Source organism: Streptomyces sp. NPDC046866 (genome assembly GCF_040704625.1).
Classification (GTDB): domain Bacteria; phylum Actinomycetota; class Actinomycetes; order Streptomycetales; family Streptomycetaceae; genus Streptomyces.
Genome location: NZ_JBEYXN010000010.1, coordinates 113,630 through 169,766 on the forward strand (window position 1 = coordinate 113,630; position 56,137 = coordinate 169,766).

51 protein-coding genes (1 of these 51 only partly in view) are annotated in these 56,137 nt (G+C 74.8%); 24 read left to right on the forward strand and 27 right to left on the reverse strand.

What is annotated here, in order from left to right; genetic code table 11:
• Positions 1-28: 28 nt before the first annotated feature.
• The 6 genes from AB0953_RS17395 to AB0953_RS17420 all read right to left on the reverse strand — a co-directional run bounded on the left by AB0953_RS17395 (position 29) and on the right by AB0953_RS17420 (position 5,506).
• Positions 29-991 carry a DMT family transporter gene (locus AB0953_RS17395; RefSeq protein ID WP_366860333.1) on the reverse strand — a complete coding sequence of 321 codons (963 nt, stop codon included), beginning with the start codon at positions 989-991 and terminating at the stop codon, positions 29-31.
• Between the two features lie 151 nt (positions 992-1,142).
• On the reverse strand, positions 1,143-1,985 hold the full coding sequence (locus AB0953_RS17400) for an alpha-L-glutamate ligase (protein WP_366860334.1): 843 nt from the start codon (positions 1,983-1,985) through the stop codon (positions 1,143-1,145).
• Positions 1,982-2,884 carry a hypothetical protein gene (locus tag AB0953_RS17405; RefSeq protein WP_366860335.1) on the reverse strand — a complete coding sequence of 301 codons (903 nt, stop codon included), beginning with the start codon at positions 2,882-2,884 and terminating at the stop codon, positions 1,982-1,984. The genes AB0953_RS17400 and AB0953_RS17405 overlap by 4 nt, the downstream gene beginning before the upstream one ends.
• A 181-nt stretch (positions 2,885-3,065) precedes the next feature.
• The gene (locus AB0953_RS17410; RefSeq protein WP_366860336.1) at positions 3,066-3,800 is read right to left on the reverse strand and encodes a zf-HC2 domain-containing protein; all 735 of its coding nucleotides are present in this window, start codon (positions 3,798-3,800) and stop codon (positions 3,066-3,068) included.
• The gene (locus tag AB0953_RS17415) at positions 3,797-4,396 is read right to left on the reverse strand and encodes a sigma-70 family RNA polymerase sigma factor (RefSeq protein ID WP_366860337.1); all 600 of its coding nucleotides are present in this window, start codon (positions 4,394-4,396) and stop codon (positions 3,797-3,799) included. Before AB0953_RS17415 ends, AB0953_RS17410 begins: the two co-directional genes overlap by 4 nt.
• Positions 4,397-4,513: 117 nt before the next feature.
• Positions 4,514-5,506 (reverse strand): DUF1996 domain-containing protein, encoded by a 993-nt coding sequence (locus AB0953_RS17420; RefSeq protein ID WP_366860338.1) that lies wholly within the window; start codon positions 5,504-5,506, stop codon positions 4,514-4,516.
• Positions 5,507-5,619: 113 nt separating this feature from the next.
• Here AB0953_RS17420 and AB0953_RS17425 point away from each other — a divergent pair, with 113 nt between their 5' ends.
• From AB0953_RS17425 to AB0953_RS17435, 3 genes are all read left to right on the forward strand, one after another.
• Positions 5,620-6,372 carry a DUF1838 family protein gene (locus tag AB0953_RS17425; RefSeq protein WP_366860339.1) on the forward strand — a complete coding sequence of 251 codons (753 nt, stop codon included), beginning with the start codon at positions 5,620-5,622 and terminating at the stop codon, positions 6,370-6,372.
• A gap of 528 nt (positions 6,373-6,900) precedes the next feature.
• The gene (locus AB0953_RS17430) at positions 6,901-8,688 is read left to right on the forward strand and encodes a S8 family serine peptidase (protein WP_366860439.1); all 1,788 of its coding nucleotides are present in this window, start codon (positions 6,901-6,903) and stop codon (positions 8,686-8,688) included.
• A gap of 184 nt (positions 8,689-8,872) precedes the next feature.
• The gene (locus AB0953_RS17435; RefSeq protein WP_366860340.1) at positions 8,873-11,686 is read left to right on the forward strand and encodes a LuxR family transcriptional regulator; all 2,814 of its coding nucleotides are present in this window, start codon (positions 8,873-8,875) and stop codon (positions 11,684-11,686) included.
• Positions 11,687-11,797: 111 nt separating this feature from the next.
• Here AB0953_RS17435 and AB0953_RS17440 read toward each other — a convergent pair whose 3' ends face one another.
• From AB0953_RS17440 to AB0953_RS17460, 5 genes are all read right to left on the reverse strand, one after another.
• On the reverse strand, positions 11,798-12,214 hold the full coding sequence (locus AB0953_RS17440; protein ID WP_366860341.1) for a rodlin: 417 nt from the start codon (positions 12,212-12,214) through the stop codon (positions 11,798-11,800).
• Between the two features lie 216 nt (positions 12,215-12,430).
• Positions 12,431-12,622, reverse strand: a complete 192-nt coding sequence (locus AB0953_RS17445) for a DUF5302 domain-containing protein (RefSeq protein WP_366860342.1) — start codon at positions 12,620-12,622, stop codon at positions 12,431-12,433.
• A gap of 257 nt (positions 12,623-12,879) precedes the next feature.
• Positions 12,880-13,815 carry a ketopantoate reductase family protein gene (locus AB0953_RS17450; RefSeq protein WP_366860344.1) on the reverse strand — a complete coding sequence of 312 codons (936 nt, stop codon included), beginning with the start codon at positions 13,813-13,815 and terminating at the stop codon, positions 12,880-12,882.
• A complete protein-coding gene (locus AB0953_RS17455) occupies positions 13,812-14,351 on the reverse strand; it encodes a helix-turn-helix domain-containing protein (RefSeq protein WP_366860345.1) in 540 nt (179 codons plus the stop codon). Before AB0953_RS17455 ends, AB0953_RS17450 begins: the two co-directional genes overlap by 4 nt.
• A 59-nt stretch (positions 14,352-14,410) precedes the next feature.
• Positions 14,411-15,220 carry a caspase family protein gene (locus AB0953_RS17460; RefSeq protein ID WP_366860346.1) on the reverse strand — a complete coding sequence of 270 codons (810 nt, stop codon included), beginning with the start codon at positions 15,218-15,220 and terminating at the stop codon, positions 14,411-14,413.
• A 199-nt stretch (positions 15,221-15,419) separates the two neighbouring features.
• On the opposite strand from AB0953_RS17460, the gene AB0953_RS17465 reads away from it, so the two are divergent.
• The 4 genes from AB0953_RS17465 (at position 15,420) to AB0953_RS17480 (ending at position 22,811) form a co-directional block, all read left to right on the forward strand.
• The gene (locus tag AB0953_RS17465) at positions 15,420-16,415 is read left to right on the forward strand and encodes a hypothetical protein (RefSeq protein ID WP_366860347.1); all 996 of its coding nucleotides are present in this window, start codon (positions 15,420-15,422) and stop codon (positions 16,413-16,415) included.
• Between the two features lie 75 nt (positions 16,416-16,490).
• On the forward strand, positions 16,491-20,540 hold the full coding sequence (locus AB0953_RS17470) for a hypothetical protein (protein WP_366860348.1): 4,050 nt from the start codon (positions 16,491-16,493) through the stop codon (positions 20,538-20,540).
• 6 nt (positions 20,541-20,546) lie between these two features.
• Positions 20,547-21,728 (forward strand): trypsin-like peptidase domain-containing protein, encoded by a 1,182-nt coding sequence (locus AB0953_RS17475; protein ID WP_366860349.1) that lies wholly within the window; start codon positions 20,547-20,549, stop codon positions 21,726-21,728.
• A 27-nt stretch (positions 21,729-21,755) separates the two neighbouring features.
• A complete protein-coding gene (locus tag AB0953_RS17480) occupies positions 21,756-22,811 on the forward strand; it encodes a serine protease (RefSeq protein ID WP_366860350.1) in 1,056 nt (351 codons plus the stop codon).
• A gap of 20 nt (positions 22,812-22,831) precedes the next feature.
• On the opposite strand, the gene AB0953_RS17485 is transcribed toward AB0953_RS17480, so the two are convergent.
• Both AB0953_RS17485 and AB0953_RS17490 read right to left on the reverse strand, forming a co-directional pair.
• Positions 22,832-23,197, reverse strand: coding sequence for a hypothetical protein (locus AB0953_RS17485; RefSeq protein WP_366860351.1), 366 nt, complete (start codon positions 23,195-23,197; stop codon positions 22,832-22,834).
• Between the two features lie 315 nt (positions 23,198-23,512).
• Positions 23,513-24,433, reverse strand: a complete 921-nt coding sequence (locus tag AB0953_RS17490; protein ID WP_366860352.1) for a MurR/RpiR family transcriptional regulator — start codon at positions 24,431-24,433, stop codon at positions 23,513-23,515.
• 247 nt (positions 24,434-24,680) lie between these two features.
• On the opposite strand from AB0953_RS17490, the gene AB0953_RS17495 reads away from it, so the two are divergent.
• On the forward strand, positions 24,681-25,511 hold the full coding sequence (locus AB0953_RS17495; RefSeq protein ID WP_366860353.1) for a PP2C family protein-serine/threonine phosphatase: 831 nt from the start codon (positions 24,681-24,683) through the stop codon (positions 25,509-25,511).
• A gap of 59 nt (positions 25,512-25,570) precedes the next feature.
• On the forward strand, positions 25,571-26,524 hold the full coding sequence (locus AB0953_RS17500) for an MASE1 domain-containing protein (RefSeq protein WP_366860354.1): 954 nt from the start codon (positions 25,571-25,573) through the stop codon (positions 26,522-26,524).
• A gap of 131 nt (positions 26,525-26,655) precedes the next feature.
• Here AB0953_RS17500 and AB0953_RS17505 read toward each other — a convergent pair whose 3' ends face one another.
• A complete protein-coding gene (locus tag AB0953_RS17505) occupies positions 26,656-27,300 on the reverse strand; it encodes an RDD family protein (RefSeq protein ID WP_366860355.1) in 645 nt (214 codons plus the stop codon).
• Between the two features lie 307 nt (positions 27,301-27,607).
• Between AB0953_RS17505 and AB0953_RS17510 the strand changes: the two genes are divergently transcribed.
• Positions 27,608-29,251 (forward strand): phospholipase D-like domain-containing protein, encoded by a 1,644-nt coding sequence (locus AB0953_RS17510; RefSeq protein ID WP_366860356.1) that lies wholly within the window; start codon positions 27,608-27,610, stop codon positions 29,249-29,251.
• An 88-nt stretch (positions 29,252-29,339) separates the two neighbouring features.
• Here the strand turns inward: AB0953_RS17510 and AB0953_RS17515 are convergent, their stop codons facing one another.
• On the reverse strand, positions 29,340-29,840 hold the full coding sequence (locus AB0953_RS17515; protein WP_366860357.1) for a hypothetical protein: 501 nt from the start codon (positions 29,838-29,840) through the stop codon (positions 29,340-29,342).
• 325 nt (positions 29,841-30,165) lie between these two features.
• Between AB0953_RS17515 and AB0953_RS17520 the strand changes: the two genes are divergently transcribed.
• Both AB0953_RS17520 and AB0953_RS17525 read left to right on the forward strand, forming a co-directional pair.
• Positions 30,166-30,414, forward strand: a complete 249-nt coding sequence (locus tag AB0953_RS17520) for a hypothetical protein (protein WP_366860358.1) — start codon at positions 30,166-30,168, stop codon at positions 30,412-30,414.
• Between the two features lie 123 nt (positions 30,415-30,537).
• Positions 30,538-31,230: an RraA family protein gene (locus AB0953_RS17525; protein WP_366860359.1), complete on the forward strand. Its 693-nt coding sequence runs from the start codon at positions 30,538-30,540 to the stop codon at positions 31,228-31,230.
• A gap of 51 nt (positions 31,231-31,281) precedes the next feature.
• On the opposite strand, the gene AB0953_RS17530 is transcribed toward AB0953_RS17525, so the two are convergent.
• Entirely contained in the window at positions 31,282-32,850 is a 1,569-nt protein-coding gene (locus tag AB0953_RS17530; RefSeq protein ID WP_366860360.1) for an alpha/beta hydrolase, read from the reverse strand.
• A gap of 287 nt (positions 32,851-33,137) precedes the next feature.
• On the opposite strand from AB0953_RS17530, the gene AB0953_RS17535 reads away from it, so the two are divergent.
• Entirely contained in the window at positions 33,138-34,931 is a 1,794-nt protein-coding gene (locus AB0953_RS17535) for a hypothetical protein (RefSeq protein ID WP_366860361.1), read from the forward strand.
• 34 nt (positions 34,932-34,965) lie between these two features.
• A complete protein-coding gene (locus AB0953_RS17540) occupies positions 34,966-36,594 on the forward strand; it encodes an AMP-binding protein (RefSeq protein ID WP_366860362.1) in 1,629 nt (542 codons plus the stop codon).
• A 24-nt stretch (positions 36,595-36,618) separates the two neighbouring features.
• On the opposite strand, the gene AB0953_RS17545 is transcribed toward AB0953_RS17540, so the two are convergent.
• Positions 36,619-36,945 (reverse strand): putative quinol monooxygenase, encoded by a 327-nt coding sequence (locus AB0953_RS17545; RefSeq protein ID WP_366860363.1) that lies wholly within the window; start codon positions 36,943-36,945, stop codon positions 36,619-36,621.
• 88 nt (positions 36,946-37,033) lie between these two features.
• Positions 37,034-37,783, reverse strand: a complete 750-nt coding sequence (locus AB0953_RS17550; RefSeq protein ID WP_366860364.1) for an IclR family transcriptional regulator C-terminal domain-containing protein — start codon at positions 37,781-37,783, stop codon at positions 37,034-37,036.
• Positions 37,784-37,894: 111 nt separating this feature from the next.
• Here AB0953_RS17550 and AB0953_RS17555 point away from each other — a divergent pair, with 111 nt between their 5' ends.
• Positions 37,895-38,608, forward strand: coding sequence for a hemerythrin domain-containing protein (locus AB0953_RS17555; protein WP_366860365.1), 714 nt, complete (start codon positions 37,895-37,897; stop codon positions 38,606-38,608).
• 181 nt (positions 38,609-38,789) lie between these two features.
• On the opposite strand, the gene AB0953_RS17560 is transcribed toward AB0953_RS17555, so the two are convergent.
• Complete coding sequence (locus AB0953_RS17560) at positions 38,790-39,590, reverse strand: SDR family oxidoreductase (protein WP_366860366.1); 801 nt, start codon at positions 39,588-39,590, stop codon at positions 38,790-38,792.
• A 68-nt stretch (positions 39,591-39,658) separates the two neighbouring features.
• Between AB0953_RS17560 and AB0953_RS17565 the strand changes: the two genes are divergently transcribed.
• The gene (locus AB0953_RS17565; RefSeq protein ID WP_366860367.1) at positions 39,659-40,360 is read left to right on the forward strand and encodes a GntR family transcriptional regulator; all 702 of its coding nucleotides are present in this window, start codon (positions 39,659-39,661) and stop codon (positions 40,358-40,360) included.
• A 37-nt stretch (positions 40,361-40,397) separates the two neighbouring features.
• Here AB0953_RS17565 and AB0953_RS17570 read toward each other — a convergent pair whose 3' ends face one another.
• Positions 40,398-41,009, reverse strand: coding sequence for a hypothetical protein (locus AB0953_RS17570; RefSeq protein ID WP_366860368.1), 612 nt, complete (start codon positions 41,007-41,009; stop codon positions 40,398-40,400).
• Between the two features lie 134 nt (positions 41,010-41,143).
• Between AB0953_RS17570 and AB0953_RS17575 the strand changes: the two genes are divergently transcribed.
• The 5 genes from AB0953_RS17575 (at position 41,144) to AB0953_RS17595 (ending at position 45,702) form a co-directional block, all read left to right on the forward strand.
• Positions 41,144-41,821, forward strand: a complete 678-nt coding sequence (locus AB0953_RS17575; protein WP_366860369.1) for a response regulator transcription factor — start codon at positions 41,144-41,146, stop codon at positions 41,819-41,821.
• Complete coding sequence (locus AB0953_RS17580) at positions 41,814-43,244, forward strand: HAMP domain-containing sensor histidine kinase (protein ID WP_366860370.1); 1,431 nt, start codon at positions 41,814-41,816, stop codon at positions 43,242-43,244. The genes AB0953_RS17575 and AB0953_RS17580 overlap by 8 nt, the downstream gene beginning before the upstream one ends.
• A gap of 114 nt (positions 43,245-43,358) precedes the next feature.
• On the forward strand, positions 43,359-43,793 hold the full coding sequence (locus tag AB0953_RS17585; RefSeq protein WP_361908532.1) for a GntR family transcriptional regulator: 435 nt from the start codon (positions 43,359-43,361) through the stop codon (positions 43,791-43,793).
• Positions 43,790-44,755, forward strand: a complete 966-nt coding sequence (locus AB0953_RS17590) for an ABC transporter ATP-binding protein (protein ID WP_366860371.1) — start codon at positions 43,790-43,792, stop codon at positions 44,753-44,755. Before AB0953_RS17585 ends, AB0953_RS17590 begins: the two co-directional genes overlap by 4 nt.
• Positions 44,752-45,702, forward strand: coding sequence for an ABC transporter permease subunit (locus AB0953_RS17595; protein ID WP_366860372.1), 951 nt, complete (start codon positions 44,752-44,754; stop codon positions 45,700-45,702). Before AB0953_RS17590 ends, AB0953_RS17595 begins: the two co-directional genes overlap by 4 nt.
• Before the next feature lie 23 nt (positions 45,703-45,725).
• Here AB0953_RS17595 and AB0953_RS17600 read toward each other — a convergent pair whose 3' ends face one another.
• Complete coding sequence (locus tag AB0953_RS17600; protein WP_366860373.1) at positions 45,726-46,970, reverse strand: serine hydrolase domain-containing protein; 1,245 nt, start codon at positions 46,968-46,970, stop codon at positions 45,726-45,728.
• Between the two features lie 780 nt (positions 46,971-47,750).
• Here AB0953_RS17600 and AB0953_RS17605 point away from each other — a divergent pair.
• Positions 47,751-49,811 (forward strand): SpoIIE family protein phosphatase, encoded by a 2,061-nt coding sequence (locus tag AB0953_RS17605; protein ID WP_366860374.1) that lies wholly within the window; start codon positions 47,751-47,753, stop codon positions 49,809-49,811.
• A gap of 67 nt (positions 49,812-49,878) precedes the next feature.
• On the opposite strand, the gene AB0953_RS17610 is transcribed toward AB0953_RS17605, so the two are convergent.
• Positions 49,879-50,418 (reverse strand): hypothetical protein, encoded by a 540-nt coding sequence (locus AB0953_RS17610; protein ID WP_366860375.1) that lies wholly within the window; start codon positions 50,416-50,418, stop codon positions 49,879-49,881.
• Between the two features lie 96 nt (positions 50,419-50,514).
• Entirely contained in the window at positions 50,515-51,393 is an 879-nt protein-coding gene (locus AB0953_RS17615; protein ID WP_366860376.1) for a hypothetical protein, read from the reverse strand.
• Positions 51,394-51,684: 291 nt separating this feature from the next.
• Between AB0953_RS17615 and AB0953_RS17620 the strand changes: the two genes are divergently transcribed.
• A complete protein-coding gene (locus AB0953_RS17620) occupies positions 51,685-52,203 on the forward strand; it encodes a protein phosphatase (RefSeq protein WP_366860377.1) in 519 nt (172 codons plus the stop codon).
• A gap of 67 nt (positions 52,204-52,270) precedes the next feature.
• Here AB0953_RS17620 and AB0953_RS17625 read toward each other — a convergent pair whose 3' ends face one another.
• The 4 genes from AB0953_RS17625 to AB0953_RS17640 form a co-directional block, all read right to left on the reverse strand.
• On the reverse strand, positions 52,271-53,497 hold the full coding sequence (locus AB0953_RS17625) for a low temperature requirement protein A (RefSeq protein ID WP_366860378.1): 1,227 nt from the start codon (positions 53,495-53,497) through the stop codon (positions 52,271-52,273).
• Positions 53,498-53,580: 83 nt separating this feature from the next.
• Complete coding sequence (locus tag AB0953_RS17630) at positions 53,581-54,279, reverse strand: aspartate/glutamate racemase family protein (RefSeq protein WP_366860379.1); 699 nt, start codon at positions 54,277-54,279, stop codon at positions 53,581-53,583.
• 81 nt (positions 54,280-54,360) lie between these two features.
• Positions 54,361-54,924: a DUF6328 family protein gene (locus AB0953_RS17635; RefSeq protein ID WP_366860380.1), complete on the reverse strand. Its 564-nt coding sequence runs from the start codon at positions 54,922-54,924 to the stop codon at positions 54,361-54,363.
• Positions 54,921-55,115, reverse strand: coding sequence for a hypothetical protein (locus AB0953_RS17640; protein ID WP_366860381.1), 195 nt, complete (start codon positions 55,113-55,115; stop codon positions 54,921-54,923). Before AB0953_RS17640 ends, AB0953_RS17635 begins: the two co-directional genes overlap by 4 nt.
• Before the next feature lie 210 nt (positions 55,116-55,325).
• Here AB0953_RS17640 and AB0953_RS17645 point away from each other — a divergent pair, with 210 nt between their 5' ends.
• Positions 55,326-56,137, forward strand: partial view of a helicase gene (locus AB0953_RS17645; protein WP_366860382.1) — the beginning only. The gene runs 1,522 nt beyond the window's last position; the window shows 812 of its 2,334 coding nt (coding positions 1-812); it begins with the start codon at positions 55,326-55,328; its stop codon lies off the right edge, out of view.

Below are 56,137 nucleotides of genomic sequence, written 5' to 3' on the forward strand. Positions count from 1 at the left end.
TCCGCCCTCCACTCGACTGGTGCGCACGCTACCCGCCTCCGTCGCCCCCGCTCCCGCCCGCGCCCCCGCTCCCGCCGGCGTCGGCGTCCGCGTCGGCGTCGGCGTCCGCGCTTCCGCCCCTGCCCGCCTTCTCGCTCTCGCCCTCCGTCGCCTCGGCCCGGGCGAGGGCGATGACGCCGATGCAGATCAGGGCGATGCCCACCAGTTGGAGCAGCACCCACCAGCCCGCCCTCAGGTGCTCGTCGTACAGGACCACGCCCAGCGCAACGCTCACGCTCGCGTCGCCCAGCGTCAGCGCCGGCTGAGAGGCGACCAGCGGGCCGCCCTGCATGGCGTGTTCGAGCAGCAGCAGGGCGCAGATGCCGGTCACCGCGAAGCCGTACGTCTGCCACGCGGACAGGAACGGCCCGATCCCGCCCTCCCCGAGCAGCGGCACGGAGTCCTTCATCAGCGCGGCCGTGGTCGCGTAGCAGACGGCGGTGGCGGCGCCCAGGCACCCGGCCCGGGCCCGCCCCGGAGGCCGGCGCAGCCCCGCCACGGCCAGCGCCGCGGCGGCGGCCGCGCACCCCACCAGCGCGGGCAGCCACCGGTCCAGCGGTACGTGCGTACGGTTCCCGGCGGGTGAGGCCGCGGCCAGCGCCAGCCCCAGCCCGCCCACCACCGCCGCCACGGCCCGCCACACCGCCCCCGGAAGCCGGTGCCGCGTCACGAGCGAGGCGATCAGCAGGGCGAACGGCAGCTCCAGCACGAACAGCGGCTGGACGAGCACCAGCGCGCCGGTGGCCAGCGCCGCGGCCTGCCCCGCGCCGGCCGCGACGACGGCGAGGATCCCGCCGAGCCAGACGGGCCGCCGCACCAGGTCCAGGATCAGCCCGAACCGGAATCCCTGGCTCTGCGGCACCGTGAGGGCGGCCCGCCGCTGGAGCACGGTCGCCAGCGCATTGCTGAGCGCAGCGAACAGTGCGAAGAGGACCGGCAGTGCGACGCCCATCCGCCGATCCTCGTGCCGCCCGGGGCACCCCGGCCCCCGCCGACACGCCCCGCCCTGCGGATTCCCCCGACCGGTCCCGAACCGCACCTGCCGGGGGCCGGCCCGCCGGAGGCGCGGCTCCCGGGCCGTGGCCGCGGCCCGGGAGCAGGGCTCAGCGGCGCTCGCCAGCGCGTGCCAGGGCCAGGCCGGCCAGGGCCCCGGGGGCGGCGGCCTGGCCGCGGATGCCGGGGAAGGCGTTGACGTCCACGATGAGCGGGCTGCCGTCGCCGGTGCCGACGATGTCCACGCCGAAGACGTCCAGCGCGAACACCTCGCCCACCCGGCGGACCAGCTGCTCCCAGCCGGCCGGGAGTCCGGCCGGGTCGAGCGGCCGCGCCGGACCCAGGCCCCCGGGGGCCAGCTCGGAGCGGCGCAGGGCGGCGAAGACCCGGTCGCCTATCGCCCACAGCTTGTGGTCCCAGCCGCTGTTGGCGGCGAAGTCCTGCACCACGACCGGCTCCTCGGGCCACGCCGCCGCCAGCTCCCGCAGCCGGTCCGGGCCGTCGACCCGGGCGACCAGGTCGTGCCGGCGGCTGTGCCGGCTCTTGACGACGACCGGGCCGGCGGCCAGCTCCCGCCGCGCTCCGCCGGATGCGGCCCAGGCCGCGAGCGAGCCGTGCGTACGGGTCCCGGCGAACGGCAGCCCGGCCCGCCGGGCCAGCTCCGCCATCGCCGTGCGGTCCTGGCAGAGCGCGGTCGCCGCGGCCGAGTTGACCACGGCCGCGCCCCGCCGCTCCAGCTCCCGCGCCAGGCCCAGCGCCCGCGGCGTCCGCGCCTTCAGCAGGTACACGTCGGCCGGACCCTGCCCGGTCTCCCGCACCCCGGGCACCTCCCCGGCCTCCCCGGCGGCGCCCGGGTCCAGCGCCTCCACCCGGTGCCCCGCCGCGCGCAGCAGCTCCGCCGCACCGGCCAGCAGCGGATGCCCCGGCTCCGGTGTGATCAGGCAGATCCTCACCGGGCGGCCTCGCCCGCCCGCGCGGCCTGCGCCGGGATGGCCAACGGCAGCGCCCGCGCCCGGGTCCGGCAGGCGGCAGCCGCGGAGCCGCCCGCCCCGGCCAGCCCGAGCACCGCCCGGGCCACCCGGGCCGCCGCATCGGGGACCTGGCGGAAGCTCGGGAAGTCGTTCACGTCGACGACCACCGGCCCGTCCGGGCCCAGCAGCACGTCCACCCCGTACAGGTCGAGCCCGTAGACCGCCCCCACCTGCGCGGCGATCGCGGCGACCTCGCCGGACAGCGGCACGCGCCGCTCCCGCACCGCCGGATCGGGATGCAGCGGAGAGCAGCGCTCGGTCGCGAACAGCTCACCGCCGACCGCGTAGACCTTGACGTCGGTGCCCGGGTTCGGCACGTACGGCTGGGCGATGAGCATGCCCTCGCCCGCGAGTTCCGGCAGGAGCTGCTCCAGCCGCTCGGGCGAGGACACCAGGCGCACCCCGCGCCCGGAGCTGCCGTCGGCCGGCTTGACGACCAGCGGGTACTCGCCTGCCGGTATCTCCCGCAGCAGGTCGGGCCGGGCCACCGCGTACGTCGGCGGCATCGGCAGCCCACCGGCCCGCCCGACGGCCGCGGCCAGCGCCTTGTCCCGGACGCCCCGGATCGACCGGGCGTCGTTGACGGTGGTCAGCCCGGCCGCGGCGGCGGCCTCGAGCAGGGTGAGCCCCGGCCCGCCGGACACCGTCTTGAGCACCCACGCGTCGTGCGCGCCGGCGTCCACGGCCTCGGTCATCCGCAGCAGCGAGCCGCCCGGCCGCACCACGTCCACCCGGTGCCCCCACGCCGTGAGCTGCCCGATCACCTCGTTGGGCATCCCGTCGTGGCGGTAGTGCTCCTCCACCAGGAAGCAGAGCCTCATCGCCTTTTCCCACCCCGTATTCCCCGGACGTCCGCCGATTCCGCCCGGCGAGTTGTGACGTCACAGGATGTCATGGACCGCAATGTGACAATCGGTCCGACTCGGGGCGGGCGGGGCGGACGGAAGTCCGGCCTGCGAGCGGCAGGCCGGACTCCCGGGCGGGCGGGCCGGCTTGGGCGGTCTACGCCGGCATCGGTACGGAGACGAAGGTCCTGCCCGCCTCGTTCTCCACGACGACCGCCTTCACCAGGGACGGGTCGACGGCCGCCGAGCCGTCCAGGGCCGCGCCCTTGCCCCCGCCGTTCTCCTGGCTGCCGACGACCCAGCTGCCCGCGGAGGTACGGCTGCCGTCCTTGCCGACCACCACCAGCCGGCACCGCTCGCCCGGCGGGATCCCGGTCACCGCCGCGTGCACCCGGACCCACTTGGCGGCCGGGGTGACCTGGACGGTCATCCGCGCGCCGGAGCCGGAATCGGCGGCCGAGGCCACCTTGGTCCCGGCGGGCGGCGGGGACGGCGCCGCGGAGACCGTGGCCCCGGGCGGCTGCGGGACGGCGACGGCCTCGCCGTCGGACGATCCCATCCGGGCCCCGGCCCAGAACACCGCGGCCAGCGCGGCCGCCGCGGCCAGCCCGGTCAGGCCCAGCCGGCGCCGCCGCTGCGCGGCCGCCTCCCCGCGGACCTGCCGCAGGGTGCGCTGGAGCAGCAGGTCGCCGCCCTGGGGCGGCCCGTCGAGGAACGCCTCCGCGGGCACCTCGCCCAGCGCCGCTTCCATCTCGCGCAACGCGGCCACCTCCTCACGGCACTGCACGCAGCCGCTCACATGCTCCTCGACCCGGAGTACGTCCTGTCCGTCGAGGACGCCGAGGACGTAGGGGCCGAGGAGTTCCTCCTCCTCGTGCCGCTGTCGGTTCATGCCACCACCTCCCGCAGTCCGGCGGGCTGCTGGGGCGGCCTGCCGCCCATGCGATTCCCCTCCTTGGTGCTGTTCTGCCGAAACACCTCGCGCAACGCCTTGAGGGCGTAGTGCGAGCGCGATTTGACCGTACCGGCCGGAATGCCGAGGCTGTCGGCGGCCTCGGCGACGCTGAGCTGCCGGTAGTACAACTCCTTCAGCACGTCCCGGTGCTCCGGCGTGAGCTGGTCGAGCGCCCCCAGCACCGTCACCGTGTCCACCACCGCATCGGCGTGGTCGAGTTCCACCGGGGGAGCGGCCGCCGCCCCGGAGACCTCCTGCGGGCGGGCGGCCCTGGCCCGGTAGCGGTCGGTGATGATGTTGCGGGCCACCGTCAGCAGCCAGCCGCGCACCGATCCCTTTCCGTTGACCAGGGCTTCGGAATGCCGCCACGCCCGGATCAGCGTCTCCTGGACGACGTCCTCGGCGGTGGCCCGGTCCCCGGTCAGCCGGGTGGCGTACGCGAGCAGCGCATGGCCGTGCTCCTCGTACACCGACCTGATCAGTGCCTCGTCCGTCGAGCCCCGCCGCGTACGGGGCCACAGTGGTCCGGCCATCGCACCTCTTCCTCTTCCTCGCCGAGCCGTGCGGTCAGAACACGCGGTGGGCCGGAATCCGGTTCATGTGACCTGCGTCACTCGGGTAGGTGGGCCCGTTCCGCGGGTGCCGCCGGCTCAGGTGCGGCAGGTGCGGCCCTGGTTGAGGCAGTCCACGAGGGCGGCCATCTGCGCGTCCGTCATGACGTTCACGAACATGGCGTGGTCGGTCTTCGGGCTGTGCCGCTGCTCGGGGAAGGAGTCCACCGCGACCGCCGTCCCCGGCGGCACGTCGTACGCCAGCGTGATCCGCAGCTGCGGCACGGCGAAGCCGCCCTGCGGGCAGACCCCGTTGGCGGCGGGGAAGGCCAGGTGCGCACGGTGGTTCGCACTGTCGTGGTCCAGCCCGTTCCAGCAGCTGGGGAAGACCAGCGTGCGGGTGAGCCGGTCGCCGGCGGGGCAGCGAGGGTAGCGGGTGGTGGTCCGTTCCGGGGAGCCGGAACAGCCCCAGCGGGCGCGGACGTCGGCCTCGGTGCGCGCGGTCGCGGCCACCGCGTCGCCCGTGACGGCGCGCAGGAAGGGCGGCATCGGCACCACCTTGCCGACGGGGTTGCCGCGGAACTCCACGGTGACCGACGCCTCGTGCAGGATCTCCCCGCTGTTGCCGTGGCCGGCGGAGTGCTCGTGCGGCTGCGTGCCCGCCCGGTCGGGGCGGCGCAGGACCGGCCAGTAGTAGGTGGAGCGGTCGCCGCCGCGGCAGCCGGTCGCGGCGGCGGCCAGGGAGGCGTCGGTCGAGAGGGCGTCCGTGGACAGGTTCCCGACGTAGGCGTGCGTGTGGTGGGCGCCCGAGCGGATCCCCGGGGACACGACGAGGTTGTCCTCGTTGTAGTGGCCCTCGCCGTTGCGCCCGCAGTCCACCGTCACGGTGCCGGTGGACGCGTCGGGCCCGGGAGGCGGTTCGGCGGGCGCGGGCGGCACGTCGCGCAGGTCCACCGTGTCGCCCGGGCGCACGGCCTGCGCCGGACGCGGGCCGGCGGCGCGTGAGGCACCCAGGACGGCCGCGACCAGTCCCGTGCCCAGCACGAGGCAGACCAGCAGCGTCAGCAGGCGGCGTTCGTTCCCCATCCCCATGCGGATCACGGTTGCGGCTGCCCGGCGCAGCGTCAACCGGCATCCACATGTCGGCCACGGATCGGCTCGTGCCCTCCTTGCCGCGGCGGCCGCAGCCCCGCACAGTACCCGGCATGACGCCTGCCGACCTGCTGCACGCCTTCGCCCGGACCCGCGCCTCCCTCGACGGCGCCGAGGTGGTCTTCTGGTGGTCCGGGGACGTGTTCTCCTGGGCCCCGGACGAGCCCTACCGGCACCTGTTCGGCTTCGAGGGGGTCAACGTCGCCCGCCTGACGGAGGACGGCGAGGACGGCGGGGGCGGGGAAGGGGGCGGCTACCGGCTGCTCACCCGCGAGGCCGCGTTCTACCTCGACCCCAGGACCCGGGAGATCCTGGACACCTGGGAGGGCAAGCCGGTGGTCCACGTCTGGAACGACCCGGCGAACCTGAGGCTGCGGCCGTTCCCGGTGCCGCTGACCCGGCTCGGCGACCAGGTCTGCTTCAGCCTGGAGATCCCGCTGGCCTACCCCTCCCCGCTGCCGGTCGCCGACTATCCCCTGAACTCCGCCGGGGACACCTACCGGGCCCTGGAGCTCTTCCAGTTCTTCGCCCCGGAGTCGGTCCTCACCACGGACGCGCCCGGTGTGCCGTGCACCATGTCCTGGATGCGCATGTCGCCGTGGCTGCCCTGGATGGAGCAGGGGCAGCGGCCGGGCGGGCTGGCCTTCCACTGCCGGGGGCGCAAGCTCGGCTCGTACGCCGAGGTGCCCGAGCGGACGCGTGCGTACATCGAGGAGCGCCACCCGCAGTACGCGCACGCCCCGGAGAAGTGGACCGAGCCCAACGAGACCAGCTGGACGTACTTCCGCCGGCTGTCCGAGGGCTGAGGTCCAGGGGCCGGGTGCCGGTGCAGGGTCCCGGGGCGGGAGCGAGGGGCGGAAGCGAAGGCGCTGTCCGGGGATTGAGACGGCGGGGCGCTGCAAGGGGGGCCGAAACCCGCCGGTCGAAAGGGGACAAGAGGTGTCAAAGGGGAGCGGGGAAGGGCCCCGAAGAGGCGCAAAGGGCCCCCTGAGGGGCGGACAAGGGTTTTCCCCGTATCGCGTTCATCCCCCCGTTGCCTACTGTCTGCCCACCGGCGATCTTCCCCCCGAACGGCCCCCGCCCCAACCCCACATGGTGTGAAGCCGAGCGGCCGGGTGGATCGCCCGCACCACCGCTGCCCCCGCCCCGCCGAAGCGGCCGGGGCAGCGAAGGCGAAGCGGCGGCCGGAGCGGAACTGACCAGCCCGCCCCGGCCCCGCAGGCGCCGTCCACCTCCCACAGCCCCAACCGGGGTCGCTCCGGCCTGCCCGGAGCCGGCCCGCGAAAGGGAACACCGTGCACGCAACGCGACGCAGGCTGATATCCGTGGTGGCGATGTCCGTCACCCTGCTGGCCGGCTCCGCCACCGCTTCCGTGGCCCTGACCGGCGCGGACCCCGCGCCGGCCCAGTCCGCCGCCTCGACCCTGCCCGCCGCTGGCGCGCCCGCCGCCCCGGCCGCCGCTCCGGTCGAGAACCTGATCGTCGGCTACAAGAACTCCGCCTCCGAGGCCAGTTCCAACCAGGCCGCCGCCGCCGACGCCGCCGCCAAGGGCAAGAAGGCCGGCAAGAAGGCGAAGTTCGACCGGCGCCTGGGCACCGGCGCCGCCCTCGTCAGCCTCGGTGGTGCGACCGCCCCGGCCGACGCGGCCCAGCTGATGGCCCAGTTCCGGTCCGACCCGGACGTCGCCTACGTCGAGCCCGACACCCGCGCCTACGCGATGGCCACCCCGGACGACACCGAGTACGCCAAGCAGTGGGACCTCTTCGAGCCCACCGCCGGGATGAACGTCCCGGCCGCCTGGGACAAGACCACCGGCGCCGGCGTCACCGTCGCCGTGATCGACACCGGCTACGTGGCGCACTCCGACGTCGCCCCGAACATCGTCGCGGGCTACGACTTCATCAGCAGCTCCTCGGCCGCCCGTGACGGCAACGGCCGTGACAGCAACCCGGCCGACGAGGGCGACTGGAGCGCCGCCGGCGAGTGCGGCACCGGCTCCAAGGCCAGCGACTCCTCCTGGCACGGCACCCACGTCGCGGGCACCATCGCCGCGGCCACGAACAACGCCAAGGGCGTCGCGGGCATCGCGTACAACGCGAAGATCCAGCCGGTCCGCGTCCTCGGCAAGTGCGGCGGCGCCACCTCGGACATCGTCGACGCCATCACCTGGGCCTCCGGCGGCACCGTCGCGGGCGTCCCGGCGAACGCCACCCCCGCCAAGGTGATCAACATGAGCCTCGGCGGCTCCGGCACCTGCAGCACCAGCTACCAGAACGCGATCAACGGGGCCGTCGCCCGCGGCACCACCGTCGTCGTGGCGGCCGGCAACAGCAACGCCGACGCGAGCGGCTTCACGCCCGCCAGCTGCAGCAACGTCATCACCGTGGCCGCCACCAACCGCACCGGCGACCGCTCGTTCTACTCCAACTTCGGCAACACCGTCGACATCGCCGCCCCGGGTGGTGAGACCCGCCGCGCCACCGACACCCCGGGCACCGTCACCACGCCCGAGAACGGCATCCTCTCCACGCTGAACAACGGCGCCACCACCCCCGGCTCCGAGATCTACAAGCCGTACCAGGGCACCAGCATGGCCTCCCCGCACATCGCGGGCCTCGCCGCGCTCCTCGTCGCCGCCAAGCCCTCGCTGACCCCGGCGCAGATCGAGTCCGCGATCAAGGCCAACGCCCGCCCGCTGGCCGGCACCTGCACCGGCGGCTGCGGCGCCGGTCTCGCCGACGCGGCCGCCACCGTCACCGCCGTGACCTCGACCCCGCCCACCACGGGCTTCGAGAACACCACCAACGTGACCATCAACGACAACACCACCGTCGAGAGCCCCATCACCGTCACCGGTGTGGCCGGCAACGCGCCCGCCACGCTGAAGGTCGGCGTCGACATCAAGCACACCTACATCGGTGACCTGAAGGTCGACCTCGTCGCCCCCGACGGCTCCGTCTACACCCTGCACAACCGCGCCGGCGGCAGCGCCGACAACATCCTGCAGACCTACACCGTGAACGCCTCCTCCGAGGTCGCCAACGGCACCTGGAAGCTCCGGGTCAACGACAACGCCGGCGGCGACACCGGCTACATCGACTCCTGGAACCTCACCTTCTGACAGGTGGGCGCCCCCACCCCCTGACGGGTGGATAGTACGGACCAATGAGCCCTGCGGCGCCGCCGGTACACCCCGTACCGGCGGTACCGCAGGGCCTTGTCGTCCGCCGACTGAATTCTGCGTCACAGTCCGGCTCCATCCGGCCTCCGACCTCGTATTCTCGCCTCTCACAGGAAAGGCACAGGTGTGGGGACCGAGAGGCTGGTGGCTGTGCGTGGCGCCGAGTGGGCGGGCCGACGCGACCGTCGGACACGGTGAACTGATCAGGGCGGTCGAGCAGGCGCTGACCGCGCACGCGCGCGTCCTGCTCACCGGACCGGCCGGCGCGGGCAAGTCCGAGGTGGCCGCCGCCGTCGCGGCCGCGGCCGAGGCCCGCCACGAGACCGTGCTCCGCCTCGCCCCCGAGGCCGCCGACCGGTGGATACCAGAGGCGTCCGCCGCCGCCCTGCTGGCCTCCGTCCCCTGCGCCCTGCTGGAGCGGCTCTCCGGGCCGCAGCGCACCGCCGTCGCCCTGCTGCGCCGCGAAGCCGACGCCCCGCGTGCCGGCCGCGACCACCTCGCGCTGCGCCTCGCCGTCGTCGAGGTGCTGCGCACCCTCGCCGCCCGCACCCCCCTCCTGCTCGTCCTCGACAACGCCCAGTGGCTCGACGCCGAGAGCGCCGACCTGCTCGGCTTCGCCCTGCGCCTGACCCCGCCCCGGGTCCGGGTCCTGGCCGCCGAATGCGTCCAGGGCGGCGCCCCGGCAGCCGAGCGCCTGTGCGGTCCGGGCACCCCGGCGATCCGGATCCCGCCGCTCGGCGCCGACCAGGTCGCCGAGCTGCTCGTCCGCCACGGCCTGCCCGCCCGCCTCGCCGGCCGCGTCCACCAGGCCAGCGGCGGCAACCCCCGCCTCGCGCTCGCCCTCGGCCGCTCCCTCGCCGAAGCCGCCGGGGCCCGCGACGGCAGCGCCCACCACGCCGATCCGCTGCCCCTGTCCGGCCAGGCCCGCGAGGTCGCCCGCCGGCTCCTCGCCGCGGCCCCCGCGCGGACCCGCCGCACCCTGCTGCTCGCCGCGCTCGCGGCCCGGCCGACCACCGCCCTGCTGCGCCGCGCCGGCCGGCCCGACGCCGAGGCCGAGCTCGCCGAGGCGGAACGGGCCGCGCTGGTCACCGTGGCGGAGGACGGGGCCGTCACCTTCACCGCCGGCGCCCTGCCCATGGCGCTGGCCGCCGACGCCGGCTGGCCCGAGCGCGCCGCCGGGCACGCCGCGCTCGCCGCCGCCGTCGACGACCCCGTCCAGGCCGTACGCCATCGGGCGCTCGCGGTGGACACCCCCGACGAGTGGCTCGCCGCCGAGATCGCCCGCGCCGCCGCGCAGTGCCGCCGCCGCGGCCAGCGCGCCCTCGCCGCCGAACTGGGCCTGCTCGCCGCCGAACGCACGCCCTTCGACCGCCCCGGCGAGGAGCTCGCCCGCCTCGTCGCCGCCGCCGAGGACGCCGGCTGGGCCGGCCGCGCCGATCTCGCGCGCCGCGCCACCCGGGCCGTCCTCGCCCGCGACGCCTCGCCCTCCGACCGGGTACGGGCCCGACTCGCCGTCATCGACGCCGCCGGCCAGGCCCTCGGCACCCTCGACGAGACCTTCGCGCACGCCATGGACGAGGCCGAGGGCGACCCCGCCCTCCAGGCCGCCGTCCAGCTGCGCGTCGCCTGGAAGTGCAACCTCAGCGACGGCGACCCCGTCCGCTCCCGCGACGCCGCCGCCGAGGCCGGTGCGCTCGCCGCCGCGGGCGGCGACCAGGTGGCCGAGGCCATGGCCCTGACGGTGCGGGCCCGCATGGGCCGCATCCTCGGGGACCCGAACGCCGAGGAGATCCTGGCCGAGGCCCTGGCCCTGCCCGCCCCCGAGGTCCCCCTCGGCATGCGCAACGCCCCGCAGTACCTGGCCGTCCGCCACGCCCTGTTCGACGACCGGCTCGACGACGCACGCAGCCAGCTCCTCGTCCTGCTGCCGGCCGTCCAGCGCACCGGCTCCTCCGAGGACGTCTTCGAGGTGCTGCGCAGCCTCAGCGAGGTCGAACTGCGGCGCGGCCGGTGCGCCGTGGCCTCCGCGCACGCCCGCCGGGCCCTGGAACTCACCATCGAAGCCGGGCTCTCGCCCGGCCCCGCATGGTACGTGTCCGCCATGGCCGAAGCGGCCGGCGGCAGTTTCGCGCGTGCCGCCGGATACGCCCGCCGCGGCATCCAGGCCTCCGAGGAGGAGCGCGACCAGGTCTTCCTCTCCCGCAGCCTGTACGCGCTCGGCCTCGTCGAGCTGGCGACGGGGGAGGCCGCGAAGGCGGTGGCCACCCTGCGCCGGGTCGCCGCACTGGAGGCGGCCCAGCAGGTCGTCGACCCCTCCGTCCTGCGCTGGCACGGCGAACTCGCCGAGGCCCTCGTCGCCGCCGACGCCCCCGGCGAGGCCGCGGAGCTCATCGACGCCGTACGGGCGACCGCCCTCCGGCTCGGGCGCGCCCCCGTGGTCGCCGCCCTCGACCGGGCCCGCGGCCTGGCCCTGTCCGCGCACGGGGACGCCGAGGCCGCCGTGGACCTCCTGAGGGACACCGCCGAGCGGTTCCGGGAGCTCCGGCTCCCGGTGGAGCGGGGCCGTACGCTGCTCGCCCTGGGCCGCGTGGAGCGGCGCCGACGGCGGCGGGCCCCCGCTCGGGCCGCCCTCCAGGCCGCCGCCGAGGTGTTCGCACAGGCCGGGGCGAAGCCCTGGGCGCAGCTCGCCGGCGAGGGCCCGGAGCCGGTGCCCGCCCCGGCCGGCGGTCCGACCGTGGCCCTGGCCGCGCTGACCGAGGGGGAGGCCCGCCTGGCGCTGCTCGTGGCCCAGGGCGCCAGCAACCAGGAGGCGGCGGCGAAGCTGTTCGTCAGCGTCAAGACCGTCGAGGCGCGGCTGACCCGGATCTACCAGAAGCTCGAGGTCCGCTCCCGGGCCCAGCTGGCCACCGCCCTCGGGCCCCCGGGGGTCGGCAGGTGAGCCGGCCGCCCGGCGGCACGGACAACGGGCAGGGCCCGTACGCGCGACGGCGTACGGGCCCTGCCTGCGGGATGCGGGTGCGGCCGCGGTGTGGCCGGGCCGCGCCGGGTGTCAGCTGCCGTTGGAGAGGTTGCCGGACAGCACCGGGATGTTGCTGAGGATGTGCGAGAGCGGCTCGTCGCCCTTGGCCTGGGTGGAGTTCTCGGTGCACTGCTGGTTCATCGGGTTGGACAGGATCGGGACGTCCTGGGCGACGCCGACGGCAGCGATGAGGCCGACGATCGCCTGCAGGTTGGCCTTGACGGGCAGGGCGACGCAGGGCTTGTTCAGGGTGCCCTGGACCAGGCTCAGCTGCGGGCTCTGGACGCCCTTGGTCGTCTGGTTGCCGTAGATCTGGGCGGAGTCGTTGCCGTTGACCGTGGTGACCCCGCCGTCGTTGCCGATCGCCATCGCCGGGGAGGCAGCCGCGGCGCCGGCGCCGAGCACCGAGGCGGTGACCGCGGCGGTGGCCATCATCTTCTTGAACATGTGGAGAATCCTTCTGTCGGACTGTCGCAGGGGTGGGGTGTCCCCGGCGGGACGAGCTGATCAACTGCCGTCGCCGCCGGGGGTTATCACCTGTCACCCGAGTGGCCGAGCGTGCGGCCGGACGCGCCTGGCGCCGGGTGCCGGAAGGATTCACCGGGCACGGCGAAGGCCGCGGTCCGGCGGTGTGCCGGGCCGCGGCCTTCGCCGTGCGTGGTGTCAGCCCGTCTTGCGGCGCGTCCGCTTGGTCCGCGCGCCGCCCGTGCTGTTCCCCTGGATCTTCGCCCGGCTCTGGTGCGCCTGCTGCGCCTGCACGTTGCGGGCGTTGCGCTCCAGAGCCTCCCGGAACCTGCGCTTGGCCGCGTCGGCCGGCGACTCGTCCTGCGCGGGGGTGTCCGATTCCTGTGCCATGCGTCCTCCTCGGATGATCTGAAGCGCTTTCAGTCTGTCAGCCGGGGTTCGCACGGGCCAGCGAGTTCCCGACCGCGGACCCGCGTCCGCAAGGCCGGAGCCGCCCGGCACCGCCTCGTCCGCGCGTTCATCGGCGCCGTGCGACCGCGAAACCGCGAAACCGCGAAAGCACGAAGCCCCGGACCTCGGCCGAGGCCCGGGACTTCGCCGGTGCACTTCGCATGACCGCCGTGTTCAACGACGGACCGCTCCGGAGGTCACTGCGTCGCCCGCGGCCCCGTGGCGCGCTGCTGGTGCACGCGCAGGTGGAGGGTGGCGAGGTCCAGGAGCGGGGTGGGGACGGCCAGGGCGCGCGCCCGGGCGACGAGGTCGCCGAGCACGTGCTCCACCTCGGTCGGGTGCCCCGCGAGCACGTCCCGGTACATGGAGGGGGTGAGCGGGGAGCCCTCGGCGGTCACCGTCCGCTCGGTCAGGTCGGCCTCGGCCTGCGGGAGGGGGTGCCCCGCCGCTGCCGAGACCGCCGCCGCCTCGGCGAGGACGGCCCGGGCGAGGTCCGCGCCGCCCGCGACGGCATTGACCTCGCCGACCGAGCCGCGCAGCAGGCAGGTGGTGGCGGCGAGGGTGGTGATGAAGACCCACTTGTGCCACATCGCGGCGACGATGTCCGGGGTCGGCGGGCTGTCGATCCCGGCCGCGGTCAGCAGCTCGCGTACGGCGTCGACGCGGGCGGACGGCGCGCCGTCGCGCTCGCCGGTGAGCACGACGGACGGCGGCGCCAGGCGCACGATGTCGCCGCTGCCGTCCAGGGTCGTGACCACCTTGGCGACCCCGCCGAGGACGGCCGCCCCGCCGAACTCGCCGGCCAGCCGGTCGACATGGGCCAGGCCGTTGAGCAGGGGCACGATCGCGGTGCGGGGCCCCACCGCCGGGGCGAGGTCCTTCACGGCCTGTTCGAGGGCGGTGGACTTCACCGACAGCAGGAGGAGGTCGTACGTCCCGATCGGCGCGTCCGCGGTCACCAACTGCGGGGCCAGGGATATCTCTTCGCCGAGTCCCGTCACGCGCAGCCCGCGCTCGCGCAGGGCCGCGGCCCGCTGCGGGCGGACCAGGAAGGTGACATCGGCCCCGGCCCGGGCGAGGCGGGCGCCGAAGTAGCCGCCCACGGCGCCGGCGCCGACGGTCAGGATTCTCATGGAGAGCCTTTCGTGAGGGGCAGCGGCTCCAGGAGCCGGTGCGGTCGGTGGAGGGCCGCGGTGACGGGATCGTCGTCCTCGGAGGGAGCGGGCAGGCCGGGCCCGGGGGCGACGAGGAGGTCGCCGGCCCCGACGGGGGCGCCGCACGCCGTGCAGCGCCCGTCGTCGGCGACCGGGGCGTCGTCGTCGGTGTGCCGGTAGACCCTGCGCGGCCCGCCCGGGGCGGGCCGGTGCTCCTCGCCCCATGCGGACAGCGCCCGGACGGCGGGCCAGAGGCGGATGCCCTTGGGGGTCAGCACGTACACGGCCCGGCGGCCTCCGCCGGGCACCCGGTCCAGTACGCCGGCCTCCGTGAGGGCGGCGAGCCGGTCGGTGAGGACGGCGCGCGGGATGCCGAGGTGGCCGGCGAAGTCCGCGAAGCGCCGGACGCCGAAGAACGCGTCCCGCACGATCAGCAGGGTCCAGCGCTCGCCGACCACCTCCATGGCCCGGGAGAGGGCACAGGTCTGGCCGCGGTAGTCGCGTGGCAGGGTCATGTGCCCACCGTACCCGATGAGTTCGGTGACCGAACCAATCGGAGGGGGATCCGGGCCGCTCAGACGGTGAAGGGCTTCTGGTCGAGGAACTGGGGCGTGGGGTTGCCCGTGGTGAAGAAGTTCGGGATCTGGGTGCGCGGCATGAGCTGCTTGATGGCCTGGTGGAACGCCTGGTAGCCGCCTCCGCTGAACGTTCCGCCGTTCCACACCCGCAGCAGGGTCTCGGTGAACTTGCCGTTCACCCTCCCGTCGAGGGCGACCTGGTGGTCCTGGCAGGCGGAGATGAGCACGGTGCCGGGCTCCGGCCCGCTGCTGCCGTTCTTCCTCAGCTCGCGTTGGAGCTCCTGGTAAAAGGCCTTGTTCTCCTCGTAGTTCTGCTGCTGGCGCACCTCGGGCATCACCCGGGGCGCAGGCTCCTGCGCGGCGCCGGACGGCTGGGCCACCTCCGTGGCCGTACCGCTGTGACAGCAGTCGAGCAGGGTGAGGATGCGGACGCCGGGGGAGAAGCGGAGGAACTCCCGGTGCAGCTCGTCGTCGAGGAACTGGCGGTCGTAGAACACCAGGGTCTCGTCGAGCTCGTCCGGCTCGTCGCCCTCGGTGTCGGGCATCTGGCCGCCGTGCCCCGAGTAGGTGAACAGCAGGATGTCGCCGTCCCGGAGCGTGTCGGCCGCCTTGCGCAGCTCGGTGGTGATGTTGTCGACGGTGCCGTCGGCGGTGAGCAGCACGGTGTCCTGGAAGCCGCAGGCGCGGGCGAGCGCCGCCATGTCGCGGGCGTCGTTCTCGCAGGCCATGAGCTGTCCGTCCCAGCCGCCGTACTTGGCGGGGTCGACGTTGTTGAGGCCTACGTGGATGGACAGGCCAGTGGGCATGGGATCCTCCTGGGGGAGTTCGGCGGGGGTGTACGTCGGGGATGGCTTCCGCAGCGGGCGGCGCGGCGAACCCCGCAGCGCCGAGCGACGCCCGATCGGGCCTGGCGGCCGGAGCAACGCGCCGACCGACTGGCGGCACCCGGTCGGCCGACCAATACTGGCCGTGGCCGGTATCCGTGCTCCGGCGCGGGAGGTTGCGATGGAACCCCGGGTCGTCTACGTCCACGGCAGCGGGAACAAGGTCCGCGAGGAGCTGCTGAAGTCCCGGTGGGACACCGCGCTCTTCGGCGTCGGCATGGGCAGCGCCTCGCGCATGGCCTACTGGGCCCCGCTGCGCCATCCGGCGCCGCTGCCCGAGACCGGGCCCGGGTCCGCGGCGGCCGGGGAGGCGGGAGGGGCCGGGGAGCCGGCCGCCCCCGGGGCGGAACCGGCCGAGGAGTTCCTCGCGCGGGTGCTTGCGGAGGCGCGCGCCGAGGCGGCCGGCGGCGCTGCCGGGAACGGCGGCGGGGCGGCGGGCGGTGCGGCCGGGGACGGCGGCGGGGACCGTGCGGCGGCGCGGTCCGAGGCACCCCTCGTCGGCTGGCTGCGTGACATGACCTACCTCGCCGACGCCCTGGCCGAGGCCGGCGAGGCGCCGCCGCCGGCGGGCGGGGGCGCCCCGGAGGCGCTGCCGCTGCCCGGGCCCGCCCGCACCTCCGTCTTCCGGCTGCTGGTCGAGCACGCCTTCAAGGACGTCCACGCCTACTTCTTCGGCGGGACCGGGCCGGCGGTCCGGGACGTGGTCCGGCGCGCCCTCGACGAGGCGGGGGCCGGGGCCGGGGCCGGCGGTCCGCTCGTGGTCATCGGCCACAACCTCGGCAGCATCGCCGCGTACGAACTGCTGCGGGAGGAGCAGCGCCAGGTCGACCTCCTGGTGACCATCGGCTCGCCCCTGGGGGTCACCGAGGTCCAGGAGGTCCTGGGCCGGCCGCCCGCGGTCCCGGCGGGAGTGGCCGCCTGGCGCAACGCCTCCGATCCGCGGGACCTCGTCGCGCTGGACCACACCCTGCGGCCCGAGTACGCCCCGGTCCACCTCGTCTCCGACCACCTGGTCGTCAACAGCAGCGCCAACCACCACGGAGCCCTCGAGTACCTGGCCACCGGACCGGTCCGGGAGCCGGTCCGCGGCCTGTTCGGTGGCCTTGCAGTCGGCTGAACCGGGTGAAACCATGACAGGTATCACCAGTCGATCCCTCTGCCGCCCCCGCGAGGGCGGCGGGACAGGTGTGTGATGCCGCTTTCCGAAGAGGAGTGGGTCCTCGTCACCGAATGGGTGCGGGACAAGCTCCTCGACTCCCCCGACCCCTACGACCGGCTCGAGGCGGCCGGCTACCCCCCGGATTTCATCGGGGAGCTCGGGCTGACCAACAAGAGCGCGGTGAACGCCGCCAATCTCGTCAGGGCCGCGCGCAGGAACATCCACTCCCAGTCGTTCCTGATCGGGGTCCTGCTTTGCCTCGACGAGCTGACCGTCGAGGGGAACTTCGAGCAGCAGCTGAAGGGATTCCAGGCCAGGCTGGAGGAAGACAAGCGGGTGGACACCCTCACCGAGGACCACTTCCTCGCGTGCGTGCTCAGGAACGGCAGCGACGTCTTCATCGACCGCGCCGGCCTGCGCGAGAGGCTGAAGGAGTTGGAGGCCGACCCCGACAAGATCGCCCTGGTCGTCGACGGGGAGCCCGGAAGCGGCCGCTCCTACAGCTACCACCTCATCCGCTACCTCGGCCAGCACCTCGGGATCCGCCCGCTGCACGTGAAGCTCTCGCGTACGACGACCGCCTCCCTGCTGATCCAGCAGCTCGCCGCACGCATCGACCGGGGCGGCTACCTCCCGTTGAACCCGACACAGTTGAACGATCCACTGTGGGCGGTCGACCAAGCGGTGCAACTGGTCGTCGCACGGGCCACGGCCGTACCGGAGCGCTTCTGGATCGTCCTGGACGACTGCGACGCCCTCGATGCCAACTCCGACGTCTGGGACTGCATCGACCAGCTCGCCCAGGCCGTCTACGACTACGCCCCCGGACCGGGTGAGACCCCGCCCCAACTGGTCCTGCTCGGCTACGGGCCCACCATGCCCCAGCTGCCGAGCGACGTCCGCGACCACGTCCTCCACGACACGGCACACGTCGTCGGCCCCGAGGAGCTGCGCGCCTTCTTCCGCGAGTTCTTCACCCACGCCCCGGTGCAGCAGGACGCCGACACCATCGCGGCGCGCATCGGCCTCGCCGCCGAGGCGGTCCTCGCCGCGGCGAACACCCCGGGCCCCGAGGGGTACATGAGCAGGCTCCGCAGGGCGGCCGAGACCGCCGTGCGCACGTTCGGTGCCCTGGAACCCGGCGAGGACTTCGCCGTACGGCTGCACGAGGAACTGCGCACCGCCGCAGCCCCGCAGCCCGCCCCTCCCGTACCGGAAGCCCGCAGGGCCTACCGGGAAGCCGCCTGCCTGCTCAGCCGCTTCGACCCGGCGGGCCTGAAACTGCCCGGCGAGGAGAAGGCCGCCGGCGGGGCGCTGGCGGCGCTCGTCCACGACTGCATCACCCTCGGCCTGCCGCCCGACCCGCTCTGGGCCCTCAAGGACGACGTACGCCGCGAGGCGCTGGGCGCCCTCGCCGGCCCCGACGCCGCCCGCCGCGCCCTGGAGGCCAACCTCGACCAGTTCCCCGAGGGCCCCGGACCGGAACGCATCGTCCTCGACCACCTGCGCGGCAGGCCGCCGACCGCCCTGGAGGAGCTGGACGCCGACGCCCTCACCGCCACCCTCCAGGCGGCGCTGTGGCTCTCGCAGATCCCGGGCGCGGCCGGATTCCCCTCCCCCGAGGACGTCCAGCAACAGCTGGACCGGGCCCGGCTGCTCCAGCCGCTGCGGCGCCTGGTGCAGGGCACGTTCTGCGGCCGCACCGCCGCCCTGGCCGACCTGCGGTCCTACGTGCTCGGCACGGACGCCCCGCTCCGCCGGCCCCCGCTGGTGGTCCACGGGGTCGGCGGGATCGGCAAGACGACCCTGCTGGCCAAATTCCTCCTCGACAGCATCGACGTCCCGCGCGGAACCCCGCCGCCGTTCGCGTTCGCGTACGTCGATTTCGACCGGCCCACCCTCTCGGTGCACGAGCCGGTCACCCTGATCGCCGAGATGGCACGGCAGCTCGGCACCCAGTACCCGGCCCACCGCGCCGCCTTCGATGCGCTGGCCAGCGAGTGCGAGGAGACGGCCCGCACCCAGTGGGACGAGCAGAAGGCCCTCGGCGACAGGCAGGGGCTGTCCGGCACCAGCCTGCAGGACGGGCGGACGGCGGCCGAACGGTTCCAGGCATCGGCCCGCGAGAGCGAGAGCCGCCTCGTGTCGAGGGTGGCGCAGCTCCTCGTGGATGCGGCGGGCCCGGCGGGCGGGGACGGACCGACCCTGGTGGTGGCCGTGGACTCGTTCGAGACCGCCCAGTACCGGGGCAGCATCGCGATCGGCCGGTTCTGGTCCCTGTGGAGGGCCCTTCAGGAGGCCTGCCCGCGGCTGCGGTTCGTCATCGCCGGACGTGCCCCCATCGACCACCCCGCACGGATGGTGGAACTGCGCACCATCAGGCTCGACGACCTCGAACCGGAGGCCGCCGTGGAGCTGCTCGGGGCGAACGGCGTCCAGGACACGGCCCTGGCCCGCACGCTGGCCGAGCGCGTCGGCGGGCACCCGCTCAGCCTGAAGCTCGCGGCCCGCGCGGCCGTGGCCCTGGCCGAGGAGGCGGGATCGCTGGGCGAGCTGGTCGAGAGCCTGCGGGTCCGGCACCGGGACCTCGACCGCACCGTCGACCGGACGCTCGTCCAGGGCACCTTGTACGACCGCTTCCTCCGGCACATCCCCGACGACACCGTACGAACCCTCGCGCAGGCGGGCCTGGCCCTGCGCACCCTCACCCCCGGAGTGGTCAAGGACGTCCTCGCCGAGCCGTGCGGGCTGCGGGTGGATTCCGAGGCCGAGGCCCGCCGCCTCTTCGACCGGCTGGCCCGGCTCGACCTCACGGAGCCGGTCGGCCCCGAGGCCGTACGGCACTGCTGCGACCTGCGGTCCGTCATGCTGCCCCTGTCGGACACCGCACGCCCCGGCCTGATGAGGGACGTCGCGCGGCGTGCCGTGCAGTACTACGAGGGCCGCCCGGGCGTGGACGACCGCGCCGAGGAGATCTACCACCGGCTGCGCCTGAACGAGAACCCGCGCACCGTGGAGCAGCGCTGGCAGGACGGCGTCGAACGCCACCTCGGCGACGCCGCCGCGGACATGGCGCCCCGGTCGGCGGCCTTCCTGGTCGGCCGCCTGGGCGGCCACATCTCCGCGCAGGCCCTGCGGGGCGCCGACCCGGAGGACTGGCAGCGCATCATCGCCCACGAGGTCGAGGACCTCCTCGCACAGGGCTACATCGACGAGGCAGCCGCCCGGCTGGCCGAGCCCCCTCCCTGGTCGCCGGGCAGCCGCCTGCACGTCTTGTGCGTCACCACCCTGTGGCGCAGCGGACGCCGCGCGGAGGCAAGGGTGCGGGCCCGGGAAGCGGTGGACCGCGCGCGGGAGGCGGGCGAGGCCGGGGCACGGCTCGAACTGCTCGTGCTCGCCGCGGACCTGGCGGAGGACGCGGGCGACCTGGCGGAGGCGGAGACCGACCTCGCCGAGGCGGAGGACACCGCCACCGGGCTCGGCCGGCCCTTCGACGCGGTGGAGGTCCGGCTCCGCCGGGCCCGGCTCGCCCCGGAGGGAGAGGCGAGGTCGCAGCTCGACGACGGCCTCGCGGCCATGCTGGGGCGGCTGTCCGACGAGGCGCTGCGCGAACGGCCGGAGCTGGTGCGACACGCCGCGGCGGAGGCGGCCCGCCGCGATCCGGCCGCACTGGACCGCGTCCTGCAGGCCGTGGGGCTGCCGGAGGCCGCCGACGCGGTCGCCGACGTCCTCGCGGCGGCGATGGACCGGGCCGCGCAGCAACAGCCCGAACTGCGCCCGGCTCTGGAGCAGATCCTGGCCGAGACCGCCGGCCGCGTGCCGCTCCCGGCGGCGCAGGCGGCGGCGCAGGCGGCCGGGCCGGCGGCGCCGCTGCGGGCGGCCGGCCTCCTCCAGGAGGTCCGCGCTCCCGAAAGCCTCCTCGCCCTCGCCCGCCGGCTGCTCGTCCTGCGCGACCCCGGCGGAACCCTCGTCGCCGGTGTGGCGGCCGCCGCCGACCCGGACGCCCCCGCCCGCGGACTCCCCGGCCGGGCGCCGCACCCCCACTGGCGCACACCGGAAAGGAACGGCCCGCAAGCGGCCTGAGCAGGCATGAGCGATCCGTATCTGCCGCCCGAGGACATCCGCGCGATCAAGGACGCCGCGCTCGAGGCGGGTTTGGCCGGACCCTCCGACCGGGAGCTGCTCCTCGACGGCATCCTCCCCAGGTACGTGGGCGAACTGCCGCTGGACGACGCCCCCGGCAAGCAGCTGCAGTCGGACCTGAACAGGATGAACCGCGTGGAGCGGCTCGTCGACGGCTCGGTCCCGCTGGAGATCTGGCTGCGCAACGCCGTGGCCCAGACGGTCGAGGCCGGCCCCCTGGCCGTCTTCCAGCGCGCCCTGGACCGGGTGGTCCGCGACGCCGCCGGGGAGCCCGACGTGCCGGTGGCGCCGCCGCCCGCGGCCGGGGAGGCCAAGGAGGAGATCGTCTTCCTGGACGACACCGTGCCCTACGAGTTCCTGCAGCGCGGGGTGCTCGCGGGCACCTCGGTGGCCCGGCTCAAGGTGACCCCGTACCAGGCGGGCGCGCCGCTCCAGCCGAACGGCTATCCGCACGCGGGAACGGGCTGGCTCATCGCCCCCGGCCTGCTGATCACCAACCACCACGTGGTGTACGCCCGCACCCGCACCGCGGGCGACCGGGGCGTCGTGGACCCGGCGGACCTCCAGCTCCAGGCCCGCAACTCCCGCTCGCGCTTCGACTACGGCGCCGAGGAGACGGAGACCGAGGAGGTCGCCGCCGACGAGCTGCTCGCCTGGGACGAGGAACTGGACTACGCGGTCCTGCGGATCGCCGACCAGTCGCCGCGGCGCGCCCTGCGGGTGGCGACCGAGCCGCTGCAGGCCGCGCTGGCCCAGCCGGTGCCGGTCAACATCATCCAGCACCCGGGAGGGCAGCCCAAGCGCGTCGCCCTGCGCAACAACGTGGTCTTCGACGCGGACGACAAGGACCTGCGCTACTTCACCGACACCCGCGGCGGCTCCTCCGGCTCGCCCGTCTTCACCGACGACTGGACGGTGGTCGCGCTGCACCGCGGGACGCGGCGGGTGGAGGAGGGCATCGTCTTCCAGGGCCGGACCGAGGGGTTCGTCAACCTCGGCACCCAGATGAGCAGCGTCCTGCGGCACCTCGCGGAGCACAGCCCCGGGGTCCACGCCGAGATCGCGGCGGCGCAGGCCGCGCTGGACGGCCCCGACGGCGGGCGCCCGGGCAGTGGGCCGCAGCAGTGAACCGGGGGCAGTGAGAGGAGCAGTGCGATGGCGAGCCGATCACCCGTGGCGACCCGGCCCGAGCAGGTCTTCCGGGACCTGTGCGAGGTCGCCGAGCGCGTGCGCCAGGGCCTGCGGGAGCAGGAGACGGTCGAGGAGTCCTACCAGGAGCTCCCGCCGGAGGGCGAGATCGGCGCGTTCGCCCTCAAGGAGCGGGCGAAGGTGCTGGCGGCCGGCGCCCGCGGGCTGGAGAAGATCGCCGCCGGCCGCGAGGACGAGGTGGAGGACGACGAGTACTTCGGCGTCGAGGCCATCGTCCTGCTCGAGGGCAGGCCCGCCATCGTCGTCCAGGGCCAGGACTTCCCCTCCCAGCAGGGCGACTGGGCCGTCCTCGACGGCCAGCGGGCCGGGATCCGGGAGTCGATCGCCCGCGTCGGCCGCGTCGACGTCACCGGGCACGCCCGCCTGGACTGGGTGGGCACCGCCTTCCTCGTCGCCCCGGACGTGGTGATGACCAATCGCCACGTGGCGGTCGAGTTCGCCCACGAGGACGGGGCGGGCTGGACCTTCCAGCCGGGGATGGCCGCCCGTCTCGACCTGTCCGAGGAGCTGTCCTCCGTCCCCGGCGACAGCTCGTTCGAGTACGCGGTCACCGGGGTGGTGGGGATCCACCCCGAGGCCGACCTCGCCCTGCTGCGGGTGGACACCGCGGCCTCCGGCGGCCGCGCGCCGGTCACCCCGCTGGCGGTGGCGGCCGATCCGCCCGGCGACGTGCCCGGGCGGCCGGTGTACGTGATCGGCTATCCGGCGGAGGACGGCCGCCGCAACGAGCCCGAGGCCATGCGCAGGATCTTCATGGACGTCTACAACGTCAAGCGCCTGCAGCCGGGTACGACGACCGGGCTGCTCCCCGACACCCTCACCGTCAAGCACGACTGCTCCACGCTGGGCGGGAACAGCGGCTCGCCCGTCTTCGACCTGGCCGACCACCGCGTCCTCGGCCTGCACTACGGGGGCCGGTACGGATTCGGGAACTACGCCGTCCCGCTGTGGGAGCTGGTGGACGACCCGCTGCTGGAGCGCGCGGGCGTCAACTGGGTCTGAGGGGCCGGCGCCGCGGGGGTTCAGCCGACGCGCAGGGCGTCGCCGACGAGCCGGACGGCGCGGGCGAGGCGGCCGAGCTGCTGGAGCTCGACGGCGTACATGCGGATCGAGTTCTCGATGACGGTCTCGGCCACGCCCATGGAGGGCAGTTCGGCCCGGCTGGTCTCCAGCGCGACGCGCACGGCGCGCATCTCGTGCTGCAACTGCAGCTGCGCGTGCCGGGCGAGCAGGACGGGGCTGCGGGTCAGCGTGGAGTACGCGCCGTAGCGGGCCGGGAGCAGGTCCCGCAGCCAGCGCATGGCCGTGCGTTCCCAGTCGTGCGTGCCGGGGGCCTTGACCTGACAGGGCCAGTCCGGGCTGAGCGTGGGGGAGAGCGTCTGGCTCATTCTCGTCGCTTCCGAATGGTGTCGAACTCTGATCGAGAGGGGGTGGGCGGCCCCGGCCCAGGGGTTGGCCGGGGCCGCCGGAGCGCTCTGGTGGATCCTCATGCCGGGGACCGGCACCCGGGCGGGACGTGAGGAGGAGTCGTTCCGCCCGGGTATCTGTTCCGAGAGGGCGTAGGGGTCGCCCTCCTTGGCGCTTGGTGGATCCGGCGCGCTGCTCAGTAAACATATATACCGTCGAGTAAACAAGAGAATGAAAAATTACATACGCCTCGACGGTGTGAAAGTGGAGGCTGCTATACCGGTTGAAAACCGGACCTAGAGGAAGAATCCGTGCTGGTCCGCGACCTGCTCGTAACCTTCGAGCCGGGCCTGCGTACGCTCCGGGTCCGCATCGGCCATCGCCTGGAGCAGCGCCGCGGACAGCACGCCCGGCGCCGCGTAGGAGTCGAACACCAGCCGCGCCCCCGTACCGGCCGCCAGCGTCACGTCCGCCTCCTCCACCAGCGGCCCCAGCGCGGAATCCGTGATCAGGGCGATCTTCAGCCCGGCGTTGCGGGCCGCCCGCAGGGCCGACAGGGTCTCCTTGGCGTGCCGGGGCATGGCGAACGCCAGCGCCCACGTCCCGCCGGCCTCCCGGGACTGCAGCAGGGCGTCGTAGGCCACGCTGCCGCCCCGCGTCACCAGCCGGACGTCGGGGTGGATGCGCCGGGCCGCGTACGCGAAGTACTCCGCCAGGGACACCGAGATCCGCAGGCCCAGCACCGTCAGCGGCACCGACCGGGCCAGTTCGCGGCCGATGTCCAGCACCTGGTTGGTGTCGGCCAGCAGCCGGCGCACGCTCTCCAGGTTCTCGATCTCGGCGTCCACCGCCGCCTGGAGCTCGTTGCGCCGGTACTGCTCACGGCTCTCCGGGGAGCCCGCGACCGCGCTCAGCGCCATGGGCTGCAGCGCGTCCCGCAGGGCCGGATAGCCGCTGAACCCGAGGGCGGTCGCGAAGCGCGTGACCGAGGGCTGGCTGACCCCGACCCGCTCCGCGAGCTCGGTGATCGACAGGAACGCCGCCTCGGTGAGGTGGTCGATCAGGTACTGCGCGATGCGCCGCTGGCCGGGGGAGAGGCGGTGGCCGTCGAACAGGGAGCGGACCCGGTCGCCCGGCGCACGCTCGTGGTCCGGCGCCTGCCCGGTCGTCGGCGTGATCGCAGCCGCCTGGGCGCGTTCCTGCTGCCCCGATGACACCGGTGGCCTCCCTCTCACGTCACTCTTCTTCCAACATAGCTCACGCCCCGTGGTCGGCCGCCAGACCGGAGGTCTCCTGACCGAACCGTGAGACGGGGGCCCCGCCGCAGCTGTCGCGGCCCCCGACCTCCGGAAATATGATGGGCCGGGTCCTCCGGCGCGCCGCGCCGCGAGGGCCGGGAGCACCCGGAGCGCCCAGAACAGGGGACAAGCGGCCTATGGATGTGGATGCGCCCGGGAGCGGTCCGTGAACCCGCGCCGTGCACCGCGCCGCACCCCGCGGTCGGCGAGCGCGGACGACCTGCTGGCCACGCTGGGGCAGCTCACCGCCCGGGCGCGGGCGGGAGCCGAGCACCAGGTGGCGCGCGTCGAGCTCGCCGAGGCCCTCCAGCGCGAGATGCTGCCCGCCTCGCTGCCCTCGCTGCCGGGGCTGCGCACCGCTGCCCGCTACTCGCCCGCCCGCCACGGCCTCGACATCGGGGGCGACTGGTACGACGGCTTCCGGCTCGCGGAAGGCGCCCTCGCGTTCTCCATCGGCGACGTACAGGGCCACGACGTGGAGGCGGCCGCCTTCATGGGGCAGGTGCGGATCGGACTGCGCGCGGTCGGGGCCGTCGTCGCCGACCCGGGCGAGGTGCTCAGCAAGACCAACGACGTCCTGCTCTCGATGGGCCGCGAACTCTTCGCCACCTGCAGCCTGCTCCGCTTCGACCCCGGGACCTGGGAGCTGCACTGCGCCCGGGCCGGCCACATACCGACCCTGTGGGCCACGGTCGACGGCCGCTACGGGATGGCCGAGGACGAGGGCGGCCTGCCGCTCGGCATGCTGCCCGGCGCCGACTACCCGGTCACCCGCCGCCGCCTGGACCGGGCCGGCTCCATCGTCCTGCTGACCGACGGGGTCGTCGAAGGGCCGTCCTTCCCCATCGACGTGGGCCTCGCACGCGTCCTGGAGGTCGTACGGGAGGCGGCGGGCGCCGACCCGGACGAACTGGCCGCCGAGGTGATGAAGGTGGCCGACTCCACCGGGCACGCCGACGACGCCGCCGTCCTGGTCATCAGCCACGACGCGGGCTGACCGGCACGCCGCTCGCGCGTGTCACACCCGCCCCCGGGCGGCGGTTGTTGTCTGATGCTGTGGTGCGCACCGTGCAATGGCGGCGTCTCCTCGCAGACACCCTCCGGATCCTCGCCGTCGCGGCCGCCTACTACCTCACCGGACGGATCGGCCTCCAGCTGCGCGTCGTCGTCGGCGGGGCCGTGGTCACGCCGCTGTGGCCGCCCACCGGCATCGCGGTGGCCGCCCTGCTGTGGAAGGGCCTGCGGGTGTGGCCCGGCATCACCCTGGGCGCGTACCTCTCCATCGAGCACATCAGCGCCTTCCAGCCCATGGACGTCGGGCTCCTCGTCGGCAACACCCTGGCGCCCGTGTGCGCGTACCTCATGCTCCGCCGGGTGGGCTTCCGCCCCGAGATGGACCGGCTGCGGGACGGACTGGCCCTGGTGTTCCTGGGCGGGCTGCTCCCCATGCTGATCAGTGCCACCCTCGGCGCCGGGATGCTCCGGATCACCGGCGACCTGCCGCCCGGACAGTTCTGGTCGGTGTGGGCGGCGTGGTGGACCGGCGACGCCATGGGCGTGCTCCTGGTCGCCCCCGTGCTGCTCGTCCTGCCCCGGCTGCGCAAACCCGAGGACCCGCTCCGGGCGGCCGAGGCGGTGCTGCTGCTCGCCGGCTGCGGGGCCGTCGCCGTCCTCGCCACCCGCAGCCCCCTGTCGCTGCTCTTCCTGGTCTTCCCGATGCTGATCTGGGCGGCGGTGCGCTTCCAGCACTCCGTGGGGGCCCCGTGCGCCCTGCTGGTGTCCGTCCTCGCCATCTGGGCGGCCACCGACCGGGCCGGGCCCTTCGCCGGGCACACCCTGTTCGACACGATGGTCAACCTCCAGGGCCTGAACGGGTCGGCCGCACTGACCGTGCTGCTGCTGTCCGCGCTGGTCGCCGAACAGAACAACGTCCGCCTGAAGATCGAGCAACTGTGTGAGGAACTCGCCGAGGTGGTCGACCGCATCGCGCCGGGCCGACCGGAGGAGTGAGCGGCGGGGCCGGGGACCGGGCGGAGAGCGGGCCGACGGATCGTCAGCTGGCGGGGAAGAAGGCCCGTGAACGGGTCCACCCGGCAGTGCGGGGGCGCTGCCGGGTGGAGGTGCGGGGGCGGGAGCCGGTCTCAGCCCTTGGGGACCTGGATGACGACCGTGCTGCACACCTTGTCGGCGAAGGTCTGCTTCTTCTCGTCCCACAGCGGCCAGAGCAGGCCGATGTAGCAGGGGATGCCGTCGAGGATGTGGGCCAGCTTGCGCACGAACGCCATGCCGAAGCCGAGGACGTTGCCGTCGGCCTCGCGGCGCACGCTGATGCCGACGACCTTCTTGCCGATCGACTGGCCGGTCGAGCCCTCCTTGTACAGCTGGAAGAAGCCCATGCCGATCGCGTACAGCATGCCGATCGTGAAGAAGACGCCCGGCCCGCTCGGGTCGTCGGACGTCGCGAGGTCGATGAAGCCGAGCAGGTACATCGGGACGACGGTGATCAGGCCGTCCAGGAGGTACGCGCCGACGCGCTGGCCCCAGTGGGCGAGCGGCGGCATGCCCGGCATGCCCGGTGCCATGCCGGGCATGCCGCCGGGGGCGGGGTAGCCGTACTGCGGCGCGGCCGGCGGCTGCTGGGGGTAGCCGTACTGCGGGGCGGCCTGCGGGGGCTGCTGCGGGTAGCCGTACTGCGGGGGGACGCCCTGCGGGGCCTGCTGCGGGTAACCGGGCTGACCCTGCGGGGGCTGCTGGCCGTACGGATTGTTCGGGTCGCCGAAGCTCATGGCGAAATCTCTCCGGTGTCGGAAACGGGGACGATGCGGAACCGAGCGGAGAAACGACACCAAGTGACCGGTTTGCCCCCCTGAGCTGCCGCGATGTTGCGGGCCTCATCGTGGTCGGTCGATCGGTCGCTTGTCCAATTCTCTTCTCGCGGCAGACGGTGCGGCCGCCTGCGCGAAGGCCCGTCAGAGGTGGCCGGATTCGATTCCCGCGGGCCCCGACTCCGGTGACCGGGTGGTAACTTCCGCGAGTTGATCTTGCCTGCGGCCCGGACGCCGCGTCGGCGATCCCTCGTTCAAGGAAGCCACATTGCACCGCCATCTCCTTCACCGCCCCTCAGCCCTCGTCACCCGCGCCGCGGCCTCGGCCGTGCTGCTGACCCTGTTCTCCGCCGTCCCGGCCACGGCTGCGCCCGCGGCCGGCGCCTCCGGCACGCCGCACCTGGACACGGTCGAGCAGGCGCTCCGCCAGGTGTCCCCCGGCCTGGAAGGCCAGGTGTGGGAGCGGACGGCCGGCAACACCCTCGACGCCTCGGCCCCCGGCGGCGGCGACTGGCTGCTGCAGACGCCCGGCTGCTGGGGCGACGACACCTGCGCCGCCCGCCCCGGGACGCAGCGCCTGCTCGCCAAGATGACGGAGAACATCTCCCGGGCCACGCAGACCGTCGACATATCGACCCTGGCCCCCTTCCCCAACGGTGCGTTCCAGGACGCGATCGTGGCCGGCCTGAAGTCCTCGGCCGCGCGCGGGAACAAGCTCAAGGTGCGCATCCTCGTCGGCGCCGCGCCGGTCTACCACCTGAACGTGGTGCCGTCGAAGTACCGCGACGAGCTGGTCGCCAAGCTGGGCCCGGCAGCCGCCGGCGTGGACCTCAACGTCGCCTCCATGACCACCTCCAAGACCGCGTTCTCCTGGAACCACTCCAAGCTCCTGGTGGTGGACGGCCGGTCCGTGGTCACCGGCGGCATCAACGGATGGAAGGACGACTACCTGGAGACCGCCCACCCGGTAGCCGACGTCGACCTCGCGCTGCGCGGACCGGCCGCCGCCTCCGCCGGCAAGTACCTCGACGAGCTGTGGTCCTGGACCTGCCAGAACAAGGGCAACATCGCCAGCGTCTGGTTCGCCTCCTCCAACGGCGCCGGCTGCATGCCCTCGATGGCGAAGGACAGCGCGGCCGCGGCACCCCCGGCGAGTGCGGCCGGCGCGGGCGGGGTGCAGGCCATCGCCGTCGGCGGCCTCGGTGTCGGCATCAAGCGCAACGACCCCGCCTCCGCCTTCCGGCCGACCCTGACCGGCGCGCCCGACACCAAGTGCGTGGTCGGCCTGCACGACAACACCAACGCGGACCGCGACTACGACACCGTCAACCCGGAGGAGAGCGCGCTGCGGACGCTCATCTCCAGCGCCACGTCGCACATCGAGATCTCCCAGCAGGACATGAACGCGACCTGCCCGCCGCTGCCCCGCTACGACATCCGCGTCTACGACGCCCTCGCCGCCAAGCTCGCCGGCGGGGTGAAGGTCCGCATCGTCGTCAGCGACCCCGCCAACCGCGGGGCCGTCGGCAGCGGCGGCTACTCGCAGATCAAGTCGCTCTCGGAGATCAGCGACACCCTCCGCGACCGCCTCGCCCTCCTGACGGGTGACCAGGGTGCGGCGAAGGCCGCGATGTGCTCGAACCTCCAGCTGGCCACGTTCCGCAGCTCGCAGAGCCCGACGTGGGCCGACGGCCGTCCGTACGCGCAGCACCACAAGGTGGTCTCGGTGGACGACTCCGCCTTCTACATCGGCTCGAAGAACCTCTACCCGGCGTGGCTGCAGGACTTCGGGTACGTGGTGGAGGACCCGGCCGCGGCCGTGCAGCTGAAGGACAGGCTGCTGGCCCCGCAGTGGCAGTACTCCCGTGCGACCGCGACGGTGGACCACGAGCGCGGCCTCTGCCAGGCCTGAACCGCCCGAATCCGCGGCCCTGCCCAACGGCCCGACCGCCCGGCCCGTACGTCTCGTACGGGCCGGGCGGCCGCTGTACCGCCGGGCGTCAGTGGAAGAGCATGGAGGCGTCGCCGGCCGCCGTGGTCACCGAGCCGGGGCACAGGAAGCTGCCGGAGACCTTGGTCGCGGTGAACGCCTGGTTGACGTACTTGCGGGTGGAGGCGTCGCGGTTCCACACGAGGTTCGCCGCCTTGTAGCGGCAGCTGACGAAGGACTGCTTGCCGGTGATGTCGATGGCGTCCGTCTTCGCGGTGCCCGCGGCGTCGTCGAAGGTGAACACGGGGTTGTTGTTGAGGACGGCGGTGATCCCGCCGCCGCAGCTCAGGTTGCCGCCCGGGGTGTTGATGGTCGTGCGGTCGACGCTCAGGGTGCTCGGGGGGTTGGCGCTGGTCCGTGCGTTGGTCCAGGTGCAGGTGTTGCCGGCGACGACGATGACGCCGTCGAGCTGCTGGCCGGCGGTGGCGCCCAGGGCGCCGGCCGGCACCGCTGCGCCGACCAGCAGGGCTGCGGCCACGGCGGCCGTACCCGTCCAGGTGGAAATCCTCATGCTGTCGCTCCTCTTCGCCACGTCCTGGTGGGGTGTGAGCGCGGCCGGGAGGGCCGCGCCGGCGTGCACCCGGCCGGCGGAGGCGGTTTCCGTGGTCCGGCCGGGGGAGAGAGGGTTCGGCGTTTCGCACGGAAGGTCCCACGAGGACCATGAAATGTCATGGCCACGCCAATAGAATGGCCGGATGGCTCACGCTGGCGCGTTTCCACCGCCCGGTACGGCTGCCCCCGTACGGCCGCTCGGCCGGGGGAGGCGGGCTTCCCGATGGGGGACGGCGGCACCGCGTCCGGATGCGGGGCCGCGGCCGCAGGCGGAGGCTGGGGCCATGCACCATGCGCCGATCACCGTCCACCGGATCGCGCCGGCGGGCGGCCGCCGGGTCTCGCTGCGGGCCGAGGGCCAGGACTCGGTCCTGGGCCTCGCCCGCAGCGACGCCGACGTGATCGAGTTCCTGCGCCGGGCCGGCGTGCCCGACCCCGACGAGGTGGTCCTCGGCGACTCGGTCCTCATCGAATGGATGACCGACGACCCGCACACCTACGACGCGGAGCCCTCGGACACCGACATCCCCTGACGCCGACTTCCCCGGCGGCGCCCCGCCTTCCCGGGCGCCGCCGCGGCACCATGGAGGACGGCGGCCGACCGCGGCCGTACCGCACCGGTCCGGGAGAGCCCGGAGAGAAGGGGAGCCGGCACCATGCTGAAGGACTTCGCCGACCTGGCCACGCCGCTCATCGCCGACGCGTGCGTGCGCACCGGCGTGCCGCTGCGCGTGGCACCGCCCGGCATCCGGGCGGTGGTGACGGGCGGGCGGGTCGCCGGGCCCGTGCTGCCCGTACGCCACTACGGCAGTGTCGACGTGTTCCTGGAGGTCTACGGGCGGGCCGAGCCCGGCGACGTCCTGGTCATCGACAACGGCGGCCGCACCGACGAGGCCTGCGTCGGGGACCTTGCGGTCCTGGAGGCCGCGTCCGCCGGGATCGCGGGACTGGCGGTGTGGGGGCTGCACCGCGACACCCCCGAGCTCGCGGAGATCGGCCTGCCGGTGTTCAGCTACGGCGCCTGCCCGGCCGGGCCGGTCCGGCTGGACGAGCGCGAGCCGGAGGCGCTGAGCAGCGCCCGGTTCGGGCCGCACCGGGTGACCGGCGAGGACTTCGTCTTCGGCGACGCCGACGGAGTGCTGTTCGTCGGCGCCGCCCGGGTCGAGGAGGTACTGGAGACCGCCCTGCGGATCAGCGAGACCGAGCGCGAGCAGGCCCGCCGGATCCGCGCCGGCGAAACCCTGCGCCACCAGACCGCCTTCGAGGACTACCTCGTACTGCGCGAGGCCGACCCCTCGTACACCTTCCGCCGCCACCTGCGGCGCACCGGCGGCGCCATCGAGGAGTGACGGCCGGCGCGGCGGGCCCGGGTGGCGACCCGGCCCGCCGGCCCCGGCCGGTCAGTCCGTGCCCGCCGCCCGGACCGGCGCCGGGCACGTGGTGTCCCCGGCGGGCAGGGTGCCGTCCAGCAGGTACGCCTCGACGTGGGCGTCGACGCAGGCGTTGCGGTTCTGGAACTGGCCGTGGTCGCCGCCCTCGACCGTGACCAGCCGCGAACCGGCCAGCGACCCGTGGGCGCGCAGCACGCCCTCCTGGTGCGTGGCGGGGTCCCGGCGCGAGCCGAGCATCAGCACCGGCGGCAGCCCCTCCCCGGTGACCTTCACCTGCGGCGTCCGCATCCGCGGCCAGTTCGCGCAGACGGACGCGAACGTCAGCTCGCGCGCCCCGACCAGCGGATGCGTCCGGGTGGACTCCTCGCTGTGGCGCACCCAGGAGCGCATGTCGCGGCTCCAGGCGGTGTCGCCGCAGGTGACGGTGAAGAAGTCGGCGGCGAATCCGGCGTCCAGCGGGTGCCTCAGCTGCTCGGCGACGGCCTTGCGCGCCGGCTCCGGTGCCCGCTCGGGGTCCTGGAGGATGCCGAGCAGCCGGGCCAGGGCCGCGAACTTCTCCTCGTTGTACATCGCGTCGCTCGTCGCCGCGTCCAGGTGGTTCGCGGTGATGACCGTCCCCTCCACGTCGAGGGGGTGCCCGCTCAGGGCCGCCCGCAGCCGCTCGTACCCGGCGCGGACCTCCTCGGGCGTGCGCCCCTGGTGGTAGGAGGCGTCGTTGCGTGCGAGCCACGGCAGGAAGTCCTGCTCGAAGCGGCGCTGGAAGCTCAGCGGCTGGCCCGTCATGAACGACTCCCAGCTCCCGGAGAAGTCGACGCTGCTGTCGAGCACCACCCGTTCGACGCTGCGCGGGAACTCGGTGGCGTAGTACGCCCCGAGGAAGCCGGCGTACGACGGCCCGTAGTAGGAGACCTTCCGCACGCCCAGCAGCTGCCGGTACAGGTCCATGTCGTGGACCGCCTGGTCGGTGGTGACGTACGGCAGCAGGTCGCCCGAGTTGCGCCGGCAGTCCCGTACGAAGCCGCGGGCCCGGTCCACCGTTCGCCGGACCGCCTCGGGGGAGCGGTCGCGCAGGTCGCCGCTGCCGAACAACGCGTCGACGGTCTCCTGGTCGGAGCAGACCACCTTCGTGCTCGCGCCGACGCCCCGCTGGTCGAAGCCGATGATGTCGTACGCGGCCGCGAGCTTCGGGCTGTACGAGGCCAGCCGGGCCGGGCGCGGCAGCCCCGAGGCGCCGGGGCCGCCCGCCGCCATCATCAGCACGCCCTTGCGCGCGGCCGGATCCGGTGCGCGCAGGCGGGAGACGGCGATGGTCAGGGAGGGGCCGGCGTCGGGGTGGTACCAGTCCCGCGGCACCGTCATCGACGCGCACTCCAGCGGAGCCGAGGCGCAGGGCTGCCAGTCGAGCGTCTGCCGGAGGTAGCGCGCCGGGACGGCGGGAGCGGAGCCGGCGCCGAAGGCGCTTCCCGTGCCGGCTCCGGCCGGGGCCGCGCCCGCGGCCCCCGCGGGCAGGGCCGCCGCGGCGAGCAGTCCGCAGGCCGCGGCCGCGAGCCAGCGGGCGGGCTTGGTGAACAGGTGCATGGTGTGTCTCCCCCTCGGGGCCGGTCGGTCGCCTCGATCCTCGCCCGGCGGCCCGCCCGTGTTCGATGGCACTGCCATCCGTTCCGGGGGTGGCACCAGTGCCACCCCCGCCTGCGCCCACTCATGGTGAAGGCTTGGAAGAACCGATACTTCAGGCCCCTGTGGCTGTTTCCCGACCGGCGCTACATTGCCCACGCCGCACGGAGCGCGGCGAGAGGGGGGCAGGGGCGATGGGCTCGGGGTTCTTCGCGAGACTGGGCGGTGCGGCCGGCACCAGGACGGCGGCCGTGGCAGCGGCCGGCACCCTGGCGGTGACCGGGGCCGTGGGCGCCGGCGTGTGGTGGGCGGCGAACGACACCGGGCCGCGGCTCACCGTCGTACAGCGCAGCCAGTCCGTCGCCGTCGCACCCGGCAGCGAGCAGAGCACGCTCGTCGGCTGCCGGGCACACGAGACCCCGATCGGCGGCGGGTACGCCGTCGACGGCGCGGGCTTCGCCACCAGCAGCTACTTCCTCGGCGACCACTGGCGGGCGGTCGCGGTCAACCCCGGGGGCGCGGCGGCCACCCTCACCGTCTACGCCCTGTGCATCAACGCGCGGGTGGAGCGCCAGTCCGGACTGGACTTCACCTGGCAGGCGCCCGCGTTCCGCGACCGGGACAACAAGGTGACCAGCATGGGCCGCGGGATCCACATCCACGACCTGACCACCGAGGGGCCGTACGCGTACGCGGCCCGCCACCCCACCGCCGAGCCGCACTGCGCGGGCGGCTACACGCCCGTCGCCACCGAGTTCCTGGCCGGCCGGACCCTGACGGGTCAATCGGCGGCCCCGGTGCCGCTGGAGGAGCTCGCACCCCGGGCCGCGGCACCCGGCGCCACCCCGACCCAATGGCGGGTGAGGGTCAACCCGGGCACGGTGCTGAGCGACCGCCCCTTCGAACTCCCCTTGTCGGAGGACGTGATCCGCGAGACCCGGATCCTGGACCCGCAGCCGCCCCAGGCGAACTTCGCGGTCGGCGCCCGGCCGGTCTGCGTGAGGGTGAAGTCGTCGGCCACGGCGACCGCACGGGTGGCGGTGGCCGCGGGCGGCCGCGCGGAGGCCGTCGCCCGCTGCCCGAAGGGTACGCTCGTGGTGGGCGGCGGCTTCGCCTTCCCCGCGCCCAACGAATCGGACGGCGCCGAGGCCCCGCAGCGCTTCTTCGGCGACGGCTTCCTGTACGCGGCCGCGGACGCGCCCGCCCGGGGCGAGCCGGCCGGTACCGCCGTGAAGGCGTGGCACGTCACCGGCGTCAACCAGCAGAAGTCCGGCGAGCTGTACCGCAATTCGGCCTGGCTGGAGAAGAGCGACCGCGAAACCGCCACCGGCAACGCCTACTTCGACAACCACGGGCACGGCCTCGACGATCAGGAACTGCGCGGCGCCACGATGCCCGCGCAGCAGCCGCTGATCGCCACCGCGGTCTGCGCGAGCTTCGACGCCGAGCCGACGTCGCCGTCGAAGACCTCCATGGCGCCCCTGCACCCCGGGGTCCCGCCCGTAGGCACGCCGGCGGGCCCCTCGGACTCCGCGGCCTCCCCCGGGGCGGGCCCGTCCGGATCGCCTGACGCCGGCCCCTCCGCCTCGCCCGACCCCTCCGCCTCGCCCGGCCCCTCCGCCTCGGCCGACCCCTCCGCCCCACCCGGCGCTTCGGTCACTCCCCGCACCCCGGGGACCCCGGGCCCCGGCCAGTCGTCCCCGCCGCCCGGGAACAACTCGCCGTCCCCGCAACCCCAGCCGCCGCAGGTGTCCGTCTCCCAGCCGCAGCAGGGGGCCACCCTGCGGCGCGGCTGCGAGGAGACGTTCACCGGCAGCGCCCGCACCCGGCCGGGCGACCGCCCGCTGACCGGTCCCCGGTACACCGCCTGGCGGATCGAGGGGCCGAACGGGCCGGTGGCGGTGGGTTCCGGAGCGTCCGGCCGCTTCCTCGTACCCCTGCTGCCCGACGGCACCTACCCGCTACTATTCACCGCCACTGACCCGGCCTCCGGACTCACCGGCAGCGCCGAGATCCCCATCCGGATCATCGGCTGCCTGCGCTGAGGACGCAGGTCCGCCACCGATCCAGGAGGTACGTGTGTCTGCCGCGTCGAGCTATGCGTCCGGGGCCTGCGAAGTCCCGCTGCTGGGCGACACCATCGGGGAGAACCTGGACCGCACCGTGCGCCGCTTCCCCGACCGCGACGCGCTGGTGGAGGTGGCCACGGGGCGACGGTGGACGTACGCGCAGTTCGCGGCCGACGTCGACGCCCTGGCGCTCGGCCTGCTGGACCTCGGCATCGTGCGCGGGGACCGGGTCGGCATCTGGTCCCCCAACCGGGCCGAGTGGACGCTGGTGCAGTACGCCAGCGCGCGGATCGGGGCCGTCCTGGTCACGGTGAACCCCGCCTACCGGCCCCACGAGCTGGAGTACGTGCTGCGGCAGTCCGGGATCCGGCTGCTGGTCGCGGCGGACCGCTTCAAGACCTCCGACTACGCGGCCATGATCGAGGAGGTGCGGCCGCGGTGCCCGGACCTGGAGTTCACGGTCCTGCTCGACGGGCCCGCCTGGACCTCCCTGCTGGAGCGGGGCCGCAGCGGCGACCGGGCCGACCTGGAGCAGGCGGCCGCCGGGCTGAGCCCCGACGACCCCGTCAACATCCAGTACACCTCGGGGACCACCGGCTTCCCCAAGGGCGCGACCCTCTCGCACCACAACATCCTCAACAACGGCTTCTTCGTGGGCGAGTTGTGCCACTACACCGAGCAGGACCGGGTCTGCATCCCGGTGCCCTTCTACCACTGCTTCGGCATGGTCATGGGGAACCTCGCCTGTACCAGCCACGGCGCGGCGATGGTCATCCCCGCGCCCGCCTTCGACCCGGCGGCCACCCTCGCCGCCGTCGAGGCGGAGGCCTGCACCTCGCTGTACGGGGTCCCCACCATGTTCATCGCCGAACTCGCCGAGCCCGGCTTCGCCTCGTACGACCTGTCCAGCCTGCGGACCGGCATCATGGCCGGCTCGCCGTGCCCGGTGGAGGTGATGAAGGAGGTCATCGAGCGGATGGGCATGACCGAGGTCTCCATCTGCTACGGCATGACGGAGACCTCGCCGGTCTCCACGCAGACCCGCGCCGACGACTCCGTCGAGCGGCGCGTCTCCACCGTCGGCCGCGTCGGACCGCACCTGGAGGTCAAGGTCGTCGACCCGCAGACCGGCCGGACCGTCCCGCGCGGCGAGCCGGGGGAGCTGTGCACCCGCGGCTACTCGGTGATGCTCGGCTACTGGGCCGAGCCGGAGCGCACCGCCGAGGCCGTGGACGCGGCGCGCTGGATGCACACCGGGGACCTCGCGGTCATGGACGACGACGGCTACCTGAGCATCACCGGCCGCATCAAGGACATGGTGATCCGCGGCGGTGAGAACGTGTACCCGCGGGAGGTGGAGGAGTTCCTCCACGCCCACCCCGACGTCCTGGACGTCCAGGTCATCGGCGTGCCCGACGCCAAGTACGGCGAGGAGTTGATGGCGTGGGTGCGGATGCGGGAGGGCGCCGAGCCGCTGACGGCCGAAGCCGTCCGCGCCTACTGCGACGGACGGCTGGCCCACTTCAAGATCCCGCGCTACGTCCACGTCGTGGAGGAGTTCCCCATGACCGTCACCGGGAAGGTCCGCAAGGTCGAGATGCGCGAGATGGCCACCCGCCTGCTGGACCTCCCCGCCTGACGGCTGCGCCGGCCGGACGGCGGGTCAGCCGCGCGGGGAGAGCTCGGCCATGGCGCTCCAGCCCTGGCCCGGGACCTCCACGTGGATGATCTCCGGGGTGGTGGCGATGGCGCCGGCCAGCGTCTCCATCCCGGCCTTGAAATGGTCCGAGGCGACGTGCGCGGCGCCCGCCTCGGCGTCGACGAAGGCCTCCAGGAGCGTGTACTTGTTCGGGTCGTCGACGCTGCGCGACCAGTCGTAGAAGAGGTTGCCCGGCTCGTTGCGGGTGGCACGGGTGAAGTCGTCGACGAGCGTGAGCCAGTTGTCGCTGAACTCGGGGCGGACGTCGAACCTGACGGCGATGAAGATCATGCGGACCACCCTGTCAGGCGGCCGGGCCCGCTGCACGCCGCGCCGCCCGGTTTTCCGGCAGCATCGGAAAACCGGTCCCGCGAACGGATCACCCGCAGCCCGCGGCCGCCTGCGCCAGCGCCGCCCGGATCTCCTGCGGGCGCCGCCGGAACTCCACGGTCGGCAGCGACACCGACAGGGCGTGCACGGCCCCGCCGTCACCGCCCCGCCCGGGCCCGGGCGGCAGCGCCACCGCCAGGCAGCTGTACGCGGGATCGGCCTCGCCGACCGACAGCGCGAAGCCCTGCCCGCGCACCCGGGACAGCTCCGCCTCCAGCAGCTCCGCGCAGGTGATGGTGGCGCCCGTCAGCCGGGGCATCCCGTGCGCGGCCAGGTACCGGCGCAGCACCGGCCGGGGCAGCTCGGCCAGCAGCGCCTTGCCGTGCGCGGTGGCATGGGCCCGGGTCTCCCGGCCGGGGGCGAACGGGTTGCCGGTGTCGGTGACCGGGGCCGTCGTGTCGACCACCGTGATCAGCCCGCCGCGGTAGGCGGTGTAGTACGCCTCGGCCCCGGTCGTCCGGCGCAGCCGGGCCAGCAGGTCCGCCATGCGCGGCACGGGCTCCAGGTGCTGCATCAGGCTCCGCTGCAGCCCGGGGATCCTGGGCCCGAGCGCGTAGCCCTGCGCGGTGCGCACGAGGTAGCCGCGCTCGGTCAGCGGGGCCAGCAGGTGGTACGCGGTGGACAGCGAGCACTCCAGCCGGCGCGCCAGCGCCTTGGCGGTGACCGGAGCGCCCGCGTCGGCGACGGCGTCGAGGATCTCCAGTGCGCGGTCGACGGACTGCGGACCGGTGTACGGCATCGTGGTTCCCGGGATCAGGAGAGGGGCGGGGCGGAGGTACGAGCCTACGGCCGCGGGCGGCGTTCATCGAACGTTGACCGGACGCCGACCCCGACCCCGCACAGTCGTGCCATGGACAGCGAACACGACACCCCGCCGGCCCGGCACCACCACGGCTTTCCGGCGGTTCCCGACCTGACCGGGATCCGGCTGGCGCACCGGGCGATCCTGACCGACGCCGACCGCCTCGCCCGGCTGCTCGACGGCCTCGCCACGGCCGCCGAGGAGGTGTCGCCCGCGCGGGCCGCCGCCATCGCCGCGTACGTCCACCGCTACAACGAGGTCGTACGCGGCCACCACCGCGGGGAGGACGAGGTCCTGTGGCCGGTGGTCCTGGACGCGGTGGCCGACCCGGCGGAGGCCGTCGCCGGCATCGTGCGCTTCGTCGACGACCACGAGGCGCTCGACGCCCTCCAGGCCGACTGCGACCGGACGGCGGACCGCTTCGCCGCCGAACCCGGGCGGCACGCCCGGCCGCTGGCCGACGCCCTCGCCCGGCAGCGGGACCTCCTGGTCGACCACATCGAGGCCGAGGAGGAGCACCTGTTCCCGGTCATCACCGGGCAGGTTCCGGGCGCCGCGTACGCCGCCGCCGAGGCCGGCATCCGCAGCGCCGACCGGGCGGCGGATCCGGCATGGGCCCGCGGCTGGCTGCTGAGCCACGCCACCCCCACGGAACTGCGGCGCCTGCTGCCGCCCTGCCCGGCAGACGACCCGGTGGGCGGAATCCAGCCGCTGCTGCGCGCCTACGCGGCAGACGCCTCAACGGTCTTCCCCACCGCCTGACCATGCAGCCGCGCCGGCGTTCGAGGCGCGAGGTGTGGGGCGGCGCCCCAGGAGCCCGGCCGGCTCCCGCCGACACCTGAGCCGGGGGTCCGGCCATTCCAGCCCCGCCGGCGTTTGAGGCGCGGGGTTCGGGGTGGCGCCCCGAGGAACCCGGCTCCGCCGGGCACCGAACGTCGGCGGGTCAGGTGCGGAGGTAAGAGGCGCCGTTGACGTCCAGGACCGTGCCCGAGGACCACGCGGCCTCGGGGGAGGCGAGGTACAGGACGGCCGAGGCGATCTCCTCCGGCTCGGCGACCCGCCCGAACGGGCTCTGCGCGGTGATCGCCGCACCCTCGGCGGAGGCGAGCCGGTCCGCGACCCGCTCGGTCGCGACGAAGCCCGGTGCCACCGAGGCCACCGCGATCCCGTGCGGCGCGAGCGACACGGCCAGGGACTGGCCGAACGCGTGCAGCGCCGCCTTGGTGGCCCCGTACGCGGGATGGTCGGGCTCACCGCGGAACGCGCCGCGCGACCCCACGTTCACGATGCGGCCCGCACGGCCCTCGGCGATCATCCGCCGGGCGGCGCAGTAGCTGATGTTGACCGCGCCGAAGAGGTTCACCGCCGCCGTGCGCTGCCAGGCCTCCTGCCACGCGGCGTACGAGGTGGTGGGCAGCGGGTGGCGGACCATCACCGCGGCGTTGTTCACCAGCACGTCCACCCCGCCCAGCGCCTCGGCCGCCTCGTCGACCAGGGCCTCGACGCGCACCGGATCGGTGAGGTCGCCCTCGACGAGCATGTGCCCGGCGCCCTCCAGCCCCGCAAGGGTCTCCCGCGCATCGCCGCGGCGGGTCGAGCAGTGCACGGCCACCCGGTCCCCGCGCCGCGCGAAGGCCGCGGCGACGGCCCGCCCGATGCCCCGGGACGCACCGGTCACCAGGACGCCCCGGCCCGCCCCCGGTCGCATCGGCGGGGGTCCGACGTCGTCGGGTCGGCTGCTCATCGCGGTCTCCTCATCGCTTGCTGCCCCGACTTTGACCGGCCCGGGGGACCAATGTCAACATTCGACATATGGAGACTCCCTCGGGCGCCGGCATGGGCCGCGCCCGCCGCCGCGGTCTGGCCGCGGAGGCCGCCGACCGGATCCGCGAGGCGATCCTCGCCGGCCACTTCCCGCCCGGCGCCCCGCTCCGCGAGGTCGAACTCGCCGGGTCGCTCGACATCAGCCGGGGCTCGGTGCGCGAGGGCCTGGCCGTCCTCGCCCGCGAGGGGCTCACCCGCAGCGCCTGGCACCGCGGCACGAAGGTCATCGAGGTCACCGCCCCCGAGGCGGAGGAGCTGTACGCGGTACGGGCCGCCCTGGAAGGCCTCGCCGCGCGCCTCGCCGCCGAGCGGGCGGGGGCGGAGGACACCGCCGAACTCGACTCCCGGGTCGACGAGATGGCGGCGGAGCTCGCCCGGGGCGCGGACGGCCCCCGGCTCCTCGCCCTCGACCTGGACTTCCACGACCGGATCCACCGGCTCTCCGGCAACCGCCGCCTCTACGACGGCTGGACGGGCATCCGCTCGCAGGTCCACCTCTACCAGCTCACGCGCGTCCGCCTCGGCCACGACGACTACCGTGCGGCCGTGGTCGCCGAGCACCGCGAGCTCGTCCGGCTCCTGCGCGCCGGCGACGGCCGGGCGGCCCGGGAGGCCGCCGAGGAGCACGTGCTGTCGGCCTGCCGGGTGCTGTGCCGGCAGCTCGCCGAGGCGGCCGGGCGGGAGGCCTGAAGGCCCGCCCACCCGGCCGCCCGGCCGCCCGCCCGCCTCAGCGGGCGCCGTGCAGCCCCCTGCCGGCCACGGAGTTGGAGGTGACCGTGCCGTCCTCACCGGACAGCGTGACCGCGTGCCGCACCCCGTCGGGCCCGATGACCACGGCCAGCCAGCCGCTCTTGCCGCCCTCCTGGGGTACCGACCGCAGCGCCTCGACCTTGCCGCCCTCCACGGCCGCGGCCGCCTTCTCCAGGGCCTGGGCCGCCGGCAGGGACGGCAGCGGGGCGGGCGCCTTCAGGCCGCCGCCCGCCCGCTGCCCCGGTGCGGCCGGCGCCGGCCAGCCGCGCTTGCCGTCGACGACGGCCGGCTCGCCGCTCTTGTGCCGCTTGCCCGCGAACGGGCCGCCCGCCTGCTTCCCGCCGTGGCCGTGCTCGCGGCCCTCGGCCGCGAAGCGGGCGTGCCCGCGCTCGCCGTGGTGGTGCTCGGCCACCGCCACCGCGGCGGCCCCGCCTCCCACGGCGACGACCAGCCCGAGCGCCACCCAGCGGGCCCGGCCCTCGCGGACCAGCCGCACCAGGCGCGCACGGCCCTGGCCCGCCGCGGCGGCCGGCTTCGTCTCCTCCGCGTCCGTCGCGGACTCCGGGGGCTGGGGACTGGACTGGGTCATGTGACTCCTCCTCGCGTTCTGGCGGACGGCGTGCCCGGCCCGCGCGATCCTGCCCGCCGGAAGCTGAAGCCCCGCTGAAGGCGGCTGAAGAGCTCTTCAGCAACCCGGCCCGGCGACCTGAGAACCTTGTGCCCATGCGCGTACTGGTGGTGGAGGACGAGAAGCGGCTCGCCGCAGCCCTGCAGCGGGGGCTGCAGGCCGAGGGCTTCTCGGTGGACGTCGCCCACGACGGCCTGCAGGGCCTGTGGCTGGCCGCCGAGCACGACTACGACGCCATCGTCCTCGACATCATGCTGCCCGGCCTCAACGGCTACCGGGTCTGCGCCCGGCTGCGTGCGAGCGGCTGCGAGTCGGGGATCCTGATGCTCACCGCCAAGGACGGCGAGTACGACGAGGCCGAGGCGCTCGACACCGGCGCCGACGACTTCCTGTCCAAGCCGTTCTCGTACGTGGTCCTGGTCGCCCGGCTGCGCGCCCTGATCCGGCGCACCGGCCGGCGCAGCCCGCAGGTCCTGGAGTTCGGTGACCTGGTGATCGACCCGGCCCGGCAGCTGGTCACCCGCGGCGGCGCCGAGGCCCGGCTCACCTCCCGCGAGTTCGCGGTGCTGGAATACCTGGCCCGGCGCGCCGGAGAGGTCGTACCGAAGCGCGACATCCTGGAGAACGTCTGGGACTCGGCCTACGAGGGCGACCTCAACGTGGTCGAGGTGCACGTCAGCGCACTGCGCCGGAAGATCGACACGCCGTTCGGGCGCTCCGCGGTGGAGACCGTCCGCGGAGCGGGCTACCGGCTGGCTGCCGACGGTGGCTGACTCCCGCGACCGCCGACGGCGCCCCGTCGCCGCCCTCCGCCGCCTCGCGGCCCGGGCCCTGCGGACGGCCCGCCGGCTGCGCCCCCGGTCGGTGCGCGCCCGGGCCACCCTCGGCGCCACGACCGTGGTCGCCCTCGCGCTCGGCGCGGCCTCCTTCGCCCTGCTCGGCGTGCTCGACGGCAACCTGGTGCGCGGCGCCCAGGCCGACGCCGAACAGCAGGCCCTCGCGACCGCCGCCCTGGCCGCCTCGGGCCGGCTCGAACCCGTCCTGGCCCCGGGGCGCGGAGCCGACTTCCTCCAGGTCGTCGACGCCCACGGCCGCGTCCTGGCGGCCAGCCCCGACCTCCTCGGGCGGCCCGCCCTCACCCCGAGCCGCCCGGGCAAGCCCGGTACCGTCCGCGGCACCTGGAAGGGCGGTGCCGCCCGCGGCGGGCACCGCCACCGCGTCGTCCAGGTCACCACCGTCACCGGGCAGGGGCTGGTCACCGTGTACGCGGGCACCTCGCTGCGGCAGGCCGACACCGCGGACGAGACCATCACCGCCGCGCTGGCCGTCGTCGTACCGCTGCTCGTCCTCACGGTCGGCTTCGTCACCTGGCGGGTCACCGGCTGGGCGCTGCGCCCCGTCGAGGCGATCCGCGACGAGGTCGCCGAGATCAGCGAGCGCGACCTGCACCGCCGCGTGCCCGTCCCGCGCAGCCAGGACGAGATCGCCCGGCTCGCCGCCACGATGAACGCCACCCTGGACCGGCTGGAGGCGGCCGGGATCCGCCAGCGCCGGTTCATCGCCGACGCCTCGCACGAGCTGCGCAGCCCGATCACCGTGCTGCGCACCCAGCTGGAGGTCGCCCGGGCCCACCCCGATCCGGCCCTGTGGGGCGAGCTGGTGGGCGGCGCCCTGGAGGACACCGTCCGGCTCCAGGACCTCGCCTCCGACCTGCTCCTGCTGGCTCGTCTGGACACCTCGGAGCCGGCGCCCGCCGAGGCGGTCGACCTCGCGGCCGTCGCCCGCGGGGCCGCCCGGGCCCGGGGGGGCGACCGGATCCCCGTGGAGCTGGAGATGGCCGACGAGGCCACCGTGCGCGGCAGCACCCTCTGGCTCTCCCGCCTGGTCACCAACCTCCTGGACAACGCGCAGCGGCACGCCGTGACGCGCGTGCGGCTCTCGCTGCGCGCCGACGCCGTGCGGGGCGCCGCCGTCCTGGAGGTCCGGGACGACGGCCCCGGCATCGCCCCGGCGGACCGCGAGCGCGTCTTCGAGCGCTTCACCCGCCTCGACGACGCCCGCAGCCGCGACGAGGGCGGCACCGGCCTGGGACTCGCCATAGCCCGCGACATCGCCACGCGCCTCGGCGGCACCCTCGCCGTCGCGGACTCCCCGAAGGGCGCCCGCCTGGTGGCCCGGCTCCCGCTGGACGCCTGAGCCGGCAACCGGCCCGCCGTCTTCCGCGCGTGCCCCGTCTCGATTTGACGTACCCTCATCCCTCGCTGCACCATTCCACTAACACATTAGTGGAATGGTGCAGGGGTGGCGGCGATGATCGAGTTTCAGGTGGACCGGCACAGCGGCGTCGCCACGTACCTGCAGCTCGTCAACCAGGTCAAACAGGCGCTCAGGCTGGGCGTGCTGGAACCGGGGGACCGGCTGCCCACGGCCCGGGCCGTCGTCGAGGCGACCGCGATCAACCCCAACACCGTGCTGAAGGCCTACCGCGAGCTGGAGCGCGAGGGACTCGTCGAACCGCGCCCCGGACGGGGCACGTTCGTCACCCGCTCCCTCTCGCGCCCCGAAGCCGCGGCCGACTCGCCCCTGCGCGCCGAGCTCCTCGCCTGGACGGCGAGGGCCCAGGCGGCAGGACTGGGGCGCGCCGACATCCTCGCCCTCGTCGAGGCGGCACTCGCCGAGACGACGGCCCCCGCGCCCGCGCCCCGACCAGGCGCGGACGCACCGTCACGAGAGGACACCACGTGAACGACCCGACCGCCGTCCCGGCGCTCCGGGCAACGGCGACCGCATACGCCTACCGGGGGAAGAAGGCCCTGAGCGGCTGCACGTTCGAGCTGCCGCAGGGCCGCATCGCCGCACTCGTCGGCCCCAACGGGGCCGGCAAGAGCACCCTGCTCCACCTGATGACCGGCCTGCTGCGGCCCACCGGCGGCGAGATACGGGTCTTCGGCGCCGCCCCCGGCAGCCGCCAGGCCCGCGACCGTACGGCCTTCCTCGCCCAGGACCGGCCGCTCTACCCGACGTTCACCGTCGCCGACACCCTCGCCGTGGGCCGCAGGCTCGGCGGCCGCCGCTGGGACCAGGCCCGGGCCGAACGCCTCGTCCGGGACGGCGACATCCCCCTCACCGCCCGCGTCGGCACCCTCTCCGGGGGCAAGCGCACCCGCGTCGCCCTGGCCCTGGCCCTCGGCAGGCAGGCCGACCTCCTCCTGCTCGACGAGCCGCTCGCCGACCTCGACCCGGTGGTCCGCCACGAGGTGATGGGCCTGCTCATGGCCGAGGCCGCCGACCGCGGGATCACCGTCGTGATCTCCTCGCACGTGCTGCCCGAGCTGGAGAACGCCTGCGACCACGTCCTGCTCCTCCAGGACGGCCGCATCCGCCTCGCCGGCGACACCCAGGACCTCCAGGAGGCCTACACCCGCCTCACGGGCCGCGCCGACCCGCAGACTCCCGACGGCCTGCCCGCGGGCGCCGACCGCTCCGCGGTCGTCCACGCCACCACCACCGGCCGCCAGCTGACTGCCGTCGTGCGCAACGCACCCGGCTCCGCCCTCCCGGCCGGCGCCGACGCGCGCTGGATCACCGCCACCCCCTCGCTCGAGGAGCTCCTCCTGGCCCACCTGCGCTCCACACCCCGCACCGGCCCGCCGCCGACGGCCGCGGCCCCGGCCCCGGCCGCCGCGCAGACGGGAGCCGCCGCATGACCGGGACCCTCTGGCTCGCCTGGCGCCAGCAGCGCCTGCTGATCCTCGCCGGCCTCCTGCTCGTCGCAGGCTGCGCGGTCTGGGTCGTCCTGGAACGCGCCGACCTCATGGCGGCGGTCGGCGGCTACGACCTCTCCTCCTGCAAGGGCTGGAACGGCGTCTGCCGCACCTCCACCGAGGTGGCCGTCTTCGAGCACACCCCGGGCATCCGGGCCCTCGGCACCGTCGCCGTGCTGCTGCCCGCCGTCATCGGCATGTTCTGGGGCGCCCCGCTGATCGGCCGCGAAGTGGAACGGGGCACCGTCAAGGTCGCCCTGACCCAGGGAGTCGGCGCCCGCAGCTGGTTCGCCGCCCGCTTCGGCCTCGCCGCCCTCTGCGCCGCCGTCGTCTCCGCGGCCCTCGCCGCCCTCCTCGCCTGGTGGTGGGAGCCCATCTCCAACATGCAGAACGGTGTCTACTGGCACGACCCGTACATCCTCAACGGGTCAGGGCCCGCCGCCGTCGCCTGCTCCCTCTTCGCCCTGTCCGCCGGAACCGCGATCGGACTGCTCGTCCGCCGGACCCTCCCGGCCATGGGCCTGACCGCCGTCGCCGTCCTCGGCGTCACGGCCTTCCTGACCCTCTTCCGGCGCGACTTCGTCGCCCCCACCGACCGGATCACCCCCGGGATGACGCCCAAACAGCTCCTCGGCAGCGCCTGGTCCGCCGGCTACCGCTACCTGACCCCGGACGGGGTCCAGCACCCGCTGGAGAACTGCACCGTCTCCGGTGAGGAACTGCGCGCCTGCATGGCCGGGCACGGCTATGTCGGCCGGGTCCACAAGGTCTACCCGAGCTCCGACTTCTGGACCTTCCAGGCGGTGGACACCGTCGTGTACCTCGGCCTCGCCGCAGCGCTGGTCGCCCTGACGGCGGTCCTGCTGCACCGCCGCCGCAGCCTCGTCTGACACCGGCCGGGGCGCGGCCGGCCTCAGCCGCGCTCCGGCAGGTCCGGCTCCGCCCGGACCGCGAAGCCGCGCCCGGCCGCCGGGGCGGCCGCGGCCCGTGCCCCGCAGAACGCCGCCTCCAGCGTGCCGCCCAGGGCGGTGTTCGCCTCCCCCCGGTTCGAGGTGTTGGCCATCGCGGCCAGCGAGCGCCGGCCGTCCCGCGTGGCGAAGGCGTACGTGTAGTAGCCCTGCACGGTGCCCGTGTGGCCGTACACCGACACCCCGCACGACAGGTCGTACCGGCGCAGCCCCAGCCCGTAGAACCGGGTGCCGGCCGTGTCGGTCGGGCTCATGGCGAGCATCTGGTCCATCAGTCGGTCCGGCAGCAGCCGGCCCGCGAGCAGCGCGGAGACGAAGGTGTTCAGGTCCGCCGGGTTGGAGATCATCGCTCCGGCGGCCTGCGCCCAGGACGCCGTCTGCTCGGTCGCGTCCACCAGCGCCGCCCCCGCCTCGTCGGGGTGGAGGTAGCCGCGCACGTGCCGCCCCCGGACGGCGGTGTCCGGGTGCACGTACGAGGTGTCCCGCAGCTTCAGCGGCCGGATGATGCGGTCCTCGTACTCCCGGCCGACCGGACGCCCGGTGACCTTCTCGACGAGCATGCCGACGATCACGAAGTTGGTGTTCGAGTACCCGTACGCGGCTCCCGGCTCGGCGGTCCTCGGCTCGCGCAGCGCGAGGTCCACCAGCTCGCGCGGGGCGAACACCCTCGTGCGGACGGCTTCGAAGCCGGGCACGGTACGGGCGAACATCGCCTCCGTGTAGTCCGCGAGCCCGCTGCGGTGGGTCAGCAGATGGCGCACCGTGATCCGGTCGTCGGGCAGCAGCCCGGGCAGGTGGCGCCCCACCGGGTCGTCCAGCCCGAGCCGGCCCTCGGCCACCAGCTGGAGCAGGACGACGGTGGAGAACGTCTTGGTCACGCTGCCGATCCGGAAGCGGGCCCGCGGATCCATCGGGGCACCCGTGGACCGGTCCCGGACCCCCACCGTCCGGGCCAGCACCCCGCCCGGACCGGTGAAGCGGGCCATGGCGCCGGGCGCCCCGGCCGCGGTCGTGCTGCGCAGCGCCCGGACGAGCGCCTGGGCATCGGGCGCCGGGGCCGGCGCAGGGGCGGCGGGCGCGGCGTACGGGGATGAGGCGGCGGCGTGGGCGGTGGCCGCCGGCGCCAGGACGGCCGTCACGGCCAGCAGGACGGCGCCGATCGTCGGACGGCGGTGGGCGGGCAGGCGCACGGTACTCCTCGGCTGCGGTGGACTGCGGTGAACTGCGGGGAAGGGCGCAGAGGGTGGGGGAGAAGGGGGATCGTACGGCCTGCCGGGCCGCCGCCCGGCCATCCGCGCCGGGTCCGAAGGTGCGGGAGGCCGCGCCGTTCACCCGCTCGTATCCGCCCCGGGCGCAGGCGCGTGTGACGGACAGCCACATTGCAGCGGCCGGGCGGCAGTAACGCGGCCCGCCGCGGTCCGCGGTCCGCCCCCGTCCGGAAGAGGGACCCCTTCACGGGAGCGGTGTTGACGGTGTCGACGCGCCCCGCCCCGTGAGGCCGCCCTCGACGGCCTTCGCGCCGAACGCGGTCCGGGGCGGAGCCCCGGCGTCGGAAGGCGCGGGCTGGGGAAGGCCTCCGCACGGCGGTGGGCCCGACACGGCGGGCCCGTGCGTGCCCCCGTGCGCGCCACCACAGCGGCGGCGGGCCCAGGGGTGCGCCGCCGCGGACCGCGCTGCGCACGGTTCCGGCCCGTCCCGGCCGGCAGGCCCGTGCGGCGGGGGCAACGGACGGGGCGTTCCCCCTCGCCCCTCGCCTCGCCCCGCGTCCCGCGCCGGACGCCCCGGAAAGAGTCCCCGACCTGCCGAAACGCCCCGGCGCGGGCGCCCGAGCCGACCGGCCTGCGCCGCCGGAATGTCCCCGGTGCCGATGCCGGGCAGAATTGAGGGAGCGACCCGCGCCGCGCCTGCCGCGCGGGTACCGGACAGCCACGACAGCCACCCGCTCCAGGCGCGCAGAAGGGGGGCCGGCGATGCCACCGGACCGGCCGGGGGACGAGCAGGACCCCGGCCCGATCCGGTCCGAACCGGGCGCCCTGCTCGAACACGTGGTGGTGGCCGTCTTCGGCATCGACGACGAGGACCGCCTCCGCTACTGGGGCCCCGGCGCGCACAGCCTCTTCGGACACCCGGCCGAGGCCGTGCTGGGCCGTCCCGCGGGCCTGCTCTTCCCCGAGCCGCCGCCCGGCGCCCCCGGCGGCGCCGACCGCCTCGCCGAGCGCGCCCGCACCCTCGGGTACTGGCGCGCGCGCATGCCCGCCCTGCACCGCGACGGCGGGGTCTTCGACTGCGGCTTCCGCGTCTTCCCGCTGGTCGACCCCGCGGGCCGCTCCGTCGTCCTGGGCCTGGCCAGCCGCGGGGACGAGCTGGACCGGGTGAAGACCAACCTCGTCTTCCTCGACGCCCTCTTCGAGACCTGCCCGATCGGCCTGGTGATGCTCGACGAGGACCTGCGCTACGTGCACCTCAACCAGGCCCTCGCCGACATGGACGGGGTCCCCGTCGCCGACCACCTCGGGCGCCCCGTCACCGAGGTCATGCTCACCTCGGACGGCGGCGAGTTCCAGCGGATGCTGCGCTCCGTCGCCCGCGAGGACCGGCCCGTCGTCGCCGCCCTCGTCGGCCTGCGCACCCCGGGCCGACCGGACACCGACCAGGTCCGCTCGGTGAGCTTCTTCCCGCTCACCGGCGCGGGCGACACCCGGCGCGGCCTGGGCGGCCTGCTCGTCGACGTCACCGACCGCGAGCAGGCCATCCTCGAGGCGAGCGCCGCCCGCCAGCGCCTCGCCCTGCTGGACCGGGCCGCGGCCCGCATCGGTACCACCCTCGACCTGGAGGTCACCGCTCGCGAGCTGGTCGCCGCGGTCGTGCCCGAGTTCTGCGACGCCTGCGTCGTCGAACTCGTCGAGTGGATGGACGAGAGCGCGGACTTCGACCCGCTGCTGCCGCTGTCGACCCGCCGGATCGCCTCCGGCACCACCCTCGCCGAGCCCGCCGTCGAGCTCGTGAGCGGCCTGGAGAAGGTGACGTACCCGCCCGGCTCCAGCATCCACCAGATGCTCAGCAGCGGCCGGCCCCTGTCCGCAGCCGTCAACGAGGAGTTCGTGACCCGGACCGTCACCCACCGGCAGCGCGCTCGGCTGCTCCTGGAGAGCGGACTGGCCTGCATCCTCATCGCCCCGCTCATCGCGCGCGGCACCGTCCAGGGCATCGCCATGTTCGGCCGCTCGGCGGCCCGCCCCGCCTTCGCCGAGGAGGACCTCCGCCTCGCGGGCGAACTCGCCTCCCGCGCCGCCCTGTGCCTGGACAACGCCCGCCTCTACGGCCGGGTCCAGGACATCGCGCTCACCCTCCAGCGCGCCCTGCTCCCCAGCGCCCCGGCCGCCGGCCCGTACGTCGACATCGCCCACCGCTACCTGCCCGGCAGCCGCGTCACCCAGGTCGGCGGCGACTGGTACGACGCGATCGCCCTGCCGGACGGCCGCGTGGCCCTCGTGGTCGGCGACGTCATGGGCCACGGGGTACCCGCGGCCGCGGCCATGGGGCGGCTGCGGATCACCGCCAAGGCGCTGGCCCGGCACGTCCGCGACCCCGCGGCGCTGCTCGCCGAGCTCGACGACTGCGCCGAGGAGGCCGGGATCGACTGGGCGACCTGTCTGATCCTGCTCTACGACCCCCGCACCGGCCGCGCCCTCGTCGCGAACGCGGGCCACCCGCCGGCCCTGGTCCGGCACCGCGACGGCACGGTGCGGACGCTCGCCGGAGGGCTCGGGGTGCCCCTGGGGGTGGGCGGGGTGGCGTACCGGACGATCGAGGCCGACCTCCCCGAGGGCGCCACCGTGGCCCTCTACACCGACGGCCTCGTGGAGGCGCGGGGCCAGGACATCGACGCCGGCATCGACGCACTGTGCAGCCGCCTGGCCGGGCCGGTCGGCTCGCTGGAGGATGCGGCCGAGCGCATCCTCGCCGAGCTGCTGCCCGAGACGGCCGGCGACGACACCGTCCTCGTCCTCGCCCGCGTCCGCCGCGCCTGAGCCCCCGTCCAACGCGTCCGACGGTTCCCACTCGTCCTCCGACAGCAACCCCAGACAGCGCGGCCGTTCAGGAGGCGGGGCAGAGGTTGGCCTTCACGGCCGCCAGGATGAGCACGTTCTTCATCGGACCGAAGCCGTTGGGGTGGGTGGCTCCCGTGAAGCGCGCGGCGGTCGACTCCAGCCGCTTGCCCGCGTCGTGCTCGCCCGCCATGAACCGGCACTGCTCCAGGCCCCGGCCGACGGCCTGTTCCTCGTCGCCGCCGATGATCTGGGGGTCGATCTTGTCGAGCGAGGCCAGGTACGTGGCGCGCTGCTCGGGCGCGGGGCTCGGGGGCGACCCGGCGGCGGAGGGCGGCGCCCCGCCGGGGGAGTCGGCGGTGGCCGCCGGGGCCGGCGCCGATGCGAACGCGGCCGCGGGAGGCTCCGTCGAGGGCGCGGCGGACGGTTCCACCGAGGCGGCGGGGGCCACGGGTGCCACGGGTGCGGCCGCGGCGGCGGCCGCCCCGCTCTCGGCCCGGGAGCCGGAGGCGGCCGGGTCGCTGCCGCAGCCGGCGAGGGTGAGGAGCGAGACGGCGGCCACCGCGGCCGCGACGCGTCGTGAGTTCATCCCCGCATGGTGGCAGCCGGGCAGGCCGTCGACCGCCGAATCGCCTTTTCCTCCAAGGGAGTTGCCCCGGAACGACCGATGGCGTCCAGCCGCCCCTCAGCGGGCCGCTGCCGCGCGCTCGTGCACCAGCTCCGCGAAGCGCAGCGGCGCGTCCCCGCCGTGCCCCGCGAACAGGTTCGGCTCGACGAGTTCGAGCTCCATCACGACCGGCTCCCCGTCGTCGCCGGTCGCCATGTCCACCCGCGCGTACAGCAGCGGGGCCGCCCCCGGTACGGCGGCCAGCGCGGCCCGGGCCAGCGCCAGTTCGGCGGCCGTCGGCCGGTGCGGTGCCAGGTCCGGGTGCGGAACGCGGTCGTTGTCGATGACCCCGGCCTCGGTGAGCACCGGCCCCTTGCGGACGCCGTGGCTGAAGACGCCGCCGAGGAAGACCAGCGCCCGCTCGCCCTCCTCGATCCGCTGCAGGTACGGCTGCACCATCGCCGTGGCCCCGGAGCCGTGCAGTGCGGCGATGTGCCGGGCGGCCGGCCCGTGGTGCTCCTGGGTGTAGCGGGCGGTGTCGTACGCGCCGGCCGAGACGGCGGGCTTGACGACGAACTGGCCCCGCTGCGGCAGGACCGCCTCCTCGCCGGGGGCGATGAAGCGGGTCGCGACGACGGGCACGCCGCGCCCGGCGAGGTCCCGCAGGTAGGTCTTCTCGGTGTTCCAGCGCAGGACCGGGGCCGGATTGTCGAGCCGCGCCACGGCGCCCACCGCGTCCGCCCAGGCCAGGAACGCCGCCCGCTGCCGGGCGTACCCCCAGGTCGAACGGACGACCACCGCATCGCACGCCGACCAGTCGAAGCCCTGCTCGTCCCAGGGCGCCGCCACCGCGTCGAGGCCGCGCGCCCGCAGCGCCTCCAGCAGCCGCGGCAGGTCCGTGTCCCAGGCCAGGCCCTCGGCCGAGGTGGCCAGGGCCACCCGGGCGGTGTCGCTCATCTCCACGTCTCCTGTCCGACCGGCAGCGCGGGGCCGGCCCCCCTCCGGGCGCCCCGGCCCAGGGTAGGGCGCCGCCCGCCCGCCGTTGGCCCCGCCGCCGGCCCTACGGTCCGACCGGCGGCGGGGGACCGGTCCCGCGGGCACTTCCGCCGAAGCGGCCACCCGCAGGGGACCGTGCGCGCGACCATGGAGGGCGGGGCAGGACGGCAGGACGGCAGGGCGGCAGGGCGGGTCAGCAGGGCGGGGCAGGACCGACTGCGGACGCACCGCCCGTCGGGAGGGGGGTTGAGGGTGAGGACACGCCGCAAGGAGTCCGGCGCGCCCGAGCCGCCGACGGCTCCCTGGGACGAGATCGTTCCGGGGCTGTGGATGGGCGGCCACTTCTGGGTGGACGGCCTGGGGGAGACCCGCCAGGCCGTCGTGGGCAGTGACTTCGACCTGGTCATCAGCCTGTTCACCCGCCCGGGACACGGGCCGGCGCCGGACGTCGAGCACCGGCTCGCCGAGATTCCGGACGGTCCGCTCACCGCTGCGCAGCTCCGGTCGGTCCAGCAGGCGGCCGATGAGGCGGGGAAGGCCGTGCGCGGCGGCCGGGCCGCCCTGGTCCGCTGCCATGCGGGGTACAACCGGTCCGGGCTGGTCGTGGCGCAGGCGCTGATCGGGCTCGGGCACGGGGCCGCGGGGGCCGTGGGCCTCGTTCGGCGGCGGAGGTCGCCGTGGGCGCTGAACAACCGGTTGTTCGAGGAGTACCTCACCACGGGCCTCGACGTCGCCGGCCTGCTGGCCGGGCTGGACCCACCGCCCGGCTGACGCCTACGGAGTCCCGTTCCGTGCGGCGGCGGCCTTGGCGGCCAGGCGGCGGCGCAGGACGGGACGCCTACGGAGTCCCGTTCCGTGCGGCGGCGGCCTTGGCGGCCAGGCGGCGGCGCAGGACGGCCCGGGCGTACAGGAGGTGGGCGATGGCCTCGGCGGCGAGCAGGAGCACCACCAGCCAGGGGGCGAGCCGGCCCGAGCCCCACAGGACCAGCAGGGGGACGGCGATGCCGGGCACGGCCCACACCGCGACCGAGCCCAGGGGGCGCCCGTAGCGCAGGGCGATGCAGACGTGGGCCGCGTGGTAGAGGGCCAGGCCCCCGGCCAGGGCCGCCACGGCGCCGGCCGGCAGGTGCGGGTGCCCGGCGTCCTCGACGGCGGTGGCCAGGCCCGCGGCCATCGACAGCACGCCCGCGGTGACGAAGAAGTGCAGGAAGCCGCCCATGTCCCGGGCCAGCAGGTACGCCCGGCGGTCGTCGGCGGCGGCGAGGACGATGTCGGCCGAGGTCGAGCCGAAGTCGAAGTACGACCACCACAGCGCGGCGAGCAGCACGAACCCGAGGCCGCCGACCAGCCCGGCCCGCAGGGTCCAGGCGTGGTCGGCGGAGGTGACCAGGGCGATGACGGACTCGCCCAGCACGATGATGACGACCAGCCCGACGCGTTCGACGAGGTGCCCGGTGTCCACGCGGCCGGGGATGCCGGCGCCCCGCGCGGTGAGCAGCAGCGCCATCTCGGCGGCGATGAGCACGCCCCAGACGGCGTACTGCCAGGGCGCCGGCACGGCGGCGGAGGCGGCCCACAGCAGGCCGGAGCCGAGGCAGTACGACAGCGGGCGCCAGCGCGGGACGCGCCGCGGTGCGGGGTAGCGGGTGGCGGGCCACCACAGCCCGAGCAGGACCAGCCGGGTCCCGGCGTAGCCGAGGGCGTACACGGACCCGCGGCCCGCGTCGGCCTGCGGGACGGCGGCGGCCATGACGGCGATGCAGAGCATGGCGGACAGCATCAGGAGCCGGCGGCGCGGCGTGTCGTCGACGAAGAGGTTCGCCGACACCGTGAGGTTGACCCACAGCCACCAGGGCGGGAAGTACAGCCCCAGGAAGACGGCGAAGTCGCGCAGCCCCGGATCGCCGTGCAACTGGTGGGAGACCTGGGCGGCGATCGCCACGAAGACCAGGTCGAAGAAGAGCTCGAGCCAGTCGGCGTGCCGGCCCTCGCGCGCCGGCTCACCGGCGGCCGCCGCCCCGGCGTGCCCGCCCGGGCCGCCCGCGCCCCACGGTGGTGTCCCCATGTCTGCGCCCGTGCCTCCCGCCTCCTGCCGCGTGTCCCTCGTATGACACCACGGGCGGGCCGGGCCCCGCGTGCCGCAACCTGCTACGCGGTGGGGGTCAGGGCCGCCGCCACCGCGGCCTCGGCGTGGATGCGGGCGGTCGGGAAGACGGGGACGGGGCTGTCGGCCGCGCCGACGAGCAGCTCGATCTCGGTGCAGCCGAGGACGATCCCCTCGGCGCCGGAGGCCGCGAGCTCCTCGATGACGGCGCGGTAGGCGGCCCGCGACTCCTCGCGCACGATGCCCCGGCACAGCTCCTCGTAGATCACCCGGTGCACCAGGGCCCGCCCCTCGGCGCCGGGCACGCGGACGTCGAGTCCGGCCGCCGCCAGCCGTCCGCGGTAGAAGTCCTGCTCCATGGTGAACGCGGTGCCCAGCAGGCCCACCCGGCGGACGCCCGCCGCCTTCACGGCGTCCGCGGTGGCGTCGGCGAGGTGGAGCAGCGGCACGCCGATGCCCGCCTGGACGCGGTCGGCGACCTTGTGCATCGTGTTGGTGCAGATGAGCACGAGGTCGGCGCCGGCCGCCTCCAGGGCCCCGGCGGCCGCCGCCAGCAGCTCGCCGGCCTCGGCCCAGCGGCCTGCGGCCTGGAGGCGTTCGACCTCCGCGAAGTCCACCGAGTACACGACGCAGCGGGCGGAGTGCAGTCCGCCGAGCCGGTCGCGGGTGAACTCGTTCAGCAGGCGGTAGTACGCCGCGGTCGACTCCCAGCTCATTCCGCCCAACAGTCCGATCGTCTTCACGGCGACCCGCCCCCCCTCCGTCGCGTCAGCGACGCGTCATCGATAAGGAGTGAAGGGTAACAAGGGTCTGATCCATAAGGATCACTTTGCTTTTCTCGCGCCTCCGGGCCCGGCCTGCGTGTGGCGGCTGCGGACCCACAGCGGCAGCGCGAACCAGCACAGCAGGTACCAGGCCAGCACGCCGATCACCAGCCACGGGACGAGGGAGTGGTCCGCGGCCACGCGCAGGATGAGGAACAGGGCCGCGACCAGGGTCGCCAGCAGCAGCACCAGGCCCGCGAAGGTGAGCCGCGAGGCCCACCGCACCGCCTGCGGCTTGATCCGGCGGCCGGCGACGATGCGGTGGAGGGCGACGGGGCCGATCAGGGCTCCGGTGGCCAGGGAGCCCAGGACGACGGTGACGATGTAGATCGCCCGGTCCGCCCGCGCGAGGTTCTGGAACTGCGCCGTGAAGGCGACGGTCAGGAGGAAGCCGAAGAGGATCTGGACGCCCGTCTGGGCCACGCGGATCTCCTGGACCAGCTCCTGCCACTGGCGGTCGGCCCGCTCGTTGGCCGACTCGTGCCTGCCGTTCGCGCGGCTCGGGTCCGACTCCGGGTCCGACTCCGGGTCCGCGTGGGGGCCGGTGCGGGGGTCGGGGGTCATTGCTTCCCCGTGGCCCGGCGGCCCATCACGTCGCGGAAGGCCGTCATGCAGGGCATGCAGTGGTGGTCGGTCTCGACGTTGTCGGCTGGCAGCAGGGGGCGGCCGCACAGTGTGGTCGAGCGGTCGTGGGTCACGACGTGCCAGACCGGGCCCTGCCCGGTGACCGCCTCGCCGAGGTGCATTTCGTACATGTGAGTTCCCCGTATGGTCGACGGCTCGTCCCTCCACCACAGCAGGGCCGGGTGCGAAAGGCCTGACAAGTGGACCGTACGGGTGACGTCTATCCCGAGCGGGCTGACGTATGCAGGGAGGTGTGCAGGGATACAAAAAAGCCCCGGAGCGAATTGACGTCCGGGGTGATCCACCGCGTATATTTGATGTTTCGCACGCTGTGAAATGGCATGCGCAGGAAAGCCTTACGGGGACACTGTACCGGGTCGGGAGTGAAATTGTCAACCGAGGAATTCCGTCATGAGCAGCAATTCATCGACGGGCTCTACGCGCGCCTCGACGACCTGCGCGACCAGGCCGAACGCACCATGCGCGACGCCTTGGCCGCGGCCGGCACCGGGTTCCAGGCCCGCCTGGAGCGCGACGTACTCGTCGCCGAGCAGTCGGGCCTGCTGTCCGCACTGAACACCGGCGAGAACGGCCTGTGTTTCGGCCGCCTCGAGTTCGCCGACGGCCGCGACCACCACATCGGCAGGATCGGCATCCGGCGCGACGACGCCGAGCGGACCCCCCTCGTCCTCGACTGGCGGGCCGACGTGGCCCGCCCGTTCTACCTCGCCACCGGCCACCACCCCATGGGCCTGCGCCGGCGCCGCCACATCACCACCGAGGGCCGCGAGGTCACGGCCCTGCACGACGAGATCCTCGACCTCACCGACCCCGAGCGGACCGGGCTCGAGGGCCCCGACGCCGACGCCGTGCTGCTCGCCGCACTCGACGCCGCCCGCACCGGCCGGATGCACGACATCGTCCAGACCATCCAGGCCGAGCAGGACCGCATCATCCGGTCCCCGCACCGCGGCGTCCTCGTGGTGGAGGGCGGCCCCGGCACCGGCAAGACGGCCGTCGCCCTGCACCGGGCCGCCTACCTCCTCTACGCCCACCGGGAACTCCTCGCCAAGCGCGGCGTGCTGATCGTGGGTCCGAACCCGGCGTTCCTCGGCTACATCGGCGAGGTGCTCCCCTCGCTCGGCGAGACCGG

Excerpts from the sequence above, each read along its gene's own strand:
- AB0953_RS17455 (WP_366860345.1), bottom strand. The coding sequence starts at position 14,351 with ATGACCCTGCCACGCGACTACCGCGGCCAGACCTGTGCCCTCTCCCGG.
- AB0953_RS17470 (WP_366860348.1), top strand. The coding sequence starts at position 16,491 with ATGCCGCTTTCCGAAGAGGAGTGGGTCCTCGTCACCGAATGGGTGCGG.
- AB0953_RS17595 (WP_366860372.1), top strand. The coding sequence starts at position 44,752 with ATGACCGGGACCCTCTGGCTCGCCTGGCGCCAGCAGCGCCTGCTGATC.
- AB0953_RS17520 (WP_366860358.1), top strand. The coding sequence starts at position 30,166 with ATGCACCATGCGCCGATCACCGTCCACCGGATCGCGCCGGCGGGCGGC.
- AB0953_RS17530 (WP_366860360.1), bottom strand. The coding sequence starts at position 32,850 with ATGCACCTGTTCACCAAGCCCGCCCGCTGGCTCGCGGCCGCGGCCTGC.
- AB0953_RS17585 (WP_361908532.1), top strand. The coding sequence starts at position 43,359 with ATGATCGAGTTTCAGGTGGACCGGCACAGCGGCGTCGCCACGTACCTG.
- AB0953_RS17460 (WP_366860346.1), bottom strand. The coding sequence starts at position 15,220 with ATGCCCACTGGCCTGTCCATCCACGTAGGCCTCAACAACGTCGACCCC.
- AB0953_RS17605 (WP_366860374.1), top strand. The coding sequence starts at position 47,751 with ATGCCACCGGACCGGCCGGGGGACGAGCAGGACCCCGGCCCGATCCGG.
- AB0953_RS17565 (WP_366860367.1), top strand. The coding sequence starts at position 39,659 with ATGGAGACTCCCTCGGGCGCCGGCATGGGCCGCGCCCGCCGCCGCGGT.
- AB0953_RS17625 (WP_366860378.1), bottom strand. The coding sequence starts at position 53,497 with ATGGGGACACCACCGTGGGGCGCGGGCGGCCCGGGCGGGCACGCCGGG.
- AB0953_RS17475 (WP_366860349.1), top strand. The coding sequence starts at position 20,547 with ATGAGCGATCCGTATCTGCCGCCCGAGGACATCCGCGCGATCAAGGAC.
- AB0953_RS17570 (WP_366860368.1), bottom strand. The coding sequence starts at position 41,009 with ATGACCCAGTCCAGTCCCCAGCCCCCGGAGTCCGCGACGGACGCGGAG.
- AB0953_RS17395 (WP_366860333.1), bottom strand. The coding sequence starts at position 991 with ATGGGCGTCGCACTGCCGGTCCTCTTCGCACTGTTCGCTGCGCTCAGC.
- AB0953_RS17550 (WP_366860364.1), bottom strand. The coding sequence starts at position 37,783 with ATGCCGTACACCGGTCCGCAGTCCGTCGACCGCGCACTGGAGATCCTC.
- AB0953_RS17430 (WP_366860439.1), top strand. The coding sequence starts at position 6,901 with ATGTCCGTCACCCTGCTGGCCGGCTCCGCCACCGCTTCCGTGGCCCTG.
- AB0953_RS17405 (WP_366860335.1), bottom strand. The coding sequence starts at position 2,884 with ATGAGGCTCTGCTTCCTGGTGGAGGAGCACTACCGCCACGACGGGATG.
- AB0953_RS17410 (WP_366860336.1), bottom strand. The coding sequence starts at position 3,800 with ATGAACCGACAGCGGCACGAGGAGGAGGAACTCCTCGGCCCCTACGTC.
- AB0953_RS17465 (WP_366860347.1), top strand. The coding sequence starts at position 15,420 with ATGGAACCCCGGGTCGTCTACGTCCACGGCAGCGGGAACAAGGTCCGC.
- AB0953_RS17445 (WP_366860342.1), bottom strand. The coding sequence starts at position 12,622 with ATGGCACAGGAATCGGACACCCCCGCGCAGGACGAGTCGCCGGCCGAC.
- AB0953_RS17640 (WP_366860381.1), bottom strand. The coding sequence starts at position 55,115 with ATGTACGAAATGCACCTCGGCGAGGCGGTCACCGGGCAGGGCCCGGTC.
- AB0953_RS17450 (WP_366860344.1), bottom strand. The coding sequence starts at position 13,815 with ATGAGAATCCTGACCGTCGGCGCCGGCGCCGTGGGCGGCTACTTCGGC.
- AB0953_RS17420 (WP_366860338.1), bottom strand. The coding sequence starts at position 5,506 with ATGGGGATGGGGAACGAACGCCGCCTGCTGACGCTGCTGGTCTGCCTC.
- AB0953_RS17560 (WP_366860366.1), bottom strand. The coding sequence starts at position 39,590 with ATGAGCAGCCGACCCGACGACGTCGGACCCCCGCCGATGCGACCGGGG.
- AB0953_RS17545 (WP_366860363.1), bottom strand. The coding sequence starts at position 36,945 with ATGATCTTCATCGCCGTCAGGTTCGACGTCCGCCCCGAGTTCAGCGAC.
- AB0953_RS17415 (WP_366860337.1), bottom strand. The coding sequence starts at position 4,396 with ATGGCCGGACCACTGTGGCCCCGTACGCGGCGGGGCTCGACGGACGAG.
- AB0953_RS17615 (WP_366860376.1), bottom strand. The coding sequence starts at position 51,393 with ATGAGCGACACCGCCCGGGTGGCCCTGGCCACCTCGGCCGAGGGCCTG.
- AB0953_RS17525 (WP_366860359.1), top strand. The coding sequence starts at position 30,538 with ATGCTGAAGGACTTCGCCGACCTGGCCACGCCGCTCATCGCCGACGCG.
- AB0953_RS17505 (WP_366860355.1), bottom strand. The coding sequence starts at position 27,300 with ATGAGCTTCGGCGACCCGAACAATCCGTACGGCCAGCAGCCCCCGCAG.
- AB0953_RS17425 (WP_366860339.1), top strand. The coding sequence starts at position 5,620 with ATGACGCCTGCCGACCTGCTGCACGCCTTCGCCCGGACCCGCGCCTCC.
- AB0953_RS17610 (WP_366860375.1), bottom strand. The coding sequence starts at position 50,418 with ATGAACTCACGACGCGTCGCGGCCGCGGTGGCCGCCGTCTCGCTCCTC.
- AB0953_RS17485 (WP_366860351.1), bottom strand. The coding sequence starts at position 23,197 with ATGAGCCAGACGCTCTCCCCCACGCTCAGCCCGGACTGGCCCTGTCAG.
- AB0953_RS17555 (WP_366860365.1), top strand. The coding sequence starts at position 37,895 with ATGGACAGCGAACACGACACCCCGCCGGCCCGGCACCACCACGGCTTT.
- AB0953_RS17575 (WP_366860369.1), top strand. The coding sequence starts at position 41,144 with ATGCGCGTACTGGTGGTGGAGGACGAGAAGCGGCTCGCCGCAGCCCTG.
- AB0953_RS17635 (WP_366860380.1), bottom strand. The coding sequence starts at position 54,924 with ATGACCCCCGACCCCCGCACCGGCCCCCACGCGGACCCGGAGTCGGAC.
- AB0953_RS17480 (WP_366860350.1), top strand. The coding sequence starts at position 21,756 with ATGGCGAGCCGATCACCCGTGGCGACCCGGCCCGAGCAGGTCTTCCGG.
- AB0953_RS17440 (WP_366860341.1), bottom strand. The coding sequence starts at position 12,214 with ATGTTCAAGAAGATGATGGCCACCGCCGCGGTCACCGCCTCGGTGCTC.
- AB0953_RS17515 (WP_366860357.1), bottom strand. The coding sequence starts at position 29,840 with ATGAGGATTTCCACCTGGACGGGTACGGCCGCCGTGGCCGCAGCCCTG.